This is a genomic window from Lentibacillus sp. CBA3610 (genome assembly GCF_013373365.1).
In the GTDB taxonomy this organism is placed as follows: Bacteria; Bacillota; Bacilli; order Bacillales; family Amphibacillaceae; genus Lentibacillus.
Map to the genome: position 1 here is coordinate 2,133,597 of NZ_CP035925.1, position 57,671 is coordinate 2,191,267.

The following is a 57,671-nucleotide window of genomic DNA, read 5'->3' on the forward strand; positions in this document are numbered from 1 at the left end:
AACTGGACGGCATGTACTACAGCTTTTACGACGACATTGGTCAAGTTCCCGTTGCGGGTATCCATTTCATTCAGAGCCTGCTGTTGATGGAAAATCCAACAAAAGAAGTGGTTATTCTCGGTGCAGCGGGGTCATTCACTTCAGAACTTCAACAATTGTTTTTGCCTGATGTAACACTGCTTGCGAGCAACGATTCAGAGCAGTTGGCTGAGATCGCGCCCTTCACATCCGAATATAAACAGCTGGATGGTGAAGTGACGATTTACGTATGCGAAAACTTTGCATGCCATCAGCCAACGACCGATACGGCGAAAGCATGGGAATACATTCGAAATCGCCGCTGAAGCTGTGACCTTCAGCGGCTTTTTGTGAACTTTAGCGAATCACTGTGAATTTCATTCGTTCTGGTGACGTTCGAATTAATGTTATACTATTAAAATCAGCATATATTCAAAGGAGCATTCCCATGAAGAAAGTCAAAATGAACGTACAAACCATGTACCACGGCGAACTCCTCCGTGCAGGCAAAACGTATGAAGTGGAAGATTCGACTGCTGATCGCTGGATTGCCAGTAAAATTGCAGAAAAAGTCGAAAAAGAATAGATGTTCTATAGTATTCTATCAGAAGAAAATGTATACTGGAGCAGAAGAAGGTGAAATAAATGGATAAACAAATGGCGCACATGGAAGACATGCTTTCCCAGCTCATCACCATGGTTGGCAGCATGCGAACTGAGCAGACTGAAATGAAGGAAAAGTTGACCGGGATTGAAAATGAACAGGCTGAAATGAAGGAAAGATTGACCGGGATTGAAAATGAACAATCTGCTATGAAAAAAGATCTGAATACGTTAAAAGAAGACCAATGGACCATGAAAACAGAGAGTGACAGACGTCACCGTGAAATTATGGATGAATTTAAAATCCTGCGGGCTGATCAGGATCATATCTGGAATAAGACAGTCCACAACGAACGTGATATTGCTCAATTAAAATACCAGGTTTCAAATTAAAACCTCTTCGTATCCTCATAAACAGCACAATATTCAGCAAAACAAAACCCTCGTACCATGTCCTCAGGAAGACATATACAAGGGTTTTTCATCTATCATGAACGGTCACCTGTCAGCAAAAAATGCTTCTGCCTCATCCAGGTATTTTTCCTGTTCGGGAGTCATATCATACTCTTCAACAATGGCATCGACCGGGCATACTGATACGCATGCGCCACAATCAATACACACATCCGGATCTATGTAAAATTGCTCCGGTCCTTCCTCGATACAATCAACCGGACAGACCGTTACACATTCGCCGGACTTTTCACCACGGCATGGATCCAGTATCACAAACGCCACTATCATACCCTCCTTCCGTATCTCTACCTAATGATACATGATACCGCACCGGCAAGTAAACTGCTTGTAGTACTTATTTTTCAAAATACAGATGATAATGCAATGCACAGCCTGGATTAAAGGCTGCATGACAAGAAGGGCAGCGGTAACTGCTCCCGAGATATTCGTTTATCGTCAGTTCTGTTTGGCAGTTCCCGCACAGAATCGCTTTCTGGTCAAAATCTTTGCGCGGCCAGACCTTTTCATCGCCACAACCGTATTGCTTATGACATTTAAAACATGGAAAATAATCACCGCAACAGTAGAATTTAATCGCGATTCGATCGTTTTTAGCATGATAGTGTTCACAACGTGTTTCCTGATCAATTGCGCCTTTTATTTTCATTTCAGGCCCCCCCTTGTTTTCAAACTTAAACGTGAATACCAATTCCCGGGCCAAATGGAATACCCAGAAACGCAAAAGCTAAAAATAGCATTATCCAGACAACCAAAAAAATCATGCTGTACGGCAACATTAGCGCCATCAGTGTTCCAAGACCGGCTTTTTTATCGTACTCTCTCATAAATGCCAATACAATAACAAAATACGGGTTCATCGGCGTCACAACACTTGTCGATGATTCACCAACGCGATAGGCTGCCTGGATAAATGCGGGGTGGTAATCCAAATAATAAAACATTTGCAGAAAGACAGGCGCTTGAAGGGCCCACTGGGCAGACCCGCTGAAGACCACCAGATTCAGTACAGCGCTCAGCAAAATAAACATGGCGACAACTGTCAAGCCCGTCATCTCAACCGATTGCAGAAATGATGCGCCCGTCACTGCCAGCCACGATCCAATATTTGTCCATTCAAAATAGGCTATAAACTGTGACACAGCAAAAATAAGTACAATAAAACCGGACATATCTTTCATCGCTTCTCCCATATATTTGGCAATCGACCGGGTATTCTCAATTTTATTCAATGTGACGCCATATGTGATACCAATCGTCATGAAAAACAGCATGATAATCGGGACGATACCGGAGATAAATGGTGATGGGATCATACCACCATCATCGTTGCGAAGCGGTGATCCTGGCCAAGCCACAATGAAAACCAGAAATCCAATGTATATAACAGCGGCAATAACAGCGTTCTGAAGCCCCTTTTTCTCCTCCGGGGTGGTTTCTTCAAACTCCCTTGTCATACCACCATCATAATGGCCAAGTCTTGGTTCAACAATTTTTTCCGTAATCAAGCCGCCTGTCACGGTGAGCACAAGTGACGAAACGAGCATGAAGTACCAGTTATCAACCGGCGTGACCGTTGCCGCACCTTCAATGGTTTGCATCACTTCTGCTGATATTCCGGATAAAACAGCATCTGTGTTGGCTACGGTAACATTGGCTGTAAAACCGGCGCCCACTCCGGCAAATCCGGCAGCCAGTCCGGCCAAAGGATGCCTGCCAACATTGTAAAACACCATAGCCGCAAGCGGTGGGACAATAACGAATGCAGCATCGGCAGCAAGATTGCCAATGATACCGGTGAACACAACCGCATACGTAACCAGTGCTTGTGGTGCACGAAGAATGGTATTTTTAATAACCGCCTCCAGCAATCCGACTTTATTTGCAAGCCCGACACCAAGCATCATCGTCAGCACGATTCCAAGTGGGGCGAACCCGACAAAATTTTCGATGACCGATGTGACGATGAACTGTATCCCTTCAGTCGACAGCAAATTCCGAATCGACACCTGTTCGTCACTTCCGGGCTGTGTAAACGTCACGTCAAATAATGAGATAAACCCGGACATTATAATAATCATTATGGCTAGAAAGACGAATAACATGAATGGATCAGGCAATTTGTTTCCGATTCGTTCTATAACATTCAGAAATCGGGCAAACCCGGCATTTTTTTCCTGGTTTGTTTCGTTCGCCATTACAACACCTCCTCTAATGGGCATTATAAACTTAATCTTAAAAAAAGAACCCTCGCTGATGCAAGGATTCTTGTCCGTGATTCATTCTTTTAACTTGGACAAGGCGTCTGCCAGGGCATTATTTTTAAACCCGTCGTCCTGATTTTTCAAGTATTTATTGACATCTTTTTTGGAGACTTTCTGGTTCTTCTCCTGTTCCTTCCGTTTGTTGAATGTTGACAGTTTTTCCCGGTGCCCGCATTGGCATGTGAAAGTTTTTCCTTCACCTTCACCACGCAGTTCCATCCGCTTATGACAGTTCGGACATCTGGCATTTGTTCGTTTGAATATATTCTTCTTATAACCGCATGACCGATCCTGACAGGCAAGCATCCGGCCTTTCTTATTATCAATTTCCATCATGAGCTTGCCACAGCTCGGGCATTTACTGCCGGTCAAATTGTCATGTTTAAACGTTTCATCGCTCGTTTTTATCTCATGGACGATTTCTTTTGTATAACCTTTAATCTCGCTGATAAAATGCTTTTTATCCAATTTGCCTTCCGCTATCTGACTTAGTTTGTTTTCCCATTCAGCGGTGAGTGCCGGTGAGCGTAAATCTTCCGGTACCAGATCAAGCAATTGCCGGCCTTTTGATGTTGTGAAAATATGTTTGCCCCGCAATTCCATCAGCTGGCTGTTAAACAATTTTTCAATAATATCAGCACGTGTGGCCACAGTACCAATCCCACCGGTTTTATTGATGGTTTTGGCAAGATGCTTTTCATCCTGATTCATATAGCGTACCGGATTTTCCATTGCCTGCAGGAGCGCGCCCTCGGTAAAACGTTCCGGCGGTTTCGTTTCACCGGTTGTCATGTTAATGCTGACATCCGATAATGTTGCACCCTGCTGAACGTCAGGCAACTGTTCCTCCGCTTCATCATTGTCATTGTAAATGGCTTTCCAGCCTTGTTTTTTAATATTTTTTCCTTTCGCCGTGAAACGTTCGCCGCCGATATCCACTTCAACGGTAAGCTGTTCGTATTCATAAGGATCGGACAGAACAGCGAGGAACCGTTTCACAACAAGATCATAAATTTTCCGTTCCTGATTGTTCAAATCACCCAGCACGGGAGGTTCTTCTGTTGGGATGATCGCATGGTGGTCGGATACTTGCGCATTGTTCACGACTGATTTCGGAAGGTTAAAATGCTTGTTCATTAATTTGCCCGCCACACGTTTATAGTCATCAACATTAACTGCCTTCACCCGGTCTTTCAGTGTCGGTACAATATCCGTTGACAGCACGCGTGAGTCAGTCCTTGGATACGTGAGAACCTTATGCTGTTCATACAATTTTTGCATGAGAGACAATGTTTGTTTTCCGGATAATCCGAAAATACGGTTGGCATCCCGTTGCAGTTCCGTCAGATCATACAATTGCGGTGCATGTTTTTTCTTATAAGCTTTATTAATGTTTACAACTTTACCCGTCTTTCCTTTCAATTGATTGAGCAGTTTTTCCGCCTTATCTTCGGCAAAAATACGACTGTTATTTTTGCCGTCCTGCCATGTCAGTTTCATACCGGCGCTTGTCTTCGCTTCAATACCGTAATATGTCTGCGGCTTGAATGCGTTAATTTCCTTCTCCCTCGTCCGCACCATCGCCAATGTCGGGGTTTGCACACGGCCTGTCGACAGCTGGGCGTTGAATTTTGTTGTCAGTGCACGCGTTGCGTTTAACCCGACATACCAATCTGCCTCTGAACGTGCCACTGCTGATGCATAGAGATTTTCATATTGTTTGCCTGGTTTTAAATGGTTGAAGCCTTCCCGAATAGCTTTATCAGTAACCGAAGAAATCCAGAGACGTTTGACTGGTTTATTGACACGCGCTTTTTCAATAATCCAACGGGCAACGAGCTCACCTTCACGACCGGCGTCAGTTGCAATCACAATGTCGCCGGCATCTTTGCGATTCAATTGTGTTTTGACCGCATTAAATTGATTGCCGGATTTTTTAATGACAACAAGCTTTAAACGGTCCGGCAGCATTGGCAAATCATCGAGACGCCATGTTTTCCATTTATCCTCATACATTTCCGGGTCAGCTAGGGTAACCAGATGCCCCAACGCCCACGTTACGATATATTTCGATCCTTCCATATAGCCGTTTCCCTTTTTCTTACAGTTCAGCACGCGGGCAATGTCCCGGCCGACGGAAGGCTTTTCTGCTAATACAACGGTTTTACTCATAGAAAATAAATTCCTCTCTCTAAAATTTTCTTCTAATACTGTAACACAATTTGCGTTGATATGTGCGCCTTTCACACGATCCTGTCATTCCCATACACTATGAAAGACACAGTTACGAAAGGAAAATGATATCGATGCTTTATTATACCGGATTAATCCTGTTAATTATCGGAGTCAGTATTGACGGATTTGGCGTCGGTATGTCATATGGAATGCGGCGTGTTCGCGTGCCGCCTGCAGCTATTGGAATTATTATGTTCTGTTCCGGTTTGATTGTCTATATTTCAATGACAATTGGCCATGTGCTTAAATCATTTATCACACCCGGTATAGCGGATAATATAGGCGGAATTATCCTGTTGGTCATTGGTGTTTACAGTTTATATAATGTATTGCGTTCCAAGCAAGAGCCGCCTGCTGTAACATCTTCAGAGGATGAAACGTGGAATCATTTTAAAACCGTCATGAGTCAGCCGCAGCAGGCAGACCTGGATCAGTCCGGGAGCATTTCGTTGACAGAAGCGGTTCTGCTCGGTATAGCTCTGGCAATTGATGCATTTGGAGCGGGATTAGGTGCTGCAATGCTGGGATATTCACCTATCGCAACCGCCCTGTCAATTGCTTTGATGAGCGGATTGCTGTTGTTATGCGGTATTCGGATCGGCCACCATTTGGCAGCAAAAAAATGGACGCAGAAATTGATTTTGCTACCTCCATTCCTGCTTATTTTATTAGGGATTTTTAATATAATATGACACAGAAAAGGTTATCCCGCATCTAACGGGCGTAACCTCCCGGAAAAAGGAGATAACTGTTCGTAAATGTCGTATTCTTACTGCAGGGATTTAAATTACAATAGTGAAAGAATCCAGCCAATCACAACAATAGCACCTATTATCATTAATATAGTTCGTATCATCCCATTCATCCTTTCAGAAATTACTGTCTAACCACAACTTACCCTGAAAGGAAAACCTGAAAACTTAATCCTCTATTACGTGATAACATTCAGTAGGACTGTAACTATGGAGACACTGAAAAATGTGATACTGGATACGCGTTCTGGTTCCGAATCAAATTCATTTGAGTCTGAATAATTAAATATCTGCCTTCATGACAGAGGCAGATATCCAATCAGTTACGATTCAATTACGCATTTCGATAAGTTTCAACAAGTGATGTCACGATGAACCCGATCGCAGCTGCAAACAGGCTGGCACCACCCCATCCGCCAAAACCAAGACCAATCATTTCGATTTTAACAAATGATGAGATTGTCACCATAACGATGCCGGCAACAAATGCTATCACTGCAGGCACGTAAATACCATAGCCGCTGTTTGACGATGCCACGGTGATAATAATATTAATAATCATAATGACAACCAGTAATGAAATGCCCATAACTAAAGCCAAATTAAACATGAAATCACCTCAACATATCTTAATCAACTATATACCAGTTTATCTATACGCTGATACAAAGTCAATTTAATGCTAACACAACCACAATTTTTCAGAAGAATCAATTTTTTGCGGCGTGAAATCGGTTATTGGCCCGATTGAGAACTGGATTGAATAGTTATTAAAAAACAAGACGGAAAAGGACTGACGATACGCCGGCAATCCTTTTCCGTCATACACTCGAGACGATTTTTTACAATCAGCACAGATTCGTTTTATTCTGCTGTCTCATATTCGTTCGGTATCGGTTTACCCCACATTTTATTCAGAATGAAAGCGAGGATAAACAGTGTAACAGCACCAACGATGAGCGCTAATACCGGTGAACCCGATATCCCTGCGACCAGGAAGGAAATAATACCGCTGATTCCGGCAGTGATCGCATACGGTATCTGCGTATTGACGTGATCAACAAGGTCACTGGACGAACCTGCTGAAGATAGGATAGTCGTATCAGAAATCGGTGAACAATGATCCCCGAAAATGCCACCGCTGAAAACAGCTGCAATGGCCAAATACATCGATATATCCATGGAAGCGGCAAGCGGCATTGCAATTGGAATCATAATCGCAAATGTTCCATATGATGATCCGGTGGTGAACGCAACGATTGCACTGATGATGAATATCAAGACTGGAATGACTGCTGATGATGCAGTCTGTTCAGCAATATTAACGATATATTCAGCTGTACCAAGTTCGGTCGTTATATCGCCAATCGACCATGCGAGTGCCAAAATAATGTAAACAAGCACCATACTCCGGAAGCCGTTTACAATGAGAGACATAGCCTCTTTGAATGAATACAGTTTCTGTTGCATACCCATCAGCATCGCAACAAGACCAGCCACAAAAGCTGCGATCAGTATCGACGTTGCACCATCAGCTTCACCAAACGCGGTCACAAAATTCTGCTCCGGATAACCACCGGTCCACAGAAATAATGGCGGAATCATACCGATAAGTACAACCAGCGGAACAATCATATTTCGCATTTTAGGCGTGTAGTTTTCCGGCATTTCAACATCCATCATTTCATCATCAGATGGCGGCGTTGCATCATCGCGCAGCAATTTACCCGTCGTTCTCGCACGGTATTCTGCCTGTGCCATTGGTCCAAAATCCCACTTCATATAAATGATGATGGCAACAAGAATAATAGCCAAAATGGAATAAAAGTTAAATGGAATGGTAAAAATATACGTCATATATTCTGATTCAGAAATACCTAACTCCGCATACTGTGCACCTATCAATCCCATTACAAAAACAACCCAGGTTGAAACCGGCCCTAAAAGACTGATCGGAGCAGACGTTGAATCAACCACATAGGCCAACTTTTCACGGGATACACGCAATTTGTCAGTCACCGAGCGCATAACACTTCCAACCGTGAGTGCATTAAAGTAATCATCGAAAAAAATTATGAGACCGAATAACATCGTTGAACCTTGTGTACCTCTGGCTGTTTTCACCCTGCCCGAAATTGCATTTGCAATAGCAGTCGCACCGCCCGTTTTTTGCAGAAACGCAATCAAGACTCCAAACAACCCACAGTAAATCAGCACTGTCGCACTCCATGGATCCCCTACACTCGGAATAATAAAATCACTGAAACTTGCATATAGCCCCATAAACGGGTTCCAGTCATACATCATCGTTGCTCCCAGCCATACGCCGGCAAATAAAGCTGGAATAACGTTCCGAGTAATGAGAGCAAGTACAATCGCTATGACAGGAGGCAGCAGCGAAAGTATACCAAACTCCATAGTTTAATCTCCCTTCATTAATAAATGGACTACTGTTATAAAGATATGTCTTATCTTCTCATATTATTTGCATTTATAGAAGATGAAATATTTAACTTTCCAACAAAAATATCGTGAAACTTTAATCAGTATGGGGATAGGACCTTCAGGGTGCCGGTCATGCAACAATTTTTACAAGGAAGAGTTACTGCCCATATACAAAAAGCCGTCCCATAAAAATGGAACGGCTTTACCAGTACAAGTCCGTTTAATGCCTATGATGGCTTTCGGACATGTCTGATTCGGCTATTTTGATCATACGTTTGACCATTTCGCCACCCACAGAGCCGTTTTCACGTGCAGTTGTATCTGCTCCGGGCTGGACACCAAATTCCTGAGCAATTTCCTGTTTCATGTTTTCCATTGCTTCCTCTGCTCCAGTCACCAACAAATCATTTTTGTTATCTGCCACAACTGATCACTCCTCGTGGGATTTCGAACAGCTGAGATTAGCCTGTTCAAGACTATTATTTGGCACGGCCGGGCAATTTACCCCTGTTAAAAATTACATATGTAAGGAAGCTGTCCGATAATTGAACGACATTGAAAATTCTAAGGTTATAAGGCACCCATTCCGCCATCAACGTGATATTGCGACCCCCGTAATAAATCGGCTGTCGTCTGAAGCAGGGAATAGAACCAATTTGGCTTTGCCATCGTAATACCCTCCTCCATAAGTGTTTTGGACTAGTCTAAAATAATGATTTAAAACATTCCTTCGCCAAACATAATGGCATTATGCTAAAATGCATTATAGATTATAAAAACACAAGGAGAGCCACATGACATACAAAATTCTTTTTCTCGATATTGACGGTACCATTTTAAAACCGGATCATACATACTCCGAAATCACAAAACAAGCAATAGCTTCAGTAAAAAAGCAAGGTGTTGAGGTGTTTCTTGCCACAGGCCGGCCGCTTCATGAAATTAGCGTTCTGGCAGGAGATCTGGATATCGATTCATTCATTGCCTATAACGGTGCTTTTGCGATTTATCAAGGTGAAACGATTGTCAACGAACCGATGCCCCAGGATAATATCGAAAAATTTATCGAAATCGCAGCACGTAATGATAACGAACTGATTATGTATACGCGTGATAAGAACTATTTCACAAATCTGGACCGGCCTTTTATCAGTCAGTTTATCGATGTATTCAACCTGAAACAAAATGCAGCATACACACCTGACATAACCGATAAAGTATTAGGGGCGACAATCCTTAATGTCTCACTGGAACAAGTCCCCCTGTATGAAATCGAGTCCAATCTGCGCCTGTCACCGGTTCATGTAAATGGAGCGGAACATAGCTATGATATTCTGCGGAAAAATGTCAACAAAGGCTATTCAGTTGAACAACTTCTCGTTTTTCTGGGACTATCCCGCGAACAGGCCATAGCCTTTGGTGACGGCATGAATGACAAAGAAATGCTGGGTGCTGTCGGTGAAGGTTTTGCCATGGGTAATTCCCATGAAGACCTTTTTCGTTATGCCAAACATAAAACAGCAACTGTTACAGAAGACGGCATTGCATATGGTCTTAAACAGCTTGGCTTGCTTTAGCATACAAGGTCCGGGGGTTACCCGGCCCTAATCCATGCATGAAAAAAGGACCTGTCTAAGGCCCTCCTCATCACTTCTCACAATCAAATATAATTTCGCTGTCATACCGAACATTTTCCGTAACGGCCAATACATCGTAGCTGACGTTTTTTAGCCAGTTGTACGCATTCATATCCCCGGATTCAATAATGCGGGCAAACGCTGTTACTTCGTATACCATATTGTTCGGATGATCATCTGCCCGTAATGGAACTTCTTCCTTGGAGGCATTCATAATCACTCTTGGCTGGTACATGTCCCCTGCATTTTCAAACACTAGCCTCCCTTTCTCACCATGGATTTCACACGTGTTGGAGGACTGGGCTATCTTTGAACAGAGAATCGTTCCCGTGAATTCCGGATAAGTCAGAACGAGTGTACCACTGCCGTCCACGCCGCTCTCGAGCTTCAACGGAAAGTAAGTTGCATCAGTCGGCCTGCCAAACAAACCAACGGCGAGTGACAGCGGATAAACGCCCAGATCGACCAATGCGCCACCCGAAAATTTTGTCGTAAAGATATTCGGCACATCACCCAACAAGTACTTGTCATATCTTGAGGAGTACTGGACAAACGGCAAAATCATACTGCGGACCTGACCGATTTCACGCAAACCTTCCTGCAAACTTGCAAAATTAGGTGCGTGCAGATTGCGCATGGCTTCGAACAGAAAAACACCATTGGCATCAGCAGTCTTGTAAGCTTTTTCCCACTCACGCGTATTGGAAAAAATCGGTTTTTCACAAATGACATGTTTCTGATGGCTCAAAAACGTTATCACGTGTTCATAATGAAGCGAGTTCGGTGATGCAATATAGACGATATCCAAAGCGTCACTGGCCGCCATTTCATTTAAATCGGTAAAAATGTCTTCCGTACCATGCTTGCGTGCAAAGGCCTCCGCTTTATCTGCTTTCCGGGAGTAAACAGCGGTATGCGTTAAGTCTGACGATTCCTTGGCGGCCTCAATAAAAGCATCCGTAATCCAGCCTGTCCCAACTGTTCCAAAATTCATGTTCAGTCCCCTCCCCAATCCAGAATGTCTTTAATGACTGTCCTCTTAACAAAATGCTAGCATACATCAATACTGCTTAACACTTAAAGTTCATAAGTGCCAAGCAGTATTGGTTTCATTGTTTCCTTAAATTTTACCGAGCCTGAAAACGTTAGCCTTCCAGCTTCTCAATCCGTTTTTCAAGCTTTTCGGTCTGTTTCAATTGTTCGATCATCCGCTTAATCAGCTGAAGCTCAGCTTGAGCGGTCATGACATGATCCTGCGCATGGATCATGAAAAAACTTGGCGTTGCTTCCTCATCGCTTTGGATCAGTTCTGTCTGATATTTATGCCCTTTGAGAAACTCATCATTCGCTTCCTCGAGCAATTTTTCAGCTTCTTCAAAGTTATATTCTTCTGCTTCATCAAGTGCTTCGTACGCCGCGCCACGGGCATTTCCGCCGTGCAGGATCAGCTGTGTCATAATTTCTTCATAATTCATTACTTTAAAACACTCCTCTTAACTCTAAGCTGTCTTATGCTTCTTCTGATGCTTTTTCCTCTTGGACAAGCTGTTTATCGTATTGTCTGAAGAATGGCCAATAAATGAGCGCTGCGATCACAGCGTTCATGATTTGCACCAGACCGGCAACCCAGGACCCGCCTGTTGCAATAAAGCCACCGAAGAAGATTGGTACTGTGAATGGCGGCTGGACAACAACCGGTGGCATAACACCCGTTGCAAACAGAATATAGTTAACGGTCACGATTACAACTGGACCCAATACAAACGGGATAATCAGGATTGGGTTCAATACAATTGGCACCCCAAAAATCAACGGCTCATTAATATTGAAAAGTGATGGAATAATCACCGTTTTCCCGACCTGTTTCAATTGAACGGAAGCCGCAAACAGCAAGAATATGGCGAGGCCAAGTGTCGCTCCCGAACCGCCAATATGTGTAAACATATGGAAAAATGGCTCAGTAACAATACCGTTTGCTGCCTCAGGGTTGCCAGCACTAATGGCATCAGCATTTTCAGCCATCTGGGTCATCCAGAACGGGTATGCTACAGATGATACAACGTTCATACCGTGAATACCAATTGACCAGAGCACCAGCATCAATAGAATCATGCCCAATGCAGCCCAGTATGAATTTGATGCTGAGACAAGCGGACTGAACAAATCAAGCACTGCCTGTGGAATGGTGACACCAAAGTTCGCCCAGACAATCCATGCCAACGCCCATACAGCTGGCAAAATAAGCATAAATGGTATAATCGCACGAAAGGTTCGCATAACATACGGCGGCACTCCTGCAGGCATTTCAAACGTAACACCTTTATTAAGCAGAAAACGCATCGCTTCAGTCGTTAAAATACCTAAAATAATGGCTACAAATAAACCTTGTCCACCAAGGTAATTGAGAATTTCACCAAATGGCACCTGCGTAATATCCGTTACCGGGAAGGCAGTCATAAAAAACGCCAGCATCGAGAGTATACCTGCCATAGCCGCATCCATATCATGCCGCTGCGCCAAGCTGTAACCGACACCAAATGCGACCGTCAGCGCCATAATTCCAAATGTCAGGTTATATGGGAACAGTATTTGTCCCTGTATCGGCTGAATCGCTTCCTCCCATGCATTGATAATACCCCAGTCCAATGATGTAGGCGGGTTGGCAATAATCAGGAAAATCGCACCCGTTATAATAACCGGCAACGCAAAAATAACAAAGGCATCCCGGATTGACTGCAAATATTTATTCTGAGCTATCTTGCCCAGAGGTTCCATTAACTTATCTTCCATCCATTCAACCATGCTCATGATTGAATCCCCCTTTCAAGGTCTCCCAAAGTCCAAAATTCGGCATTCGGACCTATATCATTATTTTTCCAGCATGTTTAAAGCCTGATCCAATACTTTGTCACCATCCATCAAGGCAAATGCCCGCTGATCAACAAGCTCGACCGGAACATTATGCTGGTCTCCAACTTTTGTCACTTCTTTCCTCAGATGACGTACTTGCGGCTCAAGCAAGGCAACATCATATTGGCTCGCTTTATCTTTAAATTCCCCGGTGCCCCCGGCATACACATCAATGTCAATTCCTCTGTTTTCAGCTGCTTCCTCAACTTTTTTCGCCAATTGACTCGATGTCGCACCCCAACTGCACAGAATGATAACTTTCATTTGCTCTGCCATAATTAACAGCTCCTTTATAAAAAATTATTTTTTTGTTAATATTTCTTTGGCCATTTTATCGACCCTTTTATAATGACCCATTAACCAGTACGAAAACCATGATGCAGCAAAAATGACAATGGAAAATGCCACACCATATCCGAGGATAAGATTAGCTGATGGTCTTCCGGTTATCACTGCAAACAAACCGTATCCTGTCCAAATCAGTGCAAAGACCGATGCGTAGATGACAAAGAATTTTTTCATCCTATCCCTCCTATCTCCTGTATAGTTTCTGCAGTGGGTAATCTTTCATGCATTATATAACTGCATTTATTTATACATTGCAAAAGTCATGCCAACTTTTGCACCAAAAAAAGATAACTATCTGTTAAGGCGTTCATATCAATGTATGAAAATGTCCGAAACACGACTGGTTTATATTAAAAACGCACGCATGAAAAAAATGTGTGCAATCATGATTGCACACATTCAGCGGGATAGTTTAACAAGTTCGCGCTTTATGTTGTTGGTCAATTCAATATGAAATGTTTTGGTAATCCGGTCAAAAAGTGGATTCCAAAGGTGCTCCTCCTGTTCAGAAAGGATCGTTTGACTATCGAGTGGAATTGACGAAAGGAAATGATCATGCTGCTGCTTTAACGTTACGGCAAGAATACGATCAATCAGGCTTCCGATATGCATCCACATACCAAGCTCACGATTACTGTCCCATCTGTAATAATCGCGAATAGGCGGTATATATTCCTGCAGCAGTTCGGCAATTGTCCTCGGATTTAAATAGGTGACGATTTCCTGAAGGCCTTGAGTAATCAAGTCATAAATTTCATCATTCGGGATATGCTCATTCAGTTGTGGCACAACCGAATTTCGGGTAATTTCCAATAATTTGTGCAACCGTGATATTCCTTCATTTTGCAGCAATTCCCACGCCGGAATATACGGAATTCCCTCTATAGAAACCGGAACCGTCCCGATAATCGCAATCACGTCATAATGATCTCTTAAATCAGTTAAGACAGAGGTATCCTTTGTAACAGGGTCAATCCTCACTGCCCGGATAAGAACATCCTGATCAATCGTTGACAGCTGGTTTTCCAGCCACGATTCCAAAAGCTGGGCGGCACCTTCCCCGGTAAAACAGACTGTAGCAATGAGCCGCTTCTTTTGGACACTTGTTTGCTGCTGGTCGTTTTCCATAAATGTCACTAAAGCATCTTTAGCTTCCTGATACATACCATCCAGCGTCTGTTCTGAAATAAGCGACTGTCTGCCGGCTTCCATCACCATTGGTAAATTAACGCTCGACAAGGTCTTAATCGGGACATCCAATTCGTGCTGGATCGTGTCTCCCATCGTAATTAATGAACCTATATCCACTAACAGCAGGACACCCTTGATATCGTGCATATTGTTGATTGCCTGTTTCACACGTTCGTAAGTATCCTCTGATGAGATATGAAGCGGCATATCCACAGCATGAATAACATGATTGCCGAGAAGATAGTTGGTCACTTCCGCCATGGATGAAGCTGTCGAGTTCCCATGTGTTACAAGAATAACAGCCAGTTCCTGCTCGGCTGTCTTTGGCGCTGTTCGCTGTTCCGGTGCCAGGAAATGGGCAATCAGCTCTATTTCCTCTTGTGGTAAACGCATGCCGATTTCCGTCTGTAATTGAGTGGCAATCTGACGAGCCGCTTGACGATAGGATGCATTCGGATGAATCATCACTGGTATGGGTTCTTTTTGTATATTTTTACGTAAATGATTCCGGTAATTTTGCAGGTGCAAGCCAATCACATATAACTGGCTTTTATGAATCATATAAGGCAGAATATGATTTAAGTTATCAACCGTATCTTGCAGCACTTGAAACAAATCATCATCAATCAGCTGCTGCCAGCTTTCCTGGGATAAAACCGGCTGTTTATACTTTTCCGTTAAATCCCGGATATAATCCAGGACTACTTTTTGCAAACCGTCCTTATGATTGATTTGTGTGTTCTTACTTGTACGATCAAGCCGCTGATAAATATTTGGAAACTTATGAGATGACTCTTCAGCTGTATGACTTAATTCAATATTCCGGGAAGGTTTATTTAGGTTGCGGTATTTGCTTTTAACTTGACTGTCCCCCTGGAAATCCTCAAGTTTAACAAGTACTTTAGACTCTTCCTTATTCAAATAACGTAAATAAGTCCGGGCACAGGCAATTTGAATATCACTTTTCAGCTGACCAATGTTACCGGGACAGTCATATGATAAAAATGCTTGACGGCAGTCATCTTCAATCGCAAGACCAGTCTTCATTTTTGTCGCTTCTTCGGCCAAAAAGTGTTCAATAAGTGCCTGACGCTCAGCGGGAGTTCGTTCGCGCAATGGCGGTACTTCCAGTTTCACGGAAAAACGGCGCATTAAGGTTGACAATAGATACGTTTCAGAGTCCTCTGTTGTCGCCCCGATCAGTGCAATATCAGCATGCCGCTCACGTGTTGCTTCGCCGAGACGATGATAGATACCTTTATCCATCAAATAAAAGAGCATTTCCTGACCGGATGGCGGCAGCCGGTGAATCTCGTCCAGGAATAAAATACCGCCATCCGCCTGTTCCACCAGCCCGATTTTATCCTCGGTCGCTCCCGTGAATGCACCTTCTTTAATGCCGAAAATTTGTCCGACGAGCAGTTCCGGATTTTGCGCATAATCTGCGCAGTTAAACGCAATGAACGGTATGTCACCTGTACTGGCCGAGTTTTCGATCACCATGTTGGACAATTTTTCCGCCAAATATGACTTGCCTGTACCTGTTTCACCTGTCAGCAATATCGGCAGCGATCTGGAAGGGTACAAAAATGCCGCCATACCTGTTTCTAAAAGTGGCTGAAGACTCTCCTCCGCTCCGATGACATTCCGTTCGGCAGGTTCTTTTTGATCTGGTTGTTTGATACTATATTTCACAGGTTTGCCGGGGACTTTTATCACTCGGTCAGCTTTTACAAGATCATTTAAATAACGGCTTGCTGTTGAACGGTCAATGTTAAGTGCATAGCCGATTTCCTCGGCAGTCGCCCCATTATGGCCGTTTTGCTGTAACTGCCGGTAAATATCCATAATTCGACTCATCGATACATATAACCTCATTCTTTAACATTTTTATATTTATTTTAACAGGAAGAGGCGAATAATTCATTTTCGATTGCTTCATTGTCCTCCCTTAAAGAATTTTACAGCGCATAAAATTTTAAAATCCCATCTCTTCCACCTACTTCTTTGAAAGCACACTAGCCCTGTCAGAATACCCGACAATGATTTCATCAGCCATACCCACGAACAGACCTGTGTCCACAACACCGGTCAGTTGTTTTAATTGCTGTTGCAGTGTCTTCGGTTCATGAATCATTCCGAAGTCACAATCCACGATATAGTTTCCATTATCCGACACAAAAATGTCGCCATCTGCATTGCGGCGTATGACAGGTGTGCCATCCAAACCCGTTATCCGTTCTGCCGTCACTTCCCAGCCGAACGGCAAAATCTCAACCGGCAGTTTAAAATCACCCAACCGGGATACCGTTTTTGATTCATCAACAATGACAACAAATTCCCTGGCTGCCGCTGCAATGATCTTTTCCCGGACAAGGGCACCGCCGCCACCTTTAATCAGATGCCACCCTTGATCAACCTCATCGGCGCCATCAATCGCAATATCTAACGTTTGCGTCTTTGCAAAATCGGTCAAGGGCACACCAAATTCGTTCGCCCAGTTTTGCGTCTGCCGTGAAGACGGGATACCTTTAACATCAAGTCCATTTTTTATATGCTCTCCAAGTTTTCGTATCATCCAATAAACGGTCGAACCTGATCCTAAACCGATCGTCATACCATCTTTAACGTATTCCAGTGAAGCTTCTCCCGCCAGTTTCTTGGCATTATTCTGATTCGTCATGCTTGAACCACTCCTTTTAGTTAATCGTTTGGTGTCAGTATCATCTCCATTCCATCACGTTCATCCGTTCGCGTCACCTGATACTCCCACAGCTAAAGCAGTGGGGTTCTGAATCCATTGTCCTTCTTCCGACCGGCAGCCACAGACACATTTCCATGTGCTCGGCATTTAGGGCTGTTCAGGATACTGGGACCATTTCCTTCAGAACTTTCACGGCCAAAGCAACCTCTGTTGCCATTAACGACCGCATCTTTGACTTTCACAAGCCCGGTGGTATCACACCGCCATATGTGTTGCATTAGTTTTTGACACTGATTCCCGAATTTAAAATCATTCTTTTGCCGTTTACAATAGCCCGTATTACCTGGTCATGCAACTTTTTAAACAATGGAAAGGCTGCCTCACATTTGCTTCGATTTGGTCTGGTTCCTGACTTATTGGCATTCATCAATAAAAAGGCTGAATATAAGTCGCGCTGCACCTTCGTATTGTCATCAATCACATGCCAGCGCTGCGACAATGGCTTTTTCCTGTATATATTTTTAACATGACAGTACTGGCTGGCTTTAAACTTCTGAGTATGTACCTCTGCAAAAGTACCGCCAAGGCGTGTCACTTTTTCGCGCAGTATGGCAATAAACATGGCAGGTGCCCGATTGCCGAGTGTTTTTCCAAACCGTTTTTTTCGTATATACTTTCCTGTTTTCCCGGATATTTCGGTTTTCTGCTTTCGTTTTTGCAGGGCTTTAAAATGCATTGTTTCCGTATAAAAGTGATCGCCAAACGTGAGAAGTTCATTTGCTAAAGCACGGTGGGATAATTTTCGAATCACAGCTTGTTTGCGATGCAACTCTTTTAATCTTATACGATGTTTCCGATAATGATTGGAAAATACCCAGGTTTTCTTGCCTTGTTTGATCGTGCCGTCTCTATTAAAGTTTTGCGGGTTTGTAGCCCGTTTCGAACGGTCCATTTTGCGTTGAATCAATCGGATATCACGTGATATTTCTTGAACCTGCTCCGCTAAATTGAATAAGGCAGCGTTTGTTAATGATGACACAGCCAGGGTTGATGTGCCAATATCTAACCCGACGTTTCCCTTTCCAAGCTTTCTGTTTTTGGATGGCGGATACCCGCTGATAACCAAATCAGCAAAATAGCGTATGCACCCTTTTATTTCTTTTTGAACAATCCGCACAAATTTTACTCGGTATCGATCATGTACCGTTTTCTCTTTTCCGTCTGATATGATTGTATAGGAGAAGGGTGTTTGCTTATCTAAATGGTGAAGGATTTCAGAAGTATAGGCATCGTTCTTTTTGATTTTCAGTGGTGTAGTTAAATCTTTATAGACGATCAATCCGTCTCTAAAACGCCAGCCGGTCGTGTTGGTTTTTCCTTCAAAACTTTCCATTTTCTCTTTTCGAACAAAGCGGACATGTTTGGCCTTCCCAAATAGTTTTTTGCTGAATGCCAGCCAGGCGCGGGAGGCTGTTTTTTGCGCAACAGCTGCATTCACTTTATTATGGAAGTGCTGACGAATAGGTTTTACCCACACGTGTGAAGCAAATTCTGTCAGTTCATATTTTTTTCTTAAAAGATGAAGCTTTTGATTGATTATTTTCTTTTCATGAATAAGCGAGGCATCATGGTCATCTTTTGCCAATTTCTTATTGACGCCATGCAGTTGGCGGATTAACCGCTTATATGCCTTTTCCCGCTTCATTTGTTTTTCCCGTTTCAAGTATTCACCGAGAACGGTATTATATATGACCCGCCAAATTTCCAATTCATCAGAGATAACCGAAAACATTTTTGGATGATGGTCTAATTCAAGGGTTAACACAAACGTTGGGGATGTTGTTTTGGCCAATGTGAACACCTCTTTAGCAAGGAACGTATGTTTTGTTTTTATTATATCCTATTGACTATCAGAAAGCAAGAAATCGTTTACTAAATACACTTAATCTTTTTAACTTAATTCATTTCAGATACTTCAAGCACCACAAAACCTTCTTTTATGGCGCTCCGTATCTGACCTCACTTTCATCCCATGTCTAAAAATGATGGGCTTTCTCGTTCGGAAAATCTGTAAAATGCTCCAGTGACCCAATCGTTCATCTAAGTATGATACCAGTCACTTTTGAAATGCGCTTTCATGGTTACTTCATTCTATTTCGCTATCAATCAATAAAATCCTGCCAAAAGGTATGAAAGACTCTTTACAAACGACAGAATCTGAATTTAACCTTTATTTAAGGTCTTTTATGTTTTTGTAATCAAATCGCAATTAAATTGTAAGATTATTTTCTGTGAAATCGGTAATAGGAATGTATAGAATGGTATGTAAATGAACACCGATTCAAATCTTTCAGGGAGTGATGGCATGAAAGGGATCGTACTTGCAGGAGGAAGCGGAACCAGACTCGCACCAAGCACAAACGGAGTCAATAAACACTTATTGAATGTCTATGATAAACCAATGATTTACTACCCGCTGTCTGTCTTAATGCTGGGAGGAATTAGGGACATTATGATTATCAGCACCCCTGAAGAAATTCCCCGTTTCCAGGAAATGTTAGGTGACGGTTCTGCGTTTGGTCTTACACTGCACTACAAAGGGCAGTCAGATCCAAATGGTATCCCCGAAGCTTTCGTCTTGGCTGAAGACTTTATCGGGTATGACGACGTCACGTTAATTCTCGGTGATAATATATTTTATGGGCAAGGATTTACCACGCTTTTCCGAAGAGCTCTCGCTAACCACAGGAATGCCACTATTTTCGGGATTCGTGTGAAAGATCCGGAGCGATTCGGCGTTGTAGAGTTTGACGAAAATCAAAAAGTTGTCTCACTCGAAGAAAAACCTGAAGACCCGAAGTCCGACTTTGCAGCTGCGGGGCTATATATTTATGATTACCGAGCTGTACAAATAGCCAAAAAATTGTCATATTCCAGTCGCGGCGAAACAGAAATTACCGATTTGAACAAAGAATATTTAAAAGGAAATCAGCTGGATGTTCAACTGCTGGGAAGAGGTTTTGCCTGGATGGATGCGGGCACACACGAATCTCTGTTTGAAGCATCCGAATTTGTCAAAATAACGCAGCAGCGGCAAGGTTTCAAAATTGCCTGCCTTGAAGAAATCGCTTATTATATGGGCTACCTCAGCAAAAACGCCCTGTACAAAAAAGGTGAAGGAATGAAAAAGACCGATTATGGTCAATACTTGATGGAAATAGCCAATCGGAAACATACAGAACAATACTGGGAAACAATCGACAAAAACCCTATATTGGAGCTGGTTCAAAATGAGTAAATCCCTTCTCGTGACAGGCGGTGCCGGGTTCATCGCCTCTCATTTCATACATTATATTAAACAAAAATATCCTGACTACCATATCATTAATATTGATAAACTGACCTATGCAGGATCGGAAACGAATTTAAAACATATAACATACAGTGAAAACTATGATTTTATCGAGGGTGATATCGCGGACGAGCAGCTGATAAATGATATTTTTTCAACATACGATATCGAGGGTGTCATCCATTTTGCCGCTGAATCACACGTTGACCGTTCAATAAAGGATGTCAAAGCATTCATCCAATCCAATGTACTTGGAACCGCTGTTCTCCTTCAGGCTGCTCGCGATGCATGGAACAAAGCGGGAGAACTTCATACACGACGATTCCATCAGGTTTCCACTGATGAAGTCTATGGGTCGCTCGAGCTGGATGGAGGGGGAAAGTTTAATGAACAAACACCTTATGACCCGCGCAACCCTTATAGTGCATCGAAATCCGGAGCCGATATGCTTGTTAAGAGCTTCGGTCACACGTACGGTATGAATGTTGTCACGTCCAGCAGCTCCAACAATTACGGTCCGGGACAGCATGCGGAAAAACTCATTCCGACAATCATTTCAAATGCGCTTCAAGGCAATTCAATCCCAATTTATGGTGATGGCAAAAATGTCCGTGATTGGTTATACGTCACAGACCATTGCCATGCACTCGATATGATTTTCCACCATGGTAATGCATTGGAAAAGTACAATGTCGGCGGTGGCAATGAAAAAACAAATATCGAATTGGCCATGACGATTTGCGATATTCTTGATCACTTACGACCGGGACACGACAGCTATAAAGAACTCATCACTTTCATCGGTGACCGAAAAGGACATGACAGGCGATATGCGGTGGACGACAGTAAAATAAAAACAACACTTGGCTGGAAACCATTTACCACCTTTGAAACAGGCATCCATAAAACAGTAGAATGGTATGTAGAACAATGGGAAAAGATCGCCCCTTAATCTCTACAGTCGTCCCTGTTTATGGCTGCAAAAACTGCCTGAAAGAATTGTCCGGACGCATTATAGACACAATCGAGTCAATTCCAGCCGATCTCGAAATTATTTTAGTCAATGATGCAAGCCCTGATAATGCATGGGATACGATCAAAGCGCTGCACGAGGCGGACAACCGGATCAAAGGGATTGATTTTGCCCGTAACTTCGGACAACATCATGCCATTACAGCCGGACTTGATTATGCTGCGGGCGATTGGGTTGTCGTCATGGACTGTGATCTTCAGGATCGTCCCGAGGAAATCCAGACACTGTATAAAAAAGCCCAGGAAGGTTATGAAGTTGTTTTTGCAAATCGGGTAGTACGGCAGGATAACTGGTTCAAGCGGAAAGCGTCGCAGTTATTTTACCGTGTGTATGATTATTTCAGCGGCAAAACATCTGATCATACAGTCGCCAACTTCAGTATCAGCGAAAAGAAAGTCATTCGTGAATTCCGGCAAATGCGTGAACAAAATCGCTTTTTCCCACTGTTCATTCAATGGATGGGCTACAAAACGGGCAACGTGCCTGTCGAACATAACGCCCGAAAAGAAGGCAAAACGTCCTATAATCTAAAAAAATTGATCACTCTGGCAACCGATGCGATTATCTCTCAGTCCAATAAACCGCTCAGACTGTCCATTCAATTTGGATTTCTATTGGCACTGGGATCACTTGTGTATGGCATGTATTTGTTCATACGCTATTTCTTTCTTGACCAGCATGTACAGGGCTGGACGAGTGTTATGGTCTCAATCTATTTCATTGGCGGTCTGATATTTTTCAATTTCGGCGTTCTTGGCCTCTATATAGGTAAAATCTTTAATGAAACAAAAGACCGCCCGCTTTATTTGATACGTGAAACGACAGAAGACAAGGATGAAGAAAGGTGATAACATGACCCATTTACGTGAAACCCCATGGGATAAGCGGAATTTTAACATCAATACATATGAGGTAACGAGTACAGATGAGGAGGCGCTCCGGGAAACGGATCAGTTCGCGGGACACTATACCATCAAAGTAAATCCGCTCGAAAATCCTAAAACCCTGTTGCAGCATGGTTTTTACTATGTGGATACATTAATTGAGCCCATCTGTAAAAAAGAAAATCTGAAACTGTTTGAGGCGAGTGACATCAATCTTTCCAAAACCTATGATCCGGAAGAAGTTCTCAAAATTGCCGAAGAATCGATGCATGGACGTTTCCACCGGGACTTCAATATTCCGGATTCGATGGCTGATAAACGATACGTGAACTGGGTCAACGATTTGCATCAGAGCGGTAAAATTATTGCGCTTTATTACCAAAATGACTTAGCCGGATATTACGGGTTTGACCAGAATAAAGTGCTCTTGCTGGGAATACACAAAGAATATCGCAGCCGAGGTCTTACCAAAGCTTTCACCAGCCTGGCATGCAAGGAGCAGCTGGCGTCCGGATACGACGAACTGAAAACATCCATATCCGCTGTTAATGTTGCATCATTGAATTTGTTTAACGCCCTTGGTTTCCGGCTGAAGAGTACAGTGGATGTTTACCATAAGCTGAATGGCGAGGTAACGTAATGGGTTATGTTTATATTTTCGGCACCATCGTTTTTACCGTGTTCGGTCAGCTTGTTTTAAAGTGGCAGGTTGACCAGGCAGGAGCATTACCAGAAGCGTTATGGGATAAATTTACGTTTCTCCTGCAGCTTTTACTGAACCCCTGGGTCATTTCCGGGTTCCTTTCTGCGTTTTTGGCTGCGATAAGCTGGATGGCGGCCATGACCAAATTTAATATCAGCTACGCCTATCCGTTTATGAGTCTATCATTTGTTTTGGTGTTTCTGTTTTCAGTCTTCTTATTCGGTGACCCGATAACGACTCAAAAAGTTGTTGGGCTGGCACTGATTATTGCCGGAATCGTTGTGACAAGCCAATCATTGTGAGGTGTTTCATTTGCTGGAATTTAATAAACCATGCCATATCGGAAAAGAAGAAACCGCCATACAGGAAGCCATTACCAATCAAAAACTCGCCGGCAATGGCCCGTTTGGAAAAAAATGCACCGACTGGCTGGAAGATTACCTTAACTGTTCAAAAGCTATTCTGACCCCGTCCTGTACAGCAGCTTTGGAAATGACAGCACTCTTAACGGAGACAGGACCCGGCGATGAAATCATTATGCCGTCTTATACATTTGTTTCAACGGCAAATGCCTTCGCTCTGAGAGGAGCGTACATCCGGTTCGTGGATGTGGAGCCGGAAACGATGAACATATCACCGGCCGCTGTTGAAGCAGCCATCACTGACAACACGAAAGCCATTGTGGTTGTCCATTATGCCGGAATCGGCTGTGATATGGAAGCTATTATGGAAATAGCTAAGAAGAACGATTTATGGGTCATTGAGGACGCTGCCCAGGCTTTGACGAGTACATATAATGGAAGACAGCTCGGGACCATTGGGCATTTCAGCACCTTCAGCTTTCATGAAACAAAGAACATTACATGTGGTGAAGGTGGGGCGCTCGTCATCAATCATCCGGAAGCTGTTGAACGGGCTGAAATCCTCCAGGAAAAAGGGACAAACCGTAAGCAATTTGTCAAAGGAATGGTTGATAAATATTCATGGCGTGATATTGGTTCTTCCTATTTGTTAAGCGAAGTAAACGCAGCATACCTTTGGGTCCAGCTTGAGCACGCCGGGCAAATCATGGCTAATCGCTTAGAGACGTGGGAAAAATATTATAACGGCCTCCGGGAACTTGGACCGGATTCGCTCCCTCATGTCCCGGAGAATTGCACACACAATGCGCATATGTTTTATATCAAAACGGACAGGCGCTCCGAATTAATGGATTATTTGCAAGATCACAGTATTATGGCTGTCACGCACTACGTCCCGCTGCATACATCACATGCCGGCAGGAAATTCGGTCAATTTGCGGGAAGCGATATCTATACAACAGCCGAAAGCGAAAAAATCCTGCGTTTGCCTTTGTTTTATGGAATTGAAGAAAAGGATGTGGATCATGTCATCAACCATATCAAACATTTTTTCAAACTATAAACATATATTAGTTGCCTGTCTGATTATCGCGGTTTATCTGTCACCCTATTACATTCTGGGTGAGGACACACATATCCGCGTCCACGATAATCTGGATTCGAACATTGTCTGGTACAAATTGCTGGCAGAAAGCGGCCAATTTTTTTCGATGACGGAGCTCCCGAATGTTATAAACGGGCTCCCCCGGAGTACACTGGCCACACCATTTGACTTCATGGTGTGGCTATACGTCCTGTTTGAGCCAATGACCGCCTATACAATCGGCCAGACGATTATGCGGTTTGCCGGATTTTTTGGCATGTATTTGCTCCTGAGGCGATTCATCGATTCCAAATGGATTGTAACGGGGGTTTCTCTCGCTTTTGCCATGCTTCCTTTTTGGCCGTCGGGATGGCTTTCCATCGCCGGACTGCCACTGGCGCTTCATTTATTCCTGTCCATCCGTGACCTCAGGTGGCAGGCACCATGGTATCACTGGCTCGTTTTAATGCTAATTCCGTTTTTATCAAACTTTATACTGACGTTTGTGTTCTTCCTTGGGCTAATGGGTGTCCTTTGGCTGATTGATTGGATTCGTTTCAAACAGAGCAACTGGGCATTTTTTACAGCCATTGCCGGCATGACAACGATCTATATGATCAAAAATTATATGATTCTATACGCGATGTTCATCAGCGAAGGCTTCACCTCGCATCGTGAAGACCTTGATCTCGGCTATAATAGTCTGTCGAGAACATTCGGCCTGGCTTTCGAAAATTTCACGACCGGACATACGCATGATATGGCCAACCATACATCGATTATCCTGCCGGTCATTGGATTAGCACTGATTGTGGCTCTTTACCGGCGTTTGAAACCTAAATGGCTAATCGGCCTGGTCCTGTTTAACGCAGCCCTGTCGTTCTGGTATGCTCTCTGGTACTGGGAAGGCTTGCGTGTTGTAAAAGATAATTTTATGGTTGCCAATACCTTCAACTTCGCCCGGATCCATTTTTTGGACCCGATGATCTGGTATATCGCTTTTGCTCTGGCACTGTGGATTTTATGGAAACATATGCGGCTCGGAAAGGCAGTTGTCAGCGTCCTGATTATCACTCAATGTTTGAATGTGTTTTGGGTCAACGAAGAATTGAAGTATGACAGACTCGACATGCCAACATTTGCAGAATTTTATTCCGAGGAACTGTTCGACTCAATTGAAAGCTATATTGGTGAAGATCAATCCGATTACAAGGTTGTGAGCGTCGCCATGCATCCAACTATCGCCCAATTTAACGGATTTTATACACTGGATACGTACAACAACAGCTTCCCGCTTGACTATAAGTATCAATTCAGAGAAATCATCGAGCCGGAACTGGAAAAAAATCCGTCACTTAAAAACTATTTTGATACGTGGGGCGGTCGATTGTATATGTATGTTGCCGAGCTTGGCGAGAACTATATATTCTCGAAAAACAGCGACAGGGTGCTCGATAACCTGGATATCAACACAGACGCGCTCCGTGAATTAGGCGGCGATTATGTGTTATCAGCACTCCCGATTGAAAACCATGAAGAAAATCAGCTTGCGTTTGAACGCAGCTTTGAAAACAATCAGTCGCCATTGCGCATTTATTTGTATCGGGTTGAAAGTGAATAGTTTATAGATAATAAAAAGGTGGTATTCATTTTTCACAATGGATGTCACCTTTTTTAGCTTCTATGGAAAAGATGATAAGGGTAGGGCAAGCCTATAAAACAATATCATTATTCCTTATAATCCCACAAAACCTTCCACTCACCCTCAAGTTCTGTTGCAAAGACAGGCTGAATCAAAGTGAAATTCCCATATTTTCCTTTATAATGCATCTCGACCATTACCTTATAAACAACATCAATTGCCTCCGCATCTTTCGAGGGCTTCCATTCTTTTATTTCAACCGTTTCACCCAGCGAAAAATCGAATGTCGTCACATCAAAATGATTCATGAACACATGAGGACGATCCGTTAAATAGTGAAGTTTATCAAATTTTTCCTTCATATAAGGATGAAACATCTCCCATGAATCCGAGAAGTCAGCATTTTGTTCATATGTATAAAACGTTTCAACTGCCTCAACCGCCTGTTCCTCTGGTGACTGTCGAAAACACAAAACGATAACACTAAACAAGATCACAGCAATGGTAACCAGCACGATTTTCCGCATAGAGCCCCTCCCGCAGAATGCTAGTATTATATTATTCTGTAAATGAACAAATAAGTACAATAAGAAAAACTCAGGCCTGGCCTCGTCTTTCCAGAGGTCAGATGCCGGAAGTCAGACTTGAAGAAATCGGCGAACTAGCCGATTTCAAGATTGAAAAAGTCCCCTGAAATGATATACTTTCTTAACTTTAGATAAAAAACAAGTCTGTGTTGCAGCTGTAAAATATTAACTTATCACTTCATATAATTTTTTAATATCACTTTTATAAGTTTAAATAATTTATTTTTATCACTAAATGTCATATCATAATAAGTGAAGGGAGGTTAAATCTTCCCTCATAGAATCCTCTTTGTGGCCACTGAGGTTTCATTTCCATATATCAATTTGGAGGTGATTCACATGTCAAACGAAACAACAATGGTCGAACAGCTTGCCGACTGGGTGCATAAAGCCGATTGGAATAAGCTGTCCGATGATGCAAAAGAAGCATTGAAAGGACGTGTGCTGGACTCAATCGGTGTTGCGATTGGCGCACTTAGCGGTGAGCCGGTCAGGAAGATTCGCCGTATGACAGAAGATCTGGGCGGCGAACCGCTTGTGACACTTATCGGAGGAGGAAAAACAACACCGGATTATGCGACATTTTTTAATGGAGCAGCTATTCGCTATCTCGACTTCAACGACTCTTATCTTGCTAAGGAAGAAACGGGGCATCCATCTGATAATATAGCACCGGTGCTCGCAGCTGCCGAGTATGCCGATACAAGCGGTGAAGACTTTTTACTCGCACTGGCAATTGCTTATCAAGTGCAATGCCGTTTGTCAGATGCGGCACCGGTCCGGAAACACGGATTCGATCACACCGTTCAAGGCGAATACGGTGCAGCAGCCGGAGCATCCCACGCCATGGGGCTCGACAGCATTGAAATTGCCAATGCCATTTCAATCGCTGGCACCGGATATAATTCCCTCAGAGTTACGCGAACCGGTGAATTGTCAAACTGGAAAGGGCTCGCTTATCCGAACACGGCAATGGGTGCCATCCATGCGAGCATGCTTGCCAAATATGGCATTACCGGACCAAGAGAAGTTTTTGAAGGCAATAAAGGATTCATGGACACGATTGCAGGCGAATTTGCAATCGATTGGGAAAAAGAAGATCTTGAACGTGTCACCGATACAATCATCAAACGCTTCAATGCTGAGATTCACTCACAATCATCCATTGAAGGATTGCTCGAAATTCGGGACCGTGAAAATATTAAACCGGAAGCTATTAAAGAAATCCGTCTCACCACCTTTGATGTTGCCTACAACATTATCGGCGGCGGTGAAGAAGGCGGCAAGAAACGGATCCGCTACAAAGAAGAAGCCGACCACTCCTTGCCATATATGCTCGCAGCTGCCTATCTGGACGGCCAGGTCATGCCTGAGCAGTATGAACCTGAGCGTATCATGCGCGATGACATCCAGAATCTGCTGCAAAAAGTCAATGTCAAACCGGATGATGACTACAGCAATCGCTTCCCAGATGAAATGGCCTGCCGCATCGAACTGGAAACAAACGACGGACAGATTTTTGAAGTCGAAAAACGCGACTATCAGGGATTCAAAACACAGCCTGCCAGCTGGGATGTCCTGATGGAAAAATACAATGGACTGACACAGGGTATCGACAGTGCACTTGCCGGTAAAATCGCTGATACGATTAAAAACCTGGAAAATGTGAAAGTCAGCGAATTAACGGAATTGCTTGGTCAGATTAAACTTGAGGAGGATGAATAATATGAGTAACCAAAGAGCTTTCCAAAGTATCCGAATGAACAGCCGTCAGGAAAAACCCCGCAATAAAGGACTTACTGAAATCCGTGGCCCATACTATGCTGTCATGGGTAAGCAATATTTAAGAGATATTCTGGAAACAATGGGTGACTATGTGGACATTCTCAAGTTTTCCGGCGGTGCGTTTACGTTGTATCCGGAAGATAAACTCCGGGAACTGCTTGACCTCGCACATGAATATGATGTCAAAGTATCAACAGGCGGCTTTATGGAAACCGTTCTGACACAAGGTCCAGAAGCAGTTGACCATTACCTTGATGAGTGTAAACGTCTTGGATTTGACATTATTGAAATTTCAACCGGATTTATTACGATGCCAACCGATGACATTGTCCGCCTCGTTGAAAAAGTACAGAAAAAAGGTCTCCTCGCCAAGCCGGAAATTGGTGTCCAATTCGGAGCAGGCGGCACAAATACGGTCGAACAAAATGAAGCGGAAGGCATCACAGACCCATCACAAGCAATTGAAGTCGGCAAACGCTGCCTTGACGCCGGTGCCTATATGCTGATGATTGAATCAGAAGGCATTACCGAAAGTGTCAGCAAATGGCGGACCGAAATTGCCACCCGGTTCGCCCGTGAACTCGGCACCGAAAACGTCATGTTTGAAGCAGCCGATCCGGACGTCTTTGAATGGTATATCAAGAATTACGGGCCGGAAGTGAACGTATTTGTCGACCACAGCCAAATCGTCCAGCTGGAAGTGCTGCGCCGCGGCATTTGGGGAACCAAGGACCTGTGGGGACGCGTCGTTACGTATAACGAATAAAAGAAGTTCGGGAAACAACCGGGTTGAATTCATGCCCGGTTGTTTTTTTGAGAAGTTCTTTTTGTAAGCTCTGTTTCTTATTAATATCGTAGTCTATAGAAAAGCACGAGAGAAGGTCGTCTCGTTCGGAAGGAAGTGAAATCAGGCATGAAAAGCACGTGAGAATGGCTGTCTCGTTCGGAAGGAAGTGAAATCTGGCATGAAAAGCACGTGAGAATGGCTGTCTCGTTTGGAAGGAAGTGAAATCTGGCATGAAAAGCACGTGAGAATGGCTGTCTCGTTCGTCACCAAGGAAAAATACTCCCTTTCCACGGGGAACGCTTCAGCCTCCTCGCTCGCAAATAACATCGTTTTTTGCAAATGTTAATGTTGGCCTTGAGTACCCTCACCATCCATCCAGCACACAAAAAGTCCTTCCACACCCGCAAAGCGTGTAGAAGGACTTTTTCATAAGGTAAGCAAGAATAAATTTCGGTTTTCAATTCGAAATCGACTAACTCGCCGATTTCTACAATCCAACCTCCGACCTCTGGCATCTGAAAAGACACGTCAGTGTTTTTTCTTATTAGCCACCATATTCGATCGGTGAACCTGGTCCGAGCGGAATGCCAAACAGCATCCATGCTACCAGCATAATGGTCCAGCCGATCAGGAAGTACAGTGAATAAGGTAACATGACAGAAACAAGTGTACCTATACCCATCTTCTTATCATATTTTTGGGCAAACGCAATGATCACGGCAAAATAGGTCATCAATGGCGTAATGATATTCGTTGTCGAATCGGCTACACGATAAGCCATTTGTGTCAGTTCAGGTGAATAACCCAACTGCATCATGATTGGCACAAAGATTGGCGCCATCATAGCCCACTTAGCCGACGCACTTCCAATAAACAAGTTAATAAATGCGGTGATTAGCACAAACAGCAAAATCAGTGGAATTCCGGTTAAGTTGATGCTGTCCAAAAATTCCGCCCCATATACACCGAGCACCGTACCCATATTGGATTCATTGAAATAGGCTACGAATTGACCTGCCGTAAAAGCCAGAACGATAAACATCCCCATCGATGCCATCGTATCAGTCATTTGCCCCGCTACATCTTTATCATTACGGATCACTTTAGTCACCATACCGTAAACGAGCCCTGGTATGAAGAACAAAATTGCAATAATCGGCACCAATGAACTCATAAATGGTGATTGAATAATCTGATCCATGTAATTGCCTTCTGTACCACGCAATGGTGCATTTTCCGGCAAGACAAGCAAAGCTGTCAAAATCAGGCCAACTACCAAGGATACACCGGACCAGATAAGCCCTTTCTTTTCGACAGGCTTAAGGCCTTCAAGATCCTCATTACCGGCACCTTCCTCTGCATCCTCGCCTTGATAGACACCCAAGCGCGGAACAACAATACGCTCCGTTACCCAAGTACCAATTAATGTCAGGATAAACACGGAAGCAGCGATAAAGAACCAATTCATCGCGACGTTCATCGTTTCAGCATAGGCCGGGTCAATGGTTGATGCCGCAGCAATCGTCAATTCACTCAGCATAACGTCTGTTCCGGACAATACCAGGTTCGCACTGAACCCGGCTGATACCCCGGCAAATGCGGCTGCAAGACCGGCCAACGGATGCCGTCCCATTGCAGCAAAAATCAATGCACCAAGCGGCGGCAGGACAACATAACCTGCATCCGATGCCACACTGGACATAATACCGGCAAAAACCAGTCCGAGAGTAATAAATCGTGTCGGCACAGATAATACAAAACCACGCAATAACGCACTGATTAATCCGGTACGCTCTGCTACACCGATACCAAGCATCGTTACAAGCACGACACCAAGCGGTGCGAAACCAATAAAGTTATCCGTCATACTCCCAAAAATATATTCAAGCCCTTCAGCATTCAATAAGTTCTTAATCTCGACCATTTCGCCTTCTTCACCAGGATGTTCAACACTAATGCCCAGAGGCTGTAAAGCAGCTGACAAAAGAAGAACCAATCCTGCTAAGATGGCAAACAGTGTGATGGGATGCGGCAGTTTGTTACCAATAAATTCCACCACATCCAAAAAGCGCTGAAAGAGTGTTTTCTTTTGTTTCTCCATCATATACTCCCCTCTTGTTCTTCTATGAATAATATTCTGAAAATAGTGCAAAAAATTACGACATATGTATTATTATAAAGCCTATCGTCATAAATTTAAATATACCAACAATAAGTTAGAAGAGTAAAAATTTTTAAGAGTTTCAGGACACGCTTACTGCTGCAAGTATGTCTTAGTAACGGCCTATTTAAGAATAAATGCTGACGCGTTTTTTCAGATGCCAGAGGTCAGAAGTCAGATTGGAAGAAATCGGGTGAAATCGCCGAAACAGACGATTTCTGCATCACCCTGAATTTTATACTTTCTACCTTATAAAAAAGAGAGCATTACCTTTTTTGCAGTGATACCTGTATTATTCATCGAAACTGTCCGGGTTTTTCCCTGTCCGCTCATCTTTGTTTAGCCCTGAGATCTTTTTCATTTCCTCATCAGTCAGTTCAAAATCAAAAATATCCGCATTCTCTTGTATCCGGTGTTCGTGCGTTGATTTTGGAATGGTGATCACGTTGTTTTGCACATCCCAGCGCAATATGACTTGTGCAGATGTTTTATTATATTTATCAGCAAGCCCTGAAATGATCGGTTCATCCATCAATCTGCCTTTCTTTAGCGGTGACCAGGCCTCGAGCTGAATATTTTCTTCTTCACAGAATGCTTTCAACTTTTCCTGTGTCAGATGCGGATGATATTCAACCTGATCGATAACGGGTTTCACATGACAATCCGCCAGCAAATCCTGCAGATGATGAACATGGAAGTTACTCACACCAATCGCCCGGACTTTTCCCTTTTCATACAGCTCTTCCATCGCCTTCCATGTATCTTTAAATTTTCCTTTGACAGGCCAGTGAATCAGGTATAGATCAAGGTAATCCATGCCAAGCTTTTCAAGACTTTTTTCAAATGCTTGCAATGTACTTTCATAGCCCTGTTCATCATTCCAGACTTTTGATGTGACAAAGATCTCCTCTCTTGGAACACCGGATTCCCTGATGCCTTGTCCGACACCTTTTTCATTATCATAAAATGATGCTGTATCAATGCTGCGATAGCCATGTTTCAGTGCAGCTTTGACGGATGCTACGGTAACATCACCATCTTCAACTTTGTATACGCCCAAGCCGAATCCGGGTATTTTCACACCATTGTTTAATGTTACCGTATCCTGAAGATTTTCAATCATGACGTTCCCTCCATTTATCTGTATAATGCTATTGTATAATATTTCGCCGTTACGGTACAAAACGAACGGTAACATTCACTCCTTGTAAATGCATGTGTTGTTTCACCGGGTGACACAGCCGGACATGCTAACGCATCCGAAACAACAATTGCATCGCTCGGATTCCATACCGGACAGCACTTTTTGTACTTATTTGATTACGATTGGCGATTCGTCGTTATCATCGATAGCATCCAGGAAGGAGATGAAGAGCCGGTTATCCCGTATATTCAGGAATCTGTCGGTGATGGCCCGGACCAATATTTTTTTATCGGTGATATTTAAAAACTGCACCCATAAGACACGTGCAGTTTTTAAACTTGGTATTATGGACTTGTTAACCGCTCCACTTCGCCTTCCACCTGAAAAATCCGTTTATTGAGAGCTTTCAGGCCAAAACTCAAATCATCCACTTTTTTCTCCAGCCCATCAAGTCTGTCCGACAACACATGCATTTGTTCATTATTTTTGCCGACCATATCAATAATTTGCTCCATCATTTTTTCTTGACGATCTAGCCTTTTTTCCTGATTCTCAAGCATTTTTTCTTGGCGATCCAGCCTTTTTCCCTGATTTTCGAGCATTTTTTCTTGTCGATCCAGCCTTTTTTCCTGATTCTGGAGCATTTCGCCTTGATTTTTCAGCAATTCACCATGGCTTTTTAGTAATTCACTATGACTTTTTAACATTTGGTCTTGCCCATTTAAAATTTCCCCGTGTTTCTCCAGGATTTGGCTGTTTTTTTCGACCATTTGCTCCAGATTCCCCATCCGCTTATCCAGGCTTTTAAGCACTTCCTCCATATGTTTCACCCTCCCTTATTCTACGATTTGATGTGTTTATATTTTACCCTATTTCACGGATTGGAGCAAAAGTGAAAAATTGGCTGAAATGGCTTTAAACGTTAATTTCCAGAACAATATATTTTACAAAAACCTATTATCTCAGTGCTATTGTCACATATCAAAACAAATGAACATCAGCAAATTCATTTTACCCTTTTTGCCCAATTTTTCAGCTTACCTTGTCTTCCGGGATCTCATATTTTTTCGTATGCCGGTTGCCCAAATAGCGGAGCAGGAAAAATTGAATAATAATACCTGCTGCCAATAGAACGATGCTGCTTCCAATGATGGAATAAAGTAAATATAGCACACCGGAAATCCCGGCTGGCACAAGTGCATAGGGTATCTGTGTATTCACATGGGCTATGTGATCTGACTCTGCAAATATGGATGCCATAACCGTTGTATCCGATATCGGTGACACATGATCCCCGAAAATCGAACCGGCAAAAATAGCACCAATCGCAATCGGAATCATTTCTTCACCACCAAACGTAAACGCTAATGGTATGGCAATTGGAGTCAAAATGGACATGGTTCCCCAAGACGTGCCGGTTGCGAATGAGATAAACATTGAAATAATGAAAATCAGGAAAGGCAATAGTGCTGCCGTCATCCATCCTTCTGTTGCAGAAACAACGAATTCAGCAGTGCCAAGCGCTGAGGTGACTGTACCGATTGACCATGCAAGGATAATAATAATCAGCGCCGGCAGCATCGTCCTGACACCACCAAGCAGCGTATCTTCACAATCCTTTAGGCTCATACCCTGGATCAGTGCCAGGATAAGTCCCATCAGTGTCATCGCAAATGCACCCCATGTCAGGGCAACCGAAACATCGGTTTCAGCCAAAGCATCCATTATTGAATTACCCTCGGCCCCACCGCCTGAATACCATAGGCCCCACATGCTGACCGAAATCAGTGCTACCAGCGGCAGAATAAAATTCCAGACACTGCCATCTTTCGTATGCGGCTCTCCCAAATCTTGATCAACCGAAGACAGCGGTGTTGCACCATCGGGTATAAGCTTACCCGTTTTTTGGGCCCGTTCTTCCGCTTTTGCCATCGGCCCGAAATCTTTTCCCAAAATAATCATCGGAACCGCTAACAAGCAAAGAATGGCATAAAAGTTCCACGGAATCGACTGCAAAAAGGCAAAATATGGCTCCAATCCGACAATGGCAAGGCTCGCAAACGCACCGGCAATCAATGATACCTGGAAGCCAATCCAGTCGGAAACAGGACCAATTGTAGCGATTGGCGCAGCTGTTGAATCAAGTACATATGATAATTTTTCCCTCGAGATTTTATGTTTAGCAGCGATGTCCTTTGAGGCGTTTCCAACAATGACCGAATTCACGTAGTCATTAAAGAAGATGATGAGTCCCAAGAAGTACGATAAAAATTGAACTCTTTTTGCAGTGGTTAATTTTTTCTCCAAAACGTTGATGAGCCCTTGTGATCCGCCCGTTTTAAACATGAATGCGGCGCCACAGCCAAGCAAGGCGGTCATCACAAGAAAGCGGGCGTTCCACGGGTCAATCATGACATCTTTCATCCAGGTGAACGTGACACTGACTGCCGCAAACGGATTACCACCCGCTGCAATTAAACCGCCTACCCAAATACTGATAAATAATGACAGCAGTACACGCTTTGTCACGATAGCCAAAACGACAGCTACAATCGGTGGAATGACTGATAAGAAGTCCATAAATTCTCCCCCCCCTGTATTTATTTAATTTTCAGATATTTATTGTGATTATAAACTTATTTATAGATTCTTTCAACCCGTTCTTTTAAACCTGACAGCACTTCATCGACAATACTCCCCATCCAGCCGGCGATTTCACGTGCAGAAATGGAATCATTTTTCTGTCTCCCCATTAAAACCACTTCGTCGCCATCTTTCACATCCGGTATACCGGTTACATTGATTAATGTTTGATCCAGTGACACTTCTCCAATTATTTCCGCACGGTGGCCTTGCACAAGCATTTGACCATTGTTGGAAAGGGCACGATGGTAACCGTCTCCATGTCCGATCGGAACGACAGCTACTTTTTCATAACCTGTTGTAACATAGCTGCCACCGTAGCCGACCGGTGTACCCGGGGGAAGGTCATGTACATGCAGGAGCCGGGACTTCAAGCCCATCACCGGTTTCAATGAAATCATATGATCCTGCCGCATTTCAGGAGGATATCCAAATAAGGCAACTCCGGGCCTGATCATATCCAGATACATATCCTGTCGTTCAATGGCAATTGTGGAGGCTCCGGCATGACGGATGGGAAAATGGTAGCCGTGCTGCTTTAATGTTTCAATCGTCTCCAAAAATAAAGCAAATTGCTCTTCGGTCGTTTGCCATTCGCCTTCATCAGCACTGGAAAAATGCGTATAAATTCCTTCCCAGTCAAGTCCCGGCAAATCATAGCAGACCTTACAAAATTCAATGGCATCTTCAGGCCGGATGCCAAATCGGTGAAGGCCTGTATCAATTTTTAAATGCACCGGGACATTCTTATTCTGCGCTACGGCTTCCCTGCTCAGCGCGTTTGCCAAATCCAGCGACGAAACAGATGCCGTGAGATCATATGCCACGAGATCAGCTGCCTGCCAGCTCATAATCGAACTCAAAATGTGAATGGGAACATCGATGCCATCCGCACGAAGCTGTGCACCTTCCTCAACCATCGTCACCCCAAGGCGATCTGCCCCGGCGCTGACGGCCGCATGACCAACAGGAACAACACCGTGACCATAGGCATTTGTTTTGATGACAGTCATGAGCTTGCTGTTCCCGGCGCGATGTTTTAACGTTCTGATATTCGCCTGAAATGCATCAAGATCAACTTCCGCTACTGTTGGACCATAGGCTGTTAATGTTGATGGATGTGACAATAAGAACCCCTCCTTCATGATGCAATCTATCTTATTTGAGTTAACGGGAAGATAGCAACCTTCCCGTTAAACCTGGTTCCTGACACCTTGTTCGTACAGTGAACGGAACGCCTGTAAAACCTGCTTGGTTATTTCACCCGGCTCCCCATTACCGATGGTGTGATCATCAACTTTTAAAATCGGAATGATATCCTGTTTTGTTGCTGAAATAAATACTTCATCAGCGTTAAGCAAATCATCGACTGTAAATATTTGTTCATTTACCTTTAAATTTAGCTGGTCACATAATTGAATGATTTTTCTTCTGGTAATGCCATTCAAAATATAATTGTCAGCCGGATGTGTATAAAGCTCACCGTCTTTCACCATAAAAACGTTCGATGCACTTGCTTCCCGTGACAATATCACCTCGATGCAAAAACGCTTCAACGGCATTACTCTCAACCGCTTTTTGCTTCGCCATGACGTTAGGCAGCAAATTAAGCGTTTTAATATCACAGCGCAGCCAGCGGATATCCTCTGTGAGCACTGCTTTTGCTCCCTTATCCTCGACGTCTGACTGGCGTTCTTCCTCACGTGTGTAGGCAACCGTTACAGCCGGGGTTTCCGGATTTGGAAACGCATGTTCACGGGATGCTATACCGCGTGATACTTGCATATAAATAATGCCTTCTTCCAAGTTATTCGCTTCCACAAGCTTCCCGAGGTTGTTTTTTAATTCTGCAGTCGATGCAGGCAATCGGAGCCGGAGCTCACGGGCACTTCTTTCCAAGCGTTCCATATGTTCATCCATCATCAGCGGCTCCCCGTCATACACACCGATGACCTCATAAATACCATCACCGAATTGATAGCCGCGATCTTCAATATCAACTCTATTTTCCCGTTCCATGATCTGATCATTATATAGCATCTTGCTCACCTTAAAACCTCCTTATAAGCTGAAAATGACGTATGTATTTAGCTGGGGTTTCCCGCTGGCAGCACAGGGATTTACGATGTACAGGACATAACGAGATTTGCTTGCCGGAAACCAGTACCGATACCTATTTGGGAATGGCATCTGAATAATTAGTCATGATGTCCATCATAGTCGCTGTATCAACACTGCAGCCGCTAATGACAACAACCGCATGGGATCCCAGCTTGATGCGGTTATTTAAAATGGCGCCGATACCTGATGCGGCCGCACCTTCAACCATCATCCGGTGTTGATCCAGCATGAAGGCCATCCCCTGTGCTATCTGATCCTCGTCGATCAGCTGGATGTCATCAACATATTGCCGGACCATATCAAAGGTGTAGCGATTGTCTAAACCGATTCCGCCAAGTAAACTATCAGCCAGTGTATCCTGCTCTTCCACCGTGACGGGTTTGCCTTGTTGGATACTTTCATACATGGCATTACCTCTTTTTGTCGAGATACCGATAACCTCGATAGCCGGGTCAGCGGATTTCAATGCGACCCCCAGTCCTGAGTGCATGCCGCCTCCGGATAACCCCGCAACGACCGTATCAACTAAAGGCAAGTCGTCGAGCAATTCGAGTCCAATTGTGCCCTGACCGGCGATAATGTGCTTATCATCAAACGGATGCACAACGGTCAGACCATGCTCTTTTTCCAGCTGATAACTGCGATGTTCAGCATCATCCTGAGACTCACCATATATTTCAATCTGTGCACCGGAGCTTTTTAATGCATCGACTTTAGCTTTTGGCACCCGATTGGAAATACAAATGATGGCTCTAATACCAAACTGTTTTGCAATATAGGCAACACTCATACCAAAATTACCTGTCGAAAATGTTGTCACACCACGTTCTAGTTCTTCCGGCGATAAACTAAAAATCTTATTTGCCGCTCCCCTGATTTTAAACGAATGACTCGGGTTAAGATTTTCCAGCTTTAAATGAACCGTCGAACCTGTCAGCTTTGATAGTGTTTCTGAATAAATTAACGGTGATCTTGATATGATAGGCGCGATACGTTGCTTTGCCTCCCAAACATCACGTTGAGTGACTGGTTTAGCTGTCATGCTATACCCCCTTTGGCTTTGGGCTGGGTGATTTTGTGATAGAGTAGTTACGCAAGTCAATCTTGTGTCGTGTGAATTTCCGGCGTGTTGTGCGATGTCTTCTGCTGTCGTACGATTTGAGTCATCCGTCGCACGATTTGGTGTTGACCTCGCTCGATTTGGGGCTGCTCTCGCACGGTTTGAACCTCTTGCCGCACGGTTTGGTGCTGATCTCGCACGGTTTGAGTCGCCCGCCGCACGATTCTAAGATTTTCCCGAATAAAATTCAGCCTGACCATACTGTGCAGCAGCCGTTCAATTAAGTATCCTCATCCATTATTTCTTTTCAGCCAAAAAACGTCTCACATTTTCCGCCAAAATCGAGACACCGATTGGCAATACATTCTCGTCGATATCAAAATGAGGTGTATGCAAATCACGGGACTGTTCATCCCCCACTGCACACCCCAAAAAGAACATCGCTCCTGGTACAATCTGTGTCATATGAGCAAAGTCCTCGCCTCCTAATCCAAACGGCCTATCAAGCAATTCGAAGTCAGGATAAAGATCTTTGAATGTCTCACGGATCATCCGATTCACGTCCTGATCATTATATAACGCGGGATCCTCAGGCTTTATCGCCAATTGATAATCACCATCCAAAGATCTGACCAGGGAAAAGGCTTTATCCAATTCCTTATGCAGCAATTCACGGACATCAGGATGGTAGCTGCGCATGGTCCCCTTTACATGAACTTCGGATGGAATGACATTACCCGCAGATCCGCTTTGAATACTGCCTACGCTTACGACTGCCGAATCTAGAGGGGAAACCCGGCGTGCGACAATACCATGCAATGCCTGTAAGACCGGGCCAAGCATCCAGATCGGATCTTCTCCCAGATGGGGATACGCACCATGACCGCCGCTTCCACGGACCGTCGCTTCAAATACATCGACATTGGCCATACTGTACCCATCATGGACTTTGACACTTCCAACCTGATCTTCAGGGCTCATGTGGAGAGCGAGAACACGATCCACATCATTCAAGACGCCTTTTCTGATCATATAGGGGGCACCGGTTGATCCATGCTCATCTGCCTTCTCCTCGGCGGGCTGGAATAAAAATTTAACGGTTCCTTCCAGTTCACCGTTTTGAAATAAGTTTCCTATCAAACTGGCAACACCCAAACCGATTGCCGAATGTGCATCATGTCCGCATGCATGCATAACGCCTTCATGTTCTGACCGGTAATGACATGCATTCGCCTCTTGGATTGGGAGTGCATCCATATCTGCCCGGATCGCAATAACTGGTCCGGAACCGGATGAAATCGTTCCCAATATTGCCGTTGGGTAACCCACACCTGATTCAACGTGCATACCAGGGATTTTCTCCAAAGCTTCGGCGATAAAGCGTGACGTTTCCACTTCCTGAAAACTTAATTCCGGCCATTTATGAAAATGCTGCCGCCACGCTGATATCTGCCCAAACATTGCCTGTGCCTTTGTTTGTATATCATTATACGTGGTTGCCAAATTGATCCCCCCTGCCATATGGTCTATCAAACTTCCCAAAAGTAAGAAGAGATGAATCGGTTAAGAAAACTTTGGCACACGCTCAGGGGCGTCTGCCGAAGTTTTCTAAAAGGGTCAATCATCATTTTTTCTGCATTGCAAACCAGCAATTACCTTAGAGGCAATCTCCTGGTGTCTTATCAGTCAACGGATGCGATCGCTGTGATTTCAACGTCGGTTTCCAGCAGCTGGCTGCCAATTGTAATGCGTGCCGGTTTCACGTCAACATCCTCAAAATAAGATTCATAGGCTTTGTTGAATCCCTGGACCGTTTCCTCATTCAAATCGGATAAATGGCAGGTCACGTATACGAGATTTGACAATCCTGCATCCTTCTCTGCCAGTATACTTTTTATATTTTCCAGACTGGCAGCGGTTTGTGCAGCAATCGAAGCGCCAACTGATTCACCATTTGCCTTTACACCGTCCTGACCGGAAACAAAGATCAATGAATCTGTCTTCACACCCTGTGAATATGGACCACTTGGTTTTGGGGCGTTCAATGTTTCAATCGCCTCTTTCACTTGGCAACAGTCCTTTCTGCGGTATTATTTCATACCAATCGATACATATTGGGACTCAACAAATTCTTCGATGCCCTCATGTCCGCCTTCACGGCCAATACCGCTTTCTTTCATACCGCCGAATGGTACTTGTGCGGCAGATGGACCGCCATCATTCCAGCCAACAATGCCAAAATCAAGTTTTTCAATCAGCTGGTGACCCCGGGATACATTTTCCGTAAATACATACGCTGCGAGACCATACGGCGTGTCATTCGCCAATTTAGCCGCTTCGTCATCAGATGTGATTTTTTCAACAGGGGTTACCGGGCCAAACGTTTCTTCCTGCATCACAACCATTGATTGATCGACATCTTTGATAACCGTCGGCTGGTAAAAGTGACCGTCGTATTCGGTAAGGGCGTCACCACCGGTTACCACTTCAGCCCCTTTGGAGACAGCATCATCAACATGGCGTTTCACCTTATCGAGTCCGTCCTGATTAATCAGCGGACCGATCTGAACGGAATCATCCATCCCATCGCCGACTTTTAATTCCTTAACAGCTTCTGTCAGCTTATCGACAAACTTGTTATAAATGCCTTCCTGCACATAGATCCGGTTGGCGCAAATACAAGTTTGCCCTGCATTCCGGAACTTGGATGTGACCGTGCCTTTTACTGCCAGATCGACGTCTGCATCATCCAGGACAACGAGCGGTGCATGACCGCCAAGTTCAAGTGACAATTTCTTCACCTGATCCGCACTTTGACGGATTAATGTTTTGCCGACCTCTGTTGAGCCAGTGAATGTGACTTTACGGACCTTGCTGCTTTCCATGGATACTTTAGCAATCTTGGAAGATGAACCTGTTACAAGGTTGACAACCCCTTTTGGAAAACCAGCCTCCTCCACAAGTTCCATCAGTTTAACAGCAGTCAGCGGGCTGTCACTTGATGGCTTCATGATAATCGTGCACCCTGATGCAAGCGCAGGTCCCATTTTGCGTGTCAGCATGGCGGCCGGAAAATTCCATGGTGTAATGGCCGTCACCACACCGACCGGTTTTTTCCATACTTGCAGACGTTTGCCTGCTGCATGCGTTGGAACGGTGTCACCGTAAATCCGTTTCCCTTCCTCAGCAAACCATTTAATGAAAGAAGCGGCATAATTTCACTCCCTCTTGATTTCATTTAATCGGTTTGCCCATTTCAAGCGTCATAATCCTGGCCATATCTTTCCTGATTAATCAAGCATCAGCTGATTCAATTTTTTCCAGGTAGCCTGCCCCGGTCATAAGCCGTCAGTTCGACCATGACAGAAATGCTTCATACGCTGCGTCAACTGCCTTTTCTGCTTCTTTTTCACCGCCATAAGGAACTGTCCCGACAACTTCACCATTTGCGGATTCACAACATCATCGTATCAAGTTCGCTGCCTGCCCATTCACATTAATACTCATTAATAGTTTTTGTTTTTACCCGCCCATTTCTGCATCACTCCCATCTTGAAAATTAGCAGGCTGATACACATCATAGATTCATAGACTATTTTTCCGTTGTACCAGCCTTTTTCAGAACTTTATCCGAAAATCGGGATGCTTAAACTTTCACACTTGCTGTTGCTGCTTCGATTGCCTCTTCCAGAATATCAAGGCCTTCTTCAAGCTGTTCATCTGTAGTCACAAGTGGCATCAATAGACGAACAACATTATCATAGACACCAGCGTTCAAGGCGATAAGGCCACGTTCGCGTGCTTCCTTCAATACCTGAGCGGTCATGTCTTTATCCGGTTCTTTTGTGTCACGGTCTTTGACAAACTCCAATGCACACATGGCACCGAGTCCGCGGTAATCACCAATGCCATCAAATCGGTCGTACATTTTGCCGAACTTATCCATCACCTTTTCGCCGATCTTAACTGCCCGATCATTCAAATTTTCATTTTCCATGACATCAAGAACGGCCAAACCTGCACGGCAGCCAAGCGGCGTTCCGCAATAGGTTCCGCCCAGCTCACCCTTTTGAGCGAAATCCATCACTTCCTGCCGGCTGATTATGCCACTGATTGGCAGGCCGGCTGCCATTGATTTGGAAACCGTGACTAAATCCGGCTCCACACCAAAATGTTCCATCGCAAAATATTTACCGGTCCGGCCAAACCCTGTCTGAATTTCATCAGCGATAAACAGGATGCCATGCTGCTTGCACAGTTCATATACCCCTTGAACAAATTTTTTACTCGGGATAATAAAGCCGCTTTCACCCTGAACCGGTTCCATAAAGAAGGCAGCTACCTGAGACGGGTCGACTTCCGTAATGAAAAAGTCCTCTACCCGTTTGAGCAGTTCATCCGTATAAGCTTCCTCACTCATACCCTCAGGGCGACGATAATTGTACGGGAATGGTGCATGATAGACTTCCGGGGCAAACGGTCCATATTCGTATTTGTACGGTTTAACCTTTCCCGTCATTGACATCGCCAGCAAGGTCCGTCCATGAAATCCACCGGAGACCGAAACGACAGCCTGACGTCCCGTATACTTGCGGGCAATTTTCACGGCATTTTCATTCGCTTCTGCCCCGCTGTTCAAAAACATCACTTTTTTATCAAATCTGCCTGGTGACAGATCGGCCAGTTTTTCCGCGAGCTCAACATACGAATCATACATCATGACGTTGAACCCGGTATGAATGTATTTTGGAGCCTGATCCTGCAGAGCGCTTACAACCGTATCATGGCTGTGGCCGACATTGTTGACGCCAATTGCACCGGCAAAGTCGATAAATTGATTGCCATCAATGTCCTTAAGGAGTGCTCCTTTAGCGGATTCCACAAATGTCGGTGTACCATAGCTGACACCATGTGGAACCGCATCATGTCTCCGGTCAAGCAATGCTTTTGCCTTAGGTCCCGGCAGTTGGGTTTTGACGTTCGCAAATTGTTTACGCATACGTTTAGCCTCCTTAAATTTAATAGCATCATTGCCCGAGCAATTTTGTCTCGACGTATTCGATATGTTCCCTGACTCTCCCATTCACTGTATGCACATCGTTCGAGACTAATGCGTCGAGCAATTGTTTATGCTCATCATAAAAAGACTGCGGACTGGAATAGTACCTGTCAAGATGCATGAGAAATGTCCTGATCTGTACTTGAAGAGAATCATAAATTTTGATGATTCTTGAATTGCCGCACAAACCTACAACAAAACTGTGAAATTGCATATCAAGGTCAAATAGTCCATTCCAGTCTTTTTCATCCGCTTTTTCCTTCATCTCGCTCACAATCGCCTCTAATTTCTGTAAGTGCTCAGATTCCAGACGCGGCATGGCCTGCATAAAGGCATGCGACTCAATCAGCGTGCGCAGCTCAATCATTTCGTTTGCATCCTGATCAGTAAAATCAGCAACATAGGTACCTTTTCGTGCCTGGCTGACAACCAGTTCTTCACTTTCGAGAATTTTCAGTGCTTCCCGTATCGTGCTGCGGCTCACATCGTAGGTTTCTGCAAGTTCTGTTTCCAGTAAACGCTCACCAAATTGAATTTCCTCATTCCAAATTTTCCGCTTTATCTGGTCAGCAATGAGTTCACTTAATGGTTTTTGCATAATGACGTTATGATCATATGGTTGCAAAACCCAATTACTCCCTTCTTTTAAGTTAAGCACTTATGTCGATTGTCGACAATGAACATCTTATCCCTATCTTAATTTAGTTATGTATCATTGTCAACTGGAATTTTGATAATTTAAAATTAATTGACTCAAGGAGCATTTGCGTCTATTTTTGAAGAAAGGCTCTTTTCGTAAATTTTTGTTCTTTAGCCTTTCGTCGTGATATAAACTGCGACACACTGAAAAATTGAGTGCAATAATAACGCTCCGGAAATACGCTCCGCTGATATTGATGTTCTGCATATTGCATGTTTTAAACCACGAAAAAGTTAACGGGGTTTCTCTCACTTGGACAGAACACAACACAAAGCTGCGGAAAAATGCGAGACTCCTGCGGGAAAGGAACAGTCTGAAGACCCCGCAGCGAGCGGTCAAGGAACAAAGGCTAAATTCGCCACGTCCTGTGGCAACGCCTTTGTGACCAACATCGTGTTGGCCCGCGAGCGAGGAGGCTGAAGCGTTCCCCGCGGAAAGCGACGAGCAAAACATCCACCGAGTAATCTGCGAGTTGCGAGGAGTGCTGCCTCATCGAAAGCACTTGCAACACGACGAGCACCCAGTATTTTTCCGCAGCGACGAACCAACACTCAGTCCAGGTAGGCTGCAAGGAAGACTTTCCAGTAATTACGTCGCAGTTTATGGATTTTGTGTCAGACTAGTAATCTTTTAAAAATAGCCTTAATAAGAGCCTATTATTTGATAACGTGAAACGGAGGGATTGTTTTGACGAAAAAAATAACAGCGTACAACCGTGTCGAACAGCCGGTATTGGATGATTTGAGAAAAAGGTATGACGTTCGTTTTTTTAAAGACATCGACACAAAAAACGATCCGGCATTTCTGGAGCATTTACGGCAGTCTGAAGGAATCATCGGACTCGAATTGCCTGTCGATGCTGAACTGCTGGACAATGCTCCGAACTTGAAAATTGTCAGTAACGTCTCTGTCGGATACAACAACCTGGATTTGGATAATATGACGAAACGAAACATCATGGCCACCAACACACCCGGAATCCTTACCGATACAGTGGCGGATGCAGTTTTCGGCATTCTGGTCGCCACCGCCAGACGTATTCCGGAATTAGATCAATTCGTCAAAAACGGTGAGTGGCAGATCGAATCAATCGAAAGCGACCAATATGGTCTCAATGTACACCATAAAACGTTAGGCATCATCGGGATGGGGCGGATCGGTAAAGCAATCGCACAACGAGGGCATTTCGGTTTTGATATGGACATTTTATACCACAGCCGCAGCCGGAAACCTGATGCCGAGGAAACATTTGACGCCGGATACCGCAGTCTCGATGAATTACTGGAAGAATCCGATTTCGTCTGCATGATCACGCCTCTGACACCGGAAACCGAGAGAATGATCGGAAAACGCGAATTTCAGTTTATGAAAAAATCGGCCATATTCATTAACGGCTCCCGTGGTCAAACAGTCGTGAAGCGGAATTGATCGAAGCGCTTCAAAAACGGTGACATCACAGCTGCCGGCCTTGAATGTAATTTGAAAATGAAACCGGTTGATCCAGACAATCCACTTTTAAAAATGAAAAATGTTGTATCAACACCCGCATAATCGGTCGTCCACCCATGAAACAGAAACTTGCCATGTCACAACTTGCTGCCAAGATCTTTGAAGCCGGTAATAATGGCGAAACACCACCGAATCTGGTTAACCCGGACTCACGGCAGGACTAAACCTGCGTATAAACAGCCCGTACATCCATTTTTGGTACGGCTTTTGCTGTTTTGAAAGTCATTACGGGAATCACACCAGAGCAGATGATCTACAGTTTGTAAACGTAAAATCTTAAACTGCGACGTAGAGTGCCTATGTTGATTTCCGTTCCGGGCAGTCCGCCGCACTTAGGGCAACGCTTCAGCCTCCTCGGAAGAAAACCGCTTCCTGCTCAGGTCTAGCTGCCCGCTTTCCCGCAGGAGTCTCCTGCCCTCCACTCCAATCAACACTTTCAAGAGAGATTTAATTAAACAACACAAAATGAGATTATAAACAGCAAACAGTGGAAGGAAATACGCGGCGACTCCAGCGGGAGAATAGGTATAGGTGAGACCCCGCAGTGCGCCAGCAATCTTTTCTGCGAGGAGCGTATGCCTCGCCGAGATTACTTGCAACGCGACGAGCACGAGGAGGCTCACCAGCCGCCCTAAGGTGCGCGGAGCGTATTTCCGGAGCGGTGTTGGAGCACATTTTCAGTGTGTCGCAATTTATCTCAAACTACGAGGTAAAACAGTTTACGACAAATGCCTTACAAAATGAACCAAACTGTAGACATACAAAATGTCTCTACACTTAAGCCAGCCGGATATTTGGTTTAACCATCAGTTCACGCGGGAATTCCGCGAGAATTTCACAACCAGTTTCAGTTACCCTGAACGATTCGCTAATCTCAACACCCATATTCTCCATCCAAATACCGGGTATCAAATGAAATGTCATGTTTGGCTCCAAAACGGTTTGATCATCCGGTCTGAGACTTGCTGTATGCTCTCCCCAGTCCGGCGGGTAATTAAGCCCCACCGAATAGCCCATTCGCGACTCTTTTTTGATACCGCTCTTTTCAATGACACGCCGCCAGACACCTTCCAATTCTTCACATGTAACCCCCGGTCTGACCGCATCCAGCGTCGTGTTAATCCCTTCAAGTACAACATCTGAAACATACTGCATATCTTCAGAAGGCCTTCCGATCACAGCTGTTCTTGCCAGTGGTGAGTGATAGCGCCGGTAGCAGCCGGCTAATTCGATAATGACTGGATCCCCATCTTTAAACCTGTCGTCCGTCCAGGTCAAATGGGATGCGGATGTTTTGTCACCCGTCGGCAGCAATGGAACGATTGACGGATAATCACCGCCAAAATCCTCTGTACCACTTATTTGCGCATGGGATATTTCAGCAACAACATCGCATTCCCGAACGCCCTCATTAATCATATCGAAAGCCACCTGCATGGCGTTTTCGGAAATTCGGGCAGCTTGCTTAAGATAAGAAATCTCCCGCTCTGATTTAATAATACGTACCCAGTTCACCATATTGGTACCATCTTTAAAGGTGGCATTCGGCAAACCTTGTGTTAAACGCATATAACTTTTTGCCGTAAAATAATAAGCATCCATTTCAACGGCTATTGTTTGTTTATCATAATTTTGTTCATTCAACAAATCACATATAAAATCCATTGGGTGTTTCGTTGATGACTGAACATAACTGTCATCATATGAAACGATATGACTTTCGTCGAGCCATGTGGTATGCAGGGCCGCATTCGCATCCTGGCCCCGACCGATCCAAACCGGCTGATCTTCATCGATAATAACAATTAGCATTTGATGAACATAAAATGACCATGCATCATACCCGGTCAAGTAGTTCATGTTCGCCGGATCAGTGATCATCAGTAAATCCACCCCGGCATCAGCCATCCGGTACTTTGTATTGTTCAACCGCTCATGGAACTCTGAAATAGGAAATGTTAACACAGATTTTCCCTCCCCGTCATACATACTAGCGATATCATGAAACCGCTTACTATTTGTCGACGTTTTGCAGGATGTGCTGTTTTGTGATGAAAATTTGAATCATTGATTGTAAAAAAATCAGGTCCGGAATGCTTGTTAGAAATGAATGGACTAGTCTGTCGATTGTCGACAATTGCTTAATTATATTATATTCATGAAAATTCACAGTGTCAATTATTATTTAAATAATTTGAAATATTTATTTTTATATAGGTGTTTTCTCAAAACAATACGCATATGGACATCAATACTCAAATGACTCTATGCAAGACCTGTTTCAGAAGCAAATGTGATGATTGTTTAACAAGAACCCCGCCTTTCTTTACCCATACATTCCAAACTTAAAACATAACATCCTATTTGGTGTGCCGTTCGTGTATGCAATCTGCTGTCAGAAAAGTGGGGTAATAACAAAAGAAGTTAAGTTGGCTGCAATAATTGATTTTTACTTTAGTTCTTAAAAATTGATGTGGATCAAGTGAAAAGTCTGCAACAGGTGTCATACTAAATGTGAAATTAAGATTTATCCTGGATGTGGACGCTATGAAAAAAATCGTATTCGTTTCAATCATAACGATAACTGCCTCTTTGGCGGTGCTCATGCAGGTTGAATGGGGAATGCAAAAATTTACGGATACGCTTAATGTGAACCCGGATAACCTAACCGAACTGAAACTATCCCTGCCAAGTGACAGCAGCTATAAAACGACCGATGATCATGAGACAATCCAGGAATTCGTTGGCTATCTGAAAACGGTAAAGTATAAAAAAATCAGAGGTAATGAGCCATCTGAATTGCCGATGAGTGGCAGTATGATTTATTTGTATGAAGATGAAGACGCGGATTTCATCGTTCTTTTTGAAGATAAAGTTCTGATTAGCCACTATTTTTATGAAATGAAATCCGGCACAATTGAAATGGAATATCTCAGGAAATATTATCATTCAATTGAATAATTATTATTTCGCCCGCACCACTTATATACATCAACAAGCAGCGACCTTTTCGTAAACGTCCAAAAACTTTCTTAAATATGTCATGTTTTTAAATTGAAAACAGTTCTCATTAGACGGTATAATAAATCCAGGTCAGGATGTTTTAAGGAGATGATTATATGGCTAAAGTCTTAGTATTATACGCTAGTCTGACAGGCAGTACTGAAATAATGGCCGAGGAGATGACCAATCACCTAAAAGAAAAAGGTCATGATGTGGAACATAAATCATTTGACCTCGATCCAATTGACGCTCAGCGATTGGAAGAGTTTGACAGTATCCTGTTTGGATCATATTCATGGGACGACGATATTCCGTTTGAAGTGGAAGACTTTTATTTCGATATGGATGATGTTGATCTTACCGGAAAAACGGTTGGTGTTTTCGGATCTTGTGACACTTATTATGATATATACGGACCGGCTATTGACACCCTTGCAGCGAAGTCACAGGAACGGAACGCAACTGTTTATGAGGAAAAATTCAAGTTCGAACTTGAGCCGGATGATAAAGATATTGACCACGGTTTCGAGTTTGCCGATGCCGTTATAAATCTCGGGGCAAAATAACCCCTCAAATACCGGACATTGACTTTTTACCAATAACGCGAATCCAGTAAAAGCGGTACCGGATTCGCGTTAATTTATACCACATAAACCTCATAGAAAAAACGCTGACGCGTCTTTTCAGATGCCAGAGGTCAGAGGCAGGATTGGAAGAAATCGGTGAGTTAGCCGATTTCAAGATTGAAGTCTTCATCTAAAATGTTATAGTTTCCAACCTCATTAAAAAACTGCCACAGCGCTGCCACCATGACAGTTTTGCTATATGAGCCTCTATTAGTAGCCATAAAACTCTTCGGCACGGATGTTATCCTCATTTGCACCGGCTTCAACGAGCATATCATACATCGCATTGACCATATCACCCGGACCGGAAAGATAATAAATGGGTTCACTTACGTCGGATACATAACGTTTCAGCATTTCCTCATCAATATAGCCGCTTTCCCCGTTCCATTCATCAGCGCCCGCTTTCGTCATGACCGGAATATACTTGAAATTCGGATTCTTTTCCTCAAATGCTTTGAAATCCGATTGAAATGGTGCATCTTCAGGGGTTGTGTTGGAATGAAGCAGGGTCATATCATGAGAAGTCTGCTTATTCGTTGCTTCGGCTATCATACTTCGAATCGGTGTAATCCCAATACCGCCAATAATAAAAACAGCCGGCGTTGACTCTGTTTTATGCAGTGTAAAGTTTCCAATCGGTCCGTCAAATTTCACCTCTGAGCCCTCCGGCAATTTTTCCAGTTCCCGTTTAAAGGCCGAATCCCGTATTCGTGTTGCCGTCACCAGATCATTTTCGGATGGGGCATGGACAAAGGAAAACTCCCGGCTATTCCCTTTTTCACCCGTTTCACTTGGATCAATCAACGTAAAATCACCGAACTGGCCCGCCTTGAATTCAAACCCATCCGGCATCTCCCAGTGAAACGCCATCGTATCATTCGCGATCTCCTCTTTTCGAAGCAATTTGATTTTTTCTTCTGCCATACGTTTCAACTCCTTTTACAACTAACTCACTGGTAATCATTCTATTTGTACTTTTCCCTGAATATACCCGGCTAAACACGAGGCAACATACAACGACCGTTAACCGGGCAAATGAGTCAACTATTAAAAATCAGATACTGTACGAAAAAATAGCCAATGACCGTTATGATGGAAGGGATACTGTATACCCATAGCGATGCTGAACGTTTTCGCATGAATGCCCAAATCACAACCGCAACAAGTAAGGTTCCCCCAATCGCTGAAAGGAGATGCGACACAGACGCATCTGCCAGGATCGATCCTTTCTGATAAATGACATCTGAAGCCGCAAGTATAAACATATTTAGCATATTGCTTCCAAGAATTGCTCCGGTTGCCAAATTAACGTTTTTTAAACGCAATGCCTGATAAACAGATACCCCTTCCGGCAGTGAGGTTGTCGCTGCAATCAGAAAGCTTCCTATGAAACTGGAGCCCATACCAGTTACAGCGGCAATCTTGTCACCCGTAATCGAAAGCAATGTTCCCGCTCCCAGTATAAAAATGGCTGCAATAATAAAGCCGATCACCGCATGTTTCACAGAGATGGATTTCTTTTTGGCCGGTGCTTGTTCCGCTTCCTTTACTTCTTCTTCACTAACGGTTGGTGATGGCATTCTGCTGATTACCACCATTCCAAGAATATAAACCATCATGATCAGCAACGCGTCCACACCAACTCCGAAAATGGTATAATCAAGACGAAGCAGCAATGCGGCTGATACAAGAATCATCAAAATCAGGCCCAAAATTGCCGTATACTTATGATTGTCACTCGCTAAATGAAATAGCCTGTGCCGCCTGTAATATAAATCAAACACCGCAAGTATGAATACATTAAAAAGATTGGAGCCAAGCATATTCCCGACTGCTATATCAACATTATCAATAATGACAGCAGAGAAACTTGTCGTCACTTCCGGCAATGACGTGGCACCAGCCAGCAAAATCGTCCCGACAATCATCCCGCCCATTGCTGTTTTTTCACTGATCACATCAGCATACTCTGATAATTTCATGGCAGTATATACTGTTAATGCAGCTGCTAATAGAAACCATACAAATACCAACGTAACAACTCCTTATGTATTGGGACTGCCCATGCCTATAATGTACCCTGAAAGATAAATTTTAAAGACAAAATTAGACATAATACGAGGGAATTGTAACGCAAAAAAATATTAGCAGCCAATAATAACCACTTTCATTCCTACAAACGCCCATAATTGTCTATAGCGGACGGCTATAAATTGCGGGAAAATCGCTGTAGTTTAAGTCGAAACCGCTGTAGATTTTTAGCTCGGCGCTGTAGATTGATGTGAAATCGCTGTAGTTTGAGAAGAGTTCGCTGCAGATTTAACGAGGTTCGCTGTAATTTGAGCCTGAATCGCTGTAGTTCCAACGTTAATAAGCGTAACAACCACGGATGAAGTGATTTTTCGGCAGTGTATCTTTCAATGACAAATTCCAGATCTATCTGTATTTAATGGAAGTCAGGTGGTTCATAACTATTTTTTGCACACCCAAACTAATGCACTGTTTAGTATGATATGATACAAACAAAACGATAATTAAAGGAGCGATAAAACATGACCCAATTCCCCGTTTTCGACGGACATAACGATACATTACTCAGACTTCACACATCCGATACTCCAGCATCATTTTTTGAGGAAAGCTCAGATGGACACATTGATTTGCCCCGTGCTAAGAAAGGTGGGCTTGGCGGTGGTTTTTTTGCCGTATTCACGCCGAATGAAAACTATGAAGTTGAACCGGAAAACTACTTAACGGAGAACGGCTATGATGTGCCGCTGCCGCCACCAATCTCCCAGGAAAAAGCCTTAGCATTCACAAACGCACTCGGAGCCAGATTATTCAAGCTGGAATCTGAGGCAAATGACCAGTTAAAAGTTGTGCGGACGGCCGATGAGTTGAAGCATTGTCTGGAAAATGACATCATGGCAGCCATTTTTCATATCGAAGGGGCTGAGGCGATCGATACCGATTTTAACGCCCTGCATGTGCTTCATCGAGCAGGACTGCGGTCACTCGGCATTACCTGGAGCCGGCCGAATAAATACGGGGAAGGCGTGCCGTTTCGCTATCCATCGTCTCCCGATACCGGCGGCGGACTCACAGACGCCGGCAAAGCGCTCGTCCGGAAATGCAATCAGTTGGGCATCATGATTGATAACACCCATCTTAACGAAAAAGGATTTTGGGATGTTGCCAGTCTCACTGACGCTCCGCTTGTCGCAACCCATTCGAACGCACATGCGCTGAGCCCAATTGCGCGGAACCTGACCGACAAACAGATCACCGCCATTGCTGAATCAAATGGTGTTGTTGGTATTAACTATGCGGTAAACATGCTGCGCGAGGATGGCGGGCTCGGAACAGATATTTCGCTGGATAAAATTGTCCGGCATGTGGCTTATATCGCCGAAAAATTTGGTGTTGATCATGTGGCTTTGGGGTCCGATTTTGACGGCACGACCGTTCCTGACTCACTAAAAGATGTCACCGGTTTGCCAAAGCTGGTTGATCGCTTAAAAGCTCATGGTTTTCATGATGACGAACTGAAGAAAATCACACACGGAAATTGGATTCGTGTGCTGGAAGATACGTGGAAGTGAGTTAAAGTACATCTTGAAGCCGATAGCTCTGAGGAGGGTTATTGGGTTTTTAGGTTAAGCCGGAAGCCGTCGATATCTGAGATTAACCGCACAACTTCCCCTGTCATCTTAGTTATCCGGGTGAAGTATCAAACGAAAAGCTGTTGATAACCATCATATCAACAGCTATTCGTTTCCCTCTGTGGACTGCTTTATCTCCTCTCAAAATTCCTTATTTTACCTGATATATCCTGCTAAAGCCCATTTTTTTAAAATCACCCAATTTGTACAAGTTTCCCTCTTGGAAAAACATACCTTCCATGATACAATACGCTAAAACCTATATTCCCGATAAACTTAGTTTGTTTTAAATGAGGAGTGAAATAAACCCATGTACCTGAGTGTTAACAACGTCGGCAAGTCATTTCCCCGTCATGGTGAAGAGCCGCTAAAGGCACTTGAAACGATTAATCTGCCAATCAATCAAGGTGAATTCATCTCATTACTTGGGCCGTCCGGATGCGGCAAATCAACACTGCTTTCCATTATGGCCGGATTGACAGAGCCCTCATCCGGTTCAGTCAGTCTGGAAAATGAACGCATAACCGAACCCGGACCGGATAAAAGCATGGTTTTTCAGGAGCCGGCCTTATTTCCGTGGATGTCGGTTAAGGAAAATGTCACGTTTCCACTGCGCAAAAAGCTGCGTAAAAAGGAACAGGAATCAGCAGTCGCCCATTTTTTACAAATGGTCCATCTCAGCCAATTTGCCGAAAATTATCCACATGAACTCTCCGGCGGCATGCAGCAGCGCGTAGCTATTGCCAGGGCGCTGGCGATGGATTCGGGCCTGCTTTTAATGGATGAACCATTCGGAGCGCTGGATGAACAAACCCGACAGGTGCTTCAAGATGAAGTAGAGAAAATCTGGCAAGAAACGAAAAAGACTATCGTATTTGTCACACATAGCATCCGTGAAGCTATTAAACTGTCAGATCGCATTATCATCATGAGTGCACGTCCGGGCACAATCATTTCAGACTTTAAAGTGGATCTGGAGCGCCCGCGTCAGCAAAAAGATATGGCCCTTTTGGAAGAAGACGTTATGGCCATCCTGAAAAAAGAAATTGAAAGCGTGATGAAAGAGGAGTTGCAACATGCCGGCAGTCATTAAACGTATTATCTTTTTCACGATTCTTATTTTAATCTGGCAGGGGATTTTCCTCCTTGGCATTTGGCCGGAATCCATGATACCCAGTCCGTTTACTGTGGCTGAAACAATCATCGCCGGTTTTGCCGATATGACACTCGTTTATGATATTTTGGCCAGTTTCCGTCATCTCTTAATCGGACTCGCCGTTTCACTCGTCATCGGGACCCTTCTCGGCGTGCTGCTTGCCAAGGTGAAATTGGCTGATGAGACACTTGGCACGATGATTTTGGCCCTGCAAAGTGTCCCGAGCATTGTCTGGGTGCCACTTGCTATTATTTGGTTTGGCTTTACCGAAGCGTCCATTATTTTTGTCGTTGTCATTGGCGGAACATTTGTCATGACGATGAATATGCGTATCGGGATTAAAAACGTCGCACCGATTTATCTGAAAGCCGCCCGGACGATGGGGTCAAAGGGAATGGATTTATTTTTTAAAGTGGTAGTTCCAGCATCCATCCCGCACGCCGTCACCGGTGTCCGGCTGGCATGGGCATTCAGCTGGCGCGCTCTGATGGCCGGTGAAATGCTGAGCACGGGACCCGGACTGGGTTACACACTCAGTTATGCATCTGATTTTAACAATATGAGTCTTGTTATCGGGATTATTATCATTATTGGCGTCATTGGTTCAATTGTCGATCAGCTGATATTCCAGCGAATTGAAAATAAAGTTCTCAAACGCTGGGGGATGGAAGAAGCAGCATAAGAAAAACTCAGGCCTAACCTCGTTTTCCAGAGGTCAGAGGCCGGATTGGAAGAGATCAGCAAGCTGGCTTGTTTCTGCATCACCCTATATTAAACAACAACATCAGAAAGGGGTTTTTATGTTGAAAAAACTTTTTGGTCTTTTAATGGTAAGCATACTTCTGGTGCTGGCAGCATGCGGCAGCGGCAGTGGTGAAGCTTCAGGAGGCAGCGGTGAAAGTGAAACAGTTACCATTGGCTATTTTCCTAATCTGAACCACGCACCGGCGATGGTTGCCAAACAGAAAGGAATGTATGAAGAACACCTCGGAGGCAATGTCAATGTCGAATACCAGACATTCCCGGATGGTGCTACGTTTATGAAAGCACTGGCTGCCGGTGAAATTGAAGGCGGACTCGTCGGACCGGGACCGGCAATGAACAGCTTTATTTCCGGTGTGGATGCCCAGATAATCGGCGCCTCTTCAACCGGAGGAACGGTAATCGTCTCCCGTAATGGAAGCGGCATTGAGTCCTGGGAAGACGTTGAAGGGTCAACCTTTATTTCACCACGTGTCGGATGCACACACAATGTTCAATTTGAAACATATATGAAAGAAAGAGGCGTTACCTCCGAACGTACCGGTGGCTCCATGACTCATGTAACCGGTGAGCCGGCAAGGTATCAGTCCATGTTTGAAAATGGTGACGTTGATGTCGCCACAGCGCCCGAACCATGGGCATCCGTTATGGAACAAGAAGTGGATGCCAATGTCGTCATCCCGACAAGCGAAATTTCGTTCGGGGAAACATTGCCGGCAGCTGTCATGGTCACATCCGATGACATGGTTGATAACAACAGCGAACAGGTCCAAAAATTAGTTGACGCCCATAAGGAAGCTGTTAACTATATTAACGATAACCCGGACGAAGCAATCGACATTACCATCGAAGGTATTGCCGACATCACAGATCAACAGCTGGAAAAAAGCGCAATGGAAAATGCTTGGGAGCGCACAAATTTCACCTATGAAGTCAATCCTGACGTCATCCAGGAATTCGGCAACTCATCACATGACCTGCAATTCCTGAAAGAGCAGCCGGATTTTGAAGGGTTTGTGAATACGTCGTTTGTGGAGTAGGTTTGAGAAGGCTTATGTACAAAAAGCACGGTGCACTTGAAAATTGAGGGCCGTGCTTTTTAATAAGGTGTACGTAAAAATATCTTAAACAGGGTTTTGTCCAAGTTGCATTTTTCTGAATGAATCACGTCAGCAAGTTTTTTTATTTCCTTTATGTTAATTCCACGCATATAACCTGAATTCCTGCCAAGTTATACCTATGTTGGAATATCAATCCTTAGGTACTTATAAGGGTTTACTTGCATTTTGATCATTTCGCCAATATAGTGCTTGTACCATTGCTATTTAAAGTGGATTCATAAACAGCCGAGGTTTATACCGTTCATGGTTTGAAAGAAAAGCGACAAACAGAAGAGCAGTTGGAGAAATGGATTTAGAGTTGGAAATTTTATATCATACCCTGACAGAAAAGAACTTTTTTTTGGCATTCTCTAACTGGCTTGTATCCTAATTTAGAAGGAAGTCTTGTTGTATTTCCTTACTCAATCCTCGCATATTTAATTTGATATTGTAGTGCAGTTATGTGCATTTTCAACGGGATGGCTTCGCGGATAATGGTTAGGTTTGATGATTGCATCGGAGACCGATCAAAGTTATCATGATTGGGACGGCAATGTACTAAAACCTGTTCTACCGTTATTAGTACCTACCAAAGATTAAACTATCCGTTTAGATTGGAGCATCAACATGGAAAAGAAGATTATTTCAGCTAAGGACGTAGCTAAGTTGGCGAATGTTTCTCAATCTACCGTTTCACGAGTTTTTACTACTGGTGCAAGTGTTTCTGAAAAATCGAGAAAGAAAGTATTGAAGGTAGCAGAAGAATTAAATTATCGCCCCAATGCATTAGCAAGAGGCTTAATAAAACGAAAAACAAATATAGTCGGCCTGGCAATGAAAGATATTCAAAATCCTTTTTATCACGAAGTTTTGGGTATGTTCACACAAAAGTTAAGGGAGAAAGGGTTTAGCGTGTTATTTGTATATACGGAAAATGAAGAGATTGAACAAGGTGAGATAAATAATTTTCTGGAATATAATGTGGGAGGAATTATTGTCACCGATGCACTTCTGTCTTCTAATTTAGTCACCAAACTCCATAACAATAACATTCCGGTAATATTATTCAACCGGTACCACAAGGATATAGACTGTCATTCTGTTTCTTGTGATAATATAAAAGCTGCATCAGAAATTGCTTCTTATATTTATGATAAAGGAT

Annotated in this window: 55 protein-coding genes (2 of these 55 cut by a window edge); 23 read left to right on the forward strand and 32 right to left on the reverse strand. The window is 43.8% G+C overall.

Annotation, left to right across the window (positions count from 1 at the left end; genetic code table 11):
* From Len3610_RS10715 to Len3610_RS10725, 3 genes are all read left to right on the forward strand, one after another.
* A protein-coding gene (locus tag Len3610_RS10715; protein ID WP_176447941.1) for a thioredoxin domain-containing protein crosses the window boundary here: on the forward strand, window positions 1–344 show its 3' end. It extends 1,711 nt beyond the left edge of the window; the window shows 344 of its 2,055 coding nt (coding positions 1,712–2,055); its start codon lies beyond the left edge, outside the window; its stop codon occupies window positions 342–344.
* A gap of 122 nt (window positions 345–466) precedes the next feature.
* Window positions 467–604 carry a hypothetical protein gene (locus tag Len3610_RS10720; RefSeq protein WP_176447942.1) on the forward strand — a complete coding sequence of 46 codons (138 nt, stop codon included), beginning with the start codon at window positions 467–469 and terminating at the stop codon, window positions 602–604.
* 59 nt (window positions 605–663) lie between these two features.
* Window positions 664–1,014 carry a hypothetical protein gene (locus tag Len3610_RS10725; protein WP_176447943.1) on the forward strand — a complete coding sequence of 117 codons (351 nt, stop codon included), beginning with the start codon at window positions 664–666 and terminating at the stop codon, window positions 1,012–1,014.
* A 105-nt stretch (window positions 1,015–1,119) separates the two neighbouring features.
* On the opposite strand, the gene Len3610_RS10730 is transcribed toward Len3610_RS10725, so the two are convergent.
* From Len3610_RS10730 to Len3610_RS10745, 4 genes are all read right to left on the reverse strand, one after another.
* On the reverse strand, window positions 1,120–1,359 hold the full coding sequence (locus Len3610_RS10730) for a ferredoxin family protein (protein WP_176447944.1): 240 nt from the start codon (window positions 1,357–1,359) through the stop codon (window positions 1,120–1,122).
* 73 nt (window positions 1,360–1,432) lie between these two features.
* The gene (locus Len3610_RS10735) at window positions 1,433–1,744 is read right to left on the reverse strand and encodes a CHY zinc finger protein (RefSeq protein WP_176447945.1); all 312 of its coding nucleotides are present in this window, start codon (window positions 1,742–1,744) and stop codon (window positions 1,433–1,435) included.
* Between the two features lie 25 nt (window positions 1,745–1,769).
* Window positions 1,770–3,293, reverse strand: a complete 1,524-nt coding sequence (locus Len3610_RS10740) for an AbgT family transporter (protein WP_176447946.1) — start codon at window positions 3,291–3,293, stop codon at window positions 1,770–1,772.
* A gap of 81 nt (window positions 3,294–3,374) precedes the next feature.
* Window positions 3,375–5,531 (reverse strand): DNA topoisomerase III, encoded by a 2,157-nt coding sequence (locus tag Len3610_RS10745; RefSeq protein WP_176447947.1) that lies wholly within the window; start codon window positions 5,529–5,531, stop codon window positions 3,375–3,377.
* A gap of 134 nt (window positions 5,532–5,665) precedes the next feature.
* Here Len3610_RS10745 and ytaF point away from each other — a divergent pair, with 134 nt between their 5' ends.
* Complete coding sequence (gene ytaF / locus Len3610_RS10750; protein ID WP_369693568.1) at window positions 5,666–6,286, forward strand: sporulation membrane protein YtaF; 621 nt, start codon at window positions 5,666–5,668, stop codon at window positions 6,284–6,286.
* A 394-nt stretch (window positions 6,287–6,680) separates the two neighbouring features.
* Here the strand turns inward: ytaF and Len3610_RS10755 are convergent, their stop codons facing one another.
* The 3 genes from Len3610_RS10755 to Len3610_RS10765 all read right to left on the reverse strand — a co-directional run bounded on the left by Len3610_RS10755 (window position 6,681) and on the right by Len3610_RS10765 (window position 9,215).
* Window positions 6,681–6,956 carry a hypothetical protein gene (locus Len3610_RS10755; RefSeq protein WP_176447949.1) on the reverse strand — a complete coding sequence of 92 codons (276 nt, stop codon included), beginning with the start codon at window positions 6,954–6,956 and terminating at the stop codon, window positions 6,681–6,683.
* 254 nt (window positions 6,957–7,210) lie between these two features.
* Window positions 7,211–8,764, reverse strand: a complete 1,554-nt coding sequence (locus tag Len3610_RS10760) for a Na+/H+ antiporter NhaC family protein (protein ID WP_176447950.1) — start codon at window positions 8,762–8,764, stop codon at window positions 7,211–7,213.
* 247 nt (window positions 8,765–9,011) lie between these two features.
* The gene (locus tag Len3610_RS10765) at window positions 9,012–9,215 is read right to left on the reverse strand and encodes an alpha/beta-type small acid-soluble spore protein (RefSeq protein ID WP_176447951.1); all 204 of its coding nucleotides are present in this window, start codon (window positions 9,213–9,215) and stop codon (window positions 9,012–9,014) included.
* A gap of 370 nt (window positions 9,216–9,585) precedes the next feature.
* On the opposite strand from Len3610_RS10765, the gene Len3610_RS10770 reads away from it, so the two are divergent.
* Entirely contained in the window at window positions 9,586–10,368 is a 783-nt protein-coding gene (locus Len3610_RS10770; protein WP_176447952.1) for an HAD family hydrolase, read from the forward strand.
* Window positions 10,369–10,438: 70 nt separating this feature from the next.
* Here the strand turns inward: Len3610_RS10770 and Len3610_RS10775 are convergent, their stop codons facing one another.
* From Len3610_RS10775 to Len3610_RS10810, 8 genes are all read right to left on the reverse strand, one after another.
* Window positions 10,439–11,422, reverse strand: coding sequence for a Gfo/Idh/MocA family protein (locus Len3610_RS10775; RefSeq protein ID WP_176447953.1), 984 nt, complete (start codon window positions 11,420–11,422; stop codon window positions 10,439–10,441).
* Window positions 11,423–11,573: 151 nt separating this feature from the next.
* Entirely contained in the window at window positions 11,574–11,903 is a 330-nt protein-coding gene (locus Len3610_RS10780; RefSeq protein ID WP_176447954.1) for a PTS lactose/cellobiose transporter subunit IIA, read from the reverse strand.
* Between the two features lie 34 nt (window positions 11,904–11,937).
* The gene (locus tag Len3610_RS10785) at window positions 11,938–13,236 is read right to left on the reverse strand and encodes a PTS sugar transporter subunit IIC (RefSeq protein ID WP_255259562.1); all 1,299 of its coding nucleotides are present in this window, start codon (window positions 13,234–13,236) and stop codon (window positions 11,938–11,940) included.
* Window positions 13,237–13,296: 60 nt separating this feature from the next.
* A complete protein-coding gene (locus tag Len3610_RS10790) occupies window positions 13,297–13,614 on the reverse strand; it encodes a PTS sugar transporter subunit IIB (RefSeq protein ID WP_255259563.1) in 318 nt (105 codons plus the stop codon).
* 24 nt (window positions 13,615–13,638) lie between these two features.
* Complete coding sequence (locus Len3610_RS10795; RefSeq protein ID WP_176447955.1) at window positions 13,639–13,860, reverse strand: hypothetical protein; 222 nt, start codon at window positions 13,858–13,860, stop codon at window positions 13,639–13,641.
* Window positions 13,861–14,085: 225 nt separating this feature from the next.
* On the reverse strand, window positions 14,086–16,737 hold the full coding sequence (locus Len3610_RS10800; protein WP_176447956.1) for a sigma 54-interacting transcriptional regulator: 2,652 nt from the start codon (window positions 16,735–16,737) through the stop codon (window positions 14,086–14,088).
* Window positions 16,738–16,876: 139 nt separating this feature from the next.
* Window positions 16,877–17,560 (reverse strand): ribose-5-phosphate isomerase RpiA, encoded by a 684-nt coding sequence (gene rpiA, locus Len3610_RS10805; protein ID WP_176447957.1) that lies wholly within the window; start codon window positions 17,558–17,560, stop codon window positions 16,877–16,879.
* 298 nt (window positions 17,561–17,858) lie between these two features.
* Window positions 17,859–19,433: a transposase gene (locus tag Len3610_RS10810; RefSeq protein ID WP_176447958.1), complete on the reverse strand. Its 1,575-nt coding sequence runs from the start codon at window positions 19,431–19,433 to the stop codon at window positions 17,859–17,861.
* Window positions 19,434–19,946: 513 nt separating this feature from the next.
* Here Len3610_RS10810 and rfbA point away from each other — a divergent pair.
* Genes rfbA through Len3610_RS10845 form a run of 7 tightly spaced genes read left to right on the forward strand, consistent with a single transcriptional unit; the run spans window position 19,947 to window position 26,620 of the window.
* A complete protein-coding gene (rfbA, locus tag Len3610_RS10815) occupies window positions 19,947–20,879 on the forward strand; it encodes a glucose-1-phosphate thymidylyltransferase RfbA (RefSeq protein ID WP_176447959.1) in 933 nt (310 codons plus the stop codon).
* Window positions 20,872–21,885, forward strand: a complete 1,014-nt coding sequence (gene rfbB / locus Len3610_RS10820; RefSeq protein WP_176447960.1) for a dTDP-glucose 4,6-dehydratase — start codon at window positions 20,872–20,874, stop codon at window positions 21,883–21,885. Before rfbA ends, rfbB begins: the two co-directional genes overlap by 8 nt.
* Window positions 21,864–22,814: a glycosyltransferase family 2 protein gene (locus Len3610_RS10825; RefSeq protein ID WP_176447961.1), complete on the forward strand. Its 951-nt coding sequence runs from the start codon at window positions 21,864–21,866 to the stop codon at window positions 22,812–22,814. Before rfbB ends, Len3610_RS10825 begins: the two co-directional genes overlap by 22 nt.
* On the forward strand, window positions 22,801–23,490 hold the full coding sequence (locus tag Len3610_RS10830; protein WP_255259564.1) for a GNAT family N-acetyltransferase: 690 nt from the start codon (window positions 22,801–22,803) through the stop codon (window positions 23,488–23,490). Before Len3610_RS10825 ends, Len3610_RS10830 begins: the two co-directional genes overlap by 14 nt.
* The gene (locus Len3610_RS10835) at window positions 23,490–23,855 is read left to right on the forward strand and encodes an EamA family transporter (protein WP_176447962.1); all 366 of its coding nucleotides are present in this window, start codon (window positions 23,490–23,492) and stop codon (window positions 23,853–23,855) included. Before Len3610_RS10830 ends, Len3610_RS10835 begins: the two co-directional genes overlap by 1 nt.
* 10 nt (window positions 23,856–23,865) lie before the next feature.
* Window positions 23,866–24,978, forward strand: coding sequence for a dTDP-4-amino-4,6-dideoxygalactose transaminase (gene rffA, locus Len3610_RS10840; RefSeq protein ID WP_176447963.1), 1,113 nt, complete (start codon window positions 23,866–23,868; stop codon window positions 24,976–24,978).
* Window positions 24,941–26,620 (forward strand): DUF6044 family protein, encoded by a 1,680-nt coding sequence (locus tag Len3610_RS10845; RefSeq protein ID WP_176447964.1) that lies wholly within the window; start codon window positions 24,941–24,943, stop codon window positions 26,618–26,620. Before rffA ends, Len3610_RS10845 begins: the two co-directional genes overlap by 38 nt.
* 107 nt (window positions 26,621–26,727) lie before the next feature.
* On the opposite strand, the gene Len3610_RS10850 is transcribed toward Len3610_RS10845, so the two are convergent.
* A complete protein-coding gene (locus tag Len3610_RS10850; protein ID WP_176447965.1) occupies window positions 26,728–27,168 on the reverse strand; it encodes a hypothetical protein in 441 nt (146 codons plus the stop codon).
* Window positions 27,169–27,567: 399 nt separating this feature from the next.
* Between Len3610_RS10850 and Len3610_RS10855 the strand changes: the two genes are divergently transcribed.
* Both Len3610_RS10855 and Len3610_RS10860 read left to right on the forward strand, forming a co-directional pair.
* Window positions 27,568–28,953 carry an MmgE/PrpD family protein gene (locus tag Len3610_RS10855; RefSeq protein ID WP_176447966.1) on the forward strand — a complete coding sequence of 462 codons (1,386 nt, stop codon included), beginning with the start codon at window positions 27,568–27,570 and terminating at the stop codon, window positions 28,951–28,953.
* A 1-nt stretch (window position 28,954) separates the two neighbouring features.
* Entirely contained in the window at window positions 28,955–29,779 is an 825-nt protein-coding gene (locus Len3610_RS10860; protein ID WP_176447967.1) for a phosphosulfolactate synthase, read from the forward strand.
* Window positions 29,780–30,344: 565 nt separating this feature from the next.
* Here Len3610_RS10860 and Len3610_RS10865 read toward each other — a convergent pair.
* Together Len3610_RS10865 and Len3610_RS10870 are read right to left on the reverse strand one after the other, a co-directional pair.
* Window positions 30,345–31,901, reverse strand: a complete 1,557-nt coding sequence (locus Len3610_RS10865) for an AbgT family transporter (protein WP_176449633.1) — start codon at window positions 31,899–31,901, stop codon at window positions 30,345–30,347.
* A gap of 352 nt (window positions 31,902–32,253) precedes the next feature.
* Entirely contained in the window at window positions 32,254–33,084 is an 831-nt protein-coding gene (locus tag Len3610_RS10870; RefSeq protein ID WP_176447968.1) for an aldo/keto reductase, read from the reverse strand.
* A 183-nt stretch (window positions 33,085–33,267) separates the two neighbouring features.
* Here Len3610_RS10870 and Len3610_RS10875 point away from each other — a divergent pair, with 183 nt between their 5' ends.
* A complete protein-coding gene (locus tag Len3610_RS10875) occupies window positions 33,268–33,408 on the forward strand; it encodes a hypothetical protein (protein ID WP_176447969.1) in 141 nt (46 codons plus the stop codon).
* 41 nt (window positions 33,409–33,449) lie between these two features.
* Here Len3610_RS10875 and Len3610_RS10880 read toward each other — a convergent pair whose 3' ends face one another.
* The 11 genes from Len3610_RS10880 to Len3610_RS10925 form a co-directional block, all read right to left on the reverse strand.
* Complete coding sequence (locus Len3610_RS10880; protein ID WP_176447970.1) at window positions 33,450–33,926, reverse strand: hypothetical protein; 477 nt, start codon at window positions 33,924–33,926, stop codon at window positions 33,450–33,452.
* A gap of 211 nt (window positions 33,927–34,137) precedes the next feature.
* Window positions 34,138–35,685, reverse strand: coding sequence for a Na+/H+ antiporter NhaC family protein (locus Len3610_RS10885; protein ID WP_176447971.1), 1,548 nt, complete (start codon window positions 35,683–35,685; stop codon window positions 34,138–34,140).
* 56 nt (window positions 35,686–35,741) lie between these two features.
* The gene (gene alr, locus Len3610_RS10890) at window positions 35,742–36,875 is read right to left on the reverse strand and encodes an alanine racemase (RefSeq protein WP_176447972.1); all 1,134 of its coding nucleotides are present in this window, start codon (window positions 36,873–36,875) and stop codon (window positions 35,742–35,744) included.
* 66 nt (window positions 36,876–36,941) lie between these two features.
* A complete protein-coding gene (locus tag Len3610_RS21810) occupies window positions 36,942–37,277 on the reverse strand; it encodes an aminotransferase class IV (RefSeq protein ID WP_369693569.1) in 336 nt (111 codons plus the stop codon).
* Entirely contained in the window at window positions 37,228–37,788 is a 561-nt protein-coding gene (locus Len3610_RS21815; protein ID WP_369693690.1) for an aminotransferase class IV, read from the reverse strand. The genes Len3610_RS21810 and Len3610_RS21815 overlap by 50 nt, the downstream gene beginning before the upstream one ends.
* Before the next feature lie 133 nt (window positions 37,789–37,921).
* Complete coding sequence (gene eutB, locus Len3610_RS10900) at window positions 37,922–38,911, reverse strand: hydroxyectoine utilization dehydratase EutB (protein WP_176447973.1); 990 nt, start codon at window positions 38,909–38,911, stop codon at window positions 37,922–37,924.
* Window positions 38,912–39,226: 315 nt separating this feature from the next.
* Window positions 39,227–40,432 (reverse strand): M20 metallopeptidase family protein, encoded by a 1,206-nt coding sequence (locus tag Len3610_RS10905; protein WP_255259565.1) that lies wholly within the window; start codon window positions 40,430–40,432, stop codon window positions 39,227–39,229.
* 179 nt (window positions 40,433–40,611) lie between these two features.
* Window positions 40,612–40,995: a RidA family protein gene (locus tag Len3610_RS10910; protein WP_176447975.1), complete on the reverse strand. Its 384-nt coding sequence runs from the start codon at window positions 40,993–40,995 to the stop codon at window positions 40,612–40,614.
* 24 nt (window positions 40,996–41,019) lie between these two features.
* On the reverse strand, window positions 41,020–42,129 hold the full coding sequence (locus Len3610_RS10915) for an NAD-dependent succinate-semialdehyde dehydrogenase (RefSeq protein WP_369693691.1): 1,110 nt from the start codon (window positions 42,127–42,129) through the stop codon (window positions 41,020–41,022).
* Window positions 42,130–42,575: 446 nt separating this feature from the next.
* Window positions 42,576–43,928, reverse strand: coding sequence for a 4-aminobutyrate--2-oxoglutarate transaminase (gabT, locus tag Len3610_RS10920; RefSeq protein ID WP_176447976.1), 1,353 nt, complete (start codon window positions 43,926–43,928; stop codon window positions 42,576–42,578).
* Window positions 43,929–43,956: 28 nt separating this feature from the next.
* Complete coding sequence (locus tag Len3610_RS10925; RefSeq protein WP_255259566.1) at window positions 43,957–44,613, reverse strand: GntR family transcriptional regulator; 657 nt, start codon at window positions 44,611–44,613, stop codon at window positions 43,957–43,959.
* Between the two features lie 762 nt (window positions 44,614–45,375).
* Here Len3610_RS10925 and Len3610_RS10930 point away from each other — a divergent pair.
* Window positions 45,376–46,116: an NAD(P)-dependent oxidoreductase gene (locus Len3610_RS10930; protein ID WP_255259567.1), complete on the forward strand. Its 741-nt coding sequence runs from the start codon at window positions 45,376–45,378 to the stop codon at window positions 46,114–46,116.
* An 858-nt stretch (window positions 46,117–46,974) separates the two neighbouring features.
* On the opposite strand, the gene Len3610_RS10935 is transcribed toward Len3610_RS10930, so the two are convergent.
* On the reverse strand, window positions 46,975–48,162 hold the full coding sequence (locus Len3610_RS10935) for a M24 family metallopeptidase (protein ID WP_176447977.1): 1,188 nt from the start codon (window positions 48,160–48,162) through the stop codon (window positions 46,975–46,977).
* Between the two features lie 582 nt (window positions 48,163–48,744).
* Between Len3610_RS10935 and Len3610_RS10940 the strand changes: the two genes are divergently transcribed.
* Together Len3610_RS10940 and Len3610_RS10945 are read left to right on the forward strand one after the other, a co-directional pair.
* Entirely contained in the window at window positions 48,745–49,158 is a 414-nt protein-coding gene (locus Len3610_RS10940) for a hypothetical protein (RefSeq protein WP_176447978.1), read from the forward strand.
* Window positions 49,159–49,316: 158 nt separating this feature from the next.
* Complete coding sequence (locus Len3610_RS10945; protein WP_176447979.1) at window positions 49,317–49,766, forward strand: flavodoxin domain-containing protein; 450 nt, start codon at window positions 49,317–49,319, stop codon at window positions 49,764–49,766.
* A 270-nt stretch (window positions 49,767–50,036) separates the two neighbouring features.
* On the opposite strand, the gene Len3610_RS10950 is transcribed toward Len3610_RS10945, so the two are convergent.
* Both Len3610_RS10950 and Len3610_RS10955 read right to left on the reverse strand, forming a co-directional pair.
* Window positions 50,037–50,753, reverse strand: coding sequence for an FAD-dependent oxidoreductase (locus tag Len3610_RS10950; protein WP_176447980.1), 717 nt, complete (start codon window positions 50,751–50,753; stop codon window positions 50,037–50,039).
* A 116-nt stretch (window positions 50,754–50,869) separates the two neighbouring features.
* Window positions 50,870–51,862: a sodium:calcium antiporter gene (locus Len3610_RS10955; protein WP_176447981.1), complete on the reverse strand. Its 993-nt coding sequence runs from the start codon at window positions 51,860–51,862 to the stop codon at window positions 50,870–50,872.
* Window positions 51,863–52,381: 519 nt separating this feature from the next.
* On the opposite strand from Len3610_RS10955, the gene Len3610_RS10960 reads away from it, so the two are divergent.
* The 5 genes from Len3610_RS10960 to Len3610_RS10980 all read left to right on the forward strand — a co-directional run.
* Window positions 52,382–53,431 carry a dipeptidase gene (locus Len3610_RS10960; RefSeq protein WP_176447982.1) on the forward strand — a complete coding sequence of 350 codons (1,050 nt, stop codon included), beginning with the start codon at window positions 52,382–52,384 and terminating at the stop codon, window positions 53,429–53,431.
* Between the two features lie 370 nt (window positions 53,432–53,801).
* Entirely contained in the window at window positions 53,802–54,584 is a 783-nt protein-coding gene (locus Len3610_RS10965; protein WP_176447983.1) for an ABC transporter ATP-binding protein, read from the forward strand.
* Window positions 54,568–55,329, forward strand: a complete 762-nt coding sequence (locus Len3610_RS10970) for an ABC transporter permease (protein ID WP_176447984.1) — start codon at window positions 54,568–54,570, stop codon at window positions 55,327–55,329. Before Len3610_RS10965 ends, Len3610_RS10970 begins: the two co-directional genes overlap by 17 nt.
* Window positions 55,330–55,447: 118 nt before the next feature.
* Window positions 55,448–56,449, forward strand: a complete 1,002-nt coding sequence (locus Len3610_RS10975) for an aliphatic sulfonate ABC transporter substrate-binding protein (RefSeq protein WP_369693570.1) — start codon at window positions 55,448–55,450, stop codon at window positions 56,447–56,449.
* A 687-nt stretch (window positions 56,450–57,136) separates the two neighbouring features.
* Window positions 57,137–57,671, forward strand: partial view of a LacI family DNA-binding transcriptional regulator gene (locus Len3610_RS10980; RefSeq protein WP_176447985.1) — the 5' portion only. 452 nt of this gene lie beyond the right edge of the window; the window shows 535 of its 987 coding nt (coding positions 1–535); the start codon lies at window positions 57,137–57,139; its stop codon lies beyond the right edge, outside the window.

Excerpts from the sequence above, each read along its gene's own strand:
- Len3610_RS10720 (WP_176447942.1), top strand. The coding sequence starts at position 467 with ATGAAGAAAGTCAAAATGAACGTACAAACCATGTACCACGGCGAACTC.
- Len3610_RS10725 (WP_176447943.1), top strand. The coding sequence starts at position 664 with ATGGATAAACAAATGGCGCACATGGAAGACATGCTTTCCCAGCTCATC.
- Len3610_RS10735 (WP_176447945.1), bottom strand. The coding sequence starts at position 1,744 with ATGAAAATAAAAGGCGCAATTGATCAGGAAACACGTTGTGAACACTAT.
- Len3610_RS10740 (WP_176447946.1), bottom strand. The coding sequence starts at position 3,293 with ATGGCGAACGAAACAAACCAGGAAAAAAATGCCGGGTTTGCCCGATTT.
- Len3610_RS10745 (WP_176447947.1), bottom strand. The coding sequence starts at position 5,531 with ATGAGTAAAACCGTTGTATTAGCAGAAAAGCCTTCCGTCGGCCGGGAC.
- ytaF (WP_369693568.1), top strand. The coding sequence starts at position 5,666 with ATGCTTTATTATACCGGATTAATCCTGTTAATTATCGGAGTCAGTATT.
- Len3610_RS10755 (WP_176447949.1), bottom strand. The coding sequence starts at position 6,956 with ATGTTTAATTTGGCTTTAGTTATGGGCATTTCATTACTGGTTGTCATT.
- Len3610_RS10760 (WP_176447950.1), bottom strand. The coding sequence starts at position 8,764 with ATGGAGTTTGGTATACTTTCGCTGCTGCCTCCTGTCATAGCGATTGTA.
- Len3610_RS10770 (WP_176447952.1), top strand. The coding sequence starts at position 9,586 with ATGACATACAAAATTCTTTTTCTCGATATTGACGGTACCATTTTAAAA.
- Len3610_RS10775 (WP_176447953.1), bottom strand. The coding sequence starts at position 11,422 with ATGAATTTTGGAACAGTTGGGACAGGCTGGATTACGGATGCTTTTATT.
- Len3610_RS10780 (WP_176447954.1), bottom strand. The coding sequence starts at position 11,903 with ATGAATTATGAAGAAATTATGACACAGCTGATCCTGCACGGCGGAAAT.
- Len3610_RS10785 (WP_255259562.1), bottom strand. The coding sequence starts at position 13,236 with ATGAGCATGGTTGAATGGATGGAAGATAAGTTAATGGAACCTCTGGGC.
- Len3610_RS10790 (WP_255259563.1), bottom strand. The coding sequence starts at position 13,614 with ATGGCAGAGCAAATGAAAGTTATCATTCTGTGCAGTTGGGGTGCGACA.
- Len3610_RS10795 (WP_176447955.1), bottom strand. The coding sequence starts at position 13,860 with ATGAAAAAATTCTTTGTCATCTACGCATCGGTCTTTGCACTGATTTGG.
- Len3610_RS10800 (WP_176447956.1), bottom strand. The coding sequence starts at position 16,737 with ATGAGTCGAATTATGGATATTTACCGGCAGTTACAGCAAAACGGCCAT.
- rpiA (WP_176447957.1), bottom strand. The coding sequence starts at position 17,560 with ATGACGAATCAGAATAATGCCAAGAAACTGGCGGGAGAAGCTTCACTG.
- rfbA (WP_176447959.1), top strand. The coding sequence starts at position 19,947 with ATGAAAGGGATCGTACTTGCAGGAGGAAGCGGAACCAGACTCGCACCA.
- rfbB (WP_176447960.1), top strand. The coding sequence starts at position 20,872 with ATGAGTAAATCCCTTCTCGTGACAGGCGGTGCCGGGTTCATCGCCTCT.
- Len3610_RS10825 (WP_176447961.1), top strand. The coding sequence starts at position 21,864 with ATGGGAAAAGATCGCCCCTTAATCTCTACAGTCGTCCCTGTTTATGGC.
- Len3610_RS10830 (WP_255259564.1), top strand. The coding sequence starts at position 22,801 with ATGAAGAAAGGTGATAACATGACCCATTTACGTGAAACCCCATGGGAT.
- Len3610_RS10835 (WP_176447962.1), top strand. The coding sequence starts at position 23,490 with ATGGGTTATGTTTATATTTTCGGCACCATCGTTTTTACCGTGTTCGGT.
- Len3610_RS10845 (WP_176447964.1), top strand. The coding sequence starts at position 24,941 with ATGTCATCAACCATATCAAACATTTTTTCAAACTATAAACATATATTA.
- Len3610_RS10850 (WP_176447965.1), bottom strand. The coding sequence starts at position 27,168 with ATGCGGAAAATCGTGCTGGTTACCATTGCTGTGATCTTGTTTAGTGTT.
- Len3610_RS10855 (WP_176447966.1), top strand. The coding sequence starts at position 27,568 with ATGTCAAACGAAACAACAATGGTCGAACAGCTTGCCGACTGGGTGCAT.
- Len3610_RS10860 (WP_176447967.1), top strand. The coding sequence starts at position 28,955 with ATGAGTAACCAAAGAGCTTTCCAAAGTATCCGAATGAACAGCCGTCAG.
- Len3610_RS10865 (WP_176449633.1), bottom strand. The coding sequence starts at position 31,901 with ATGGAGAAACAAAAGAAAACACTCTTTCAGCGCTTTTTGGATGTGGTG.
- Len3610_RS10870 (WP_176447968.1), bottom strand. The coding sequence starts at position 33,084 with ATGATTGAAAATCTTCAGGATACGGTAACATTAAACAATGGTGTGAAA.
- Len3610_RS10880 (WP_176447970.1), bottom strand. The coding sequence starts at position 33,926 with ATGGAGGAAGTGCTTAAAAGCCTGGATAAGCGGATGGGGAATCTGGAG.
- Len3610_RS10885 (WP_176447971.1), bottom strand. The coding sequence starts at position 35,685 with ATGGACTTCTTATCAGTCATTCCACCGATTGTAGCTGTCGTTTTGGCT.
- Len3610_RS21815 (WP_369693690.1), bottom strand. The coding sequence starts at position 37,788 with ATGCTATATAATGATCAGATCATGGAACGGGAAAATAGAGTTGATATT.
- eutB (WP_176447973.1), bottom strand. The coding sequence starts at position 38,911 with ATGACAGCTAAACCAGTCACTCAACGTGATGTTTGGGAGGCAAAGCAA.
- gabT (WP_176447976.1), bottom strand. The coding sequence starts at position 43,928 with ATGCGTAAACAATTTGCGAACGTCAAAACCCAACTGCCGGGACCTAAG.
- Len3610_RS10940 (WP_176447978.1), top strand. The coding sequence starts at position 48,745 with ATGAAAAAAATCGTATTCGTTTCAATCATAACGATAACTGCCTCTTTG.
- Len3610_RS10945 (WP_176447979.1), top strand. The coding sequence starts at position 49,317 with ATGGCTAAAGTCTTAGTATTATACGCTAGTCTGACAGGCAGTACTGAA.
- Len3610_RS10950 (WP_176447980.1), bottom strand. The coding sequence starts at position 50,753 with ATGGCAGAAGAAAAAATCAAATTGCTTCGAAAAGAGGAGATCGCGAAT.
- Len3610_RS10960 (WP_176447982.1), top strand. The coding sequence starts at position 52,382 with ATGACCCAATTCCCCGTTTTCGACGGACATAACGATACATTACTCAGA.
- Len3610_RS10965 (WP_176447983.1), top strand. The coding sequence starts at position 53,802 with ATGTACCTGAGTGTTAACAACGTCGGCAAGTCATTTCCCCGTCATGGT.
- Len3610_RS10970 (WP_176447984.1), top strand. The coding sequence starts at position 54,568 with ATGCCGGCAGTCATTAAACGTATTATCTTTTTCACGATTCTTATTTTA.
- Len3610_RS10975 (WP_369693570.1), top strand. The coding sequence starts at position 55,448 with ATGTTGAAAAAACTTTTTGGTCTTTTAATGGTAAGCATACTTCTGGTG.